This is a genomic window from Kitasatospora aureofaciens, from assembly GCF_019192735.1.
GTDB classification, from domain to species: domain Bacteria; phylum Actinomycetota; class Actinomycetes; order Streptomycetales; family Streptomycetaceae; genus Kitasatospora; species Kitasatospora aureofaciens_A.
This window is the reverse complement of record NZ_JAHTKP010000009.1, coordinates 171,549-225,372: the sequence shown is the minus strand read 5'-3', so window position 1 is coordinate 225,372 and position 53,824 is coordinate 171,549. Positions and strand designations below refer to the sequence as shown.

Genomic DNA, 53,824 nt, shown 5'->3' with positions numbered 1-53,824 from the left:
ACGTGTTACTCACCCGTTCGCCACTGATCCACCCCGAAGGGCTTCACCGTTCGACTTGCATGTGTTAAGCACGCCGCCAGCGTTCGTCCTGAGCCAGGATCAAACTCTCCGTGAATGTCTGCCCGCAGTGCTTAATTAAAAGCGTCGGGCGGCACACTCGCGTCGAGCGGCACGGCAACCACCGGAATAGGGCGGTCCCGCGCACTGCGTCCTCGCTAGTGTTATTTCAAAAGGAATCTCCAACCCCGATCAAGTGATCGAGGCCGGGGATGTCAACATATCTGGCGTTGACTTTTGGCACGCTGTTGAGTTCTCAAGGAACGGACACTTCCTTCGAGCCGCCTTCCAGCGGGCCCTCCGGGCGTTTCGTTCTTTCGTGTTTCCAGCTTATCAGATGTTTTCCGCTCCGTTTTCCCGGAGTTTCATTCCATCGGATTTGCTTTCCGCTTGTCCCCGCTCTCTCGCGGCGACTCCGGAACTGTACGGGGGCGGACCGGCCAGATGCAAATCGTCCCGCCCTGCTGTCGCAGGACGGGACGATCCGCTGCTCGAACGCCGTCAGGCGCGGCCCATCTCCTCGGCGATGGCCGCCGCGAAGGCGTCGATGTCCGCCTCCGTGGTGTCGAAGGAACACATCCAGCGCACCTCGCCGGTGTGCTCGTTCCAGAAATAGAAGCGGTACCGCTTCTGCAGCCGCTCGCTCACCTCGCGCGGGAGGATCGCGAAGACCGCGTTCGCCTGGACCGGGCGGACGATCTCGACGCCGTCGATGTCCCGCACCGCCGCCTCCAGGCGGCTGGCCATCGCGTTGGCGTGGCCGGCGTTGCGCAGATAGAGGTCGCCGGAGAGCAGCGCCTCGAACTGGACCGACACGAAGCGCATCTTCGACGCGAGCTGCATCGAGGTCTTGCGCAGGTACTTGATGTTGCGGACACGCTCGGGGTTGAGCACCACCACGACCTCGCCGAGCAGCAGGCCGTTCTTCGTGCCGCCGAACGACAGCACGTCGACGCCGACGTCCGTCGTGAAGGCGCGCAGCGGCAGGCCGAGCGAGGCAGCGGCGTTCGCCAGGCGGGAGCCGTCGACGTGGACGAGCATGCCGAGCTGGTGCGCGTGCTCGGTGATCGCGCGGATTTCGTCGACGGTGTAGAGGGTGCCGAGCTCGGTGCTCTGGGTGATGGAGACCGCGAGCGGCTGCGCGCGGTGCTCGTCGCCAAAGCCCCAGGCCTGCTGGTCGAGCAGCTCGGGGGTGAGCTTGCCGTCGGGGGTGGGGACGGTGAGCAGCTTGATGCCGCCCATCTTCTCCGGGGCACCTCCCTCGTCCACGTGGATGTGGGCGGATTCGGCGCAGACCACGGCGCCCCAGCGCGGGAGCAGCGCCTGGAGGGCGACGACGTTGGCGCCGGTGCCGTTGAAGACGGGGTAGGCCTCGGCCTTCTCCCCGAAGTGGCGCCGGAAGACGTCCTGCAGGTGGGTCGTGTAGTCGTCCTCGCCGTAGGCGACCTGGTGGCCGCCGTTGGCGAGGGCTATCGCGGCGAGGACCTCGGGGTGCACGCCGGCGTAGTTGTCGCTGGCGAAGCCGCGCACGGTGGGGTCGTGCCGCCGCTGCGCGTCCGTGCGGGTCAGGTCGGTCATCGGGCTGTCAGCCACAGGTGCTGTCCGTTCAGTTCTGCTGCGGGGCGGTCCCAGAGGCCCGCCAGGTGTCCGGCGAGGTCGGCGGTGTCCGTGAAACCGGCGAACTTCGCGTCCGGCTTCTCGGCCCGCATTTCGGGGCTGACCAGCGCCTTGATGACCAGGATGGCAGCTGCCGCGGTGGGCTCGCCGTCGGCGGAGGTGGTCTCCTTCTTGAAGGAGTCGGCCATGGCGAGGGTCCAGGCCTCGGTGGCGGCCTTTGCGGCGGCGTAGGCGGCGCCGCCGGCGGTCGGCTTGTGGGCCGCGGCGGCGGAGATCATCGCGTACCGGCCGGCGGGGCTGCGGACCAGGGCGGGCTGGAAGGCCAGCGAGGTGTGCTGGAGGGTGCGCACGACGGTGTCGTGCAGGAAGTCCCAGTCGTCGAGCCGGGTGTCGAAGAAGGTCTTGCTGCCGCGCCAGCCGCCGACCAGGTGGAACAGGCCGTCGACGTGGCCGTGCTCCGACTCCAGGTGGTCGGCCCAGTCGTGGACCTCCTGCGGGTCGAGCAGGTCGATCACCTGGCCGCTGATCTTCGCTCCGCGAACGGCGACGCGGGTGGCGTCGAGGGCGGACTCAAGCCGCTGCGCGTCGATGTCGGCGCCGATGACGGTGGCGCCGTCGGCGGCGAGGCGGCGCAGCACGGCCTGGCCGGCCGGGCCGCTGGCTCCGGCGACAGCGACGACCTTGCCGGCCAGCGGTCCGTTGGGTGCGGTGGTCACGCAGCAACTCCCTTGATGCCGTTACCGGTGATGCCGGTGGTGGAGGCGATGACGCCGCTCAGCTTCTTGCTGAGGGCCTCGTAGAACATGCTCAGCGGGAACTCGTCCGGGAGGACAGCGTCGCACAGGGCCTTGTTGAGGGCCTTGCCGTCGGTGATGTCGAGCGGCAGCGCGTCGGAGCCCTTCGCCCAGGTAGAGGCGGGGTGCGGAGTGAGGTACCGGGAGACCAGCTGGTAGGCGGCGATCCAGTGGGCCGGCTTGGGCCGGTCGATGCCGTCGCGGTACAGCGTCTCGATCTCGGCGCAGAGCGCGTTGGTGACCTGCGGCGCGCGCTCCCAGTCGATGCTGAGGCGGTTGTCGCGCCAGCGCAGCGCGTCGTGCTTGTGCAGGTAGGCGAAGAGCAGCTGGCCGCCCATGCCGTCGTAGTTGCGCACACGGTCGCCGCTGACCGGGAAGCGGAACAGGCGGTCGAAGAGGATCGCGTACTGGACGTCGCGGGCGTGCTCGTTGCCCTCGGCCTCCAGCCTCACCGCCTCCTTGAAGGTGGTGAGGTCGCAGCGCAGCTCCTCCAGGCCGTACATCCAGAACGGGCTGCGCTGCTTGATCATGAAGGGGTCGAACGGCAGGTCGCCGTGGCTGTGGGTGCGGTCGTGGACGAGGTCCCACAGGACGAAGGTCTCCTGCGCGCGCTGCTGGTCCTGGAGCAGGCCCTCGGCGTCGGCCGGGATCTCCAGGCCGAGCTGCTGGACGGCGCTGGTGGTGACGGCGCGGAAGCGGGCGGCCTCGCGGTCGCAGAAGATGCCGCCCCAGGTGAAACGTTCCGGCGCCTTGCGCACGGCGACCGTCTCGGGGAAGAGGACGGCGGAGTTGGTGTCGTAGCCGGCCGTGAAGTCGGTGAAGGTGATCGGTACGAACATCGGGTTGTCGAAGCGGGTGCGCTCCAGCTCGGCCAGCCAGTCGGGCCACACGACGCGCAGCAGGACGGCTTCCAGGTTGCGGTTCGGGTTGCCGTTCTGGGTGTACATCGGGAAGACGACGAGGTGCTCCAGACCGTCGACGCGCTGGTCGGCGGGCTGGAAGGCGAGCAGCGAGTCCAGGAAGTCGGGCTCCCGGTAACCGGTGTCCGCCCACTTGGCCAGGTCGACGTCGACGGCGGCCAGGTAGGCGGCGTCGTGCGGGAACAGCGGGGCGAGCTCGGCGACGGCGCCGCGGACGGTGTCGACCAGCGGGTCGACGGTGTGTCGCTGAACGGCGGACAGGTCGATCGAGCCGTCCTTGGACTGCAGCGGGCGCAGGGTCTCGACGGCCTCCTTCAGGCGCAGCCACGCCGGGTGGCCGGCGAGGGTCGAGACCGGGGCGTCGGCCGCCACAGCGAGCCTTGGCGAAAGATTCTGCATCGTGGACTCACTTCGACAGGAGGTTTTCGATGAGGACACCATAGATACGAAAGGTTCTCCTGTTCAAGGGGGCTCCAGCCGCCGAACCTGCGGTGGCGGGGCCCGCTGGGGCTCGCCAGGGCCCACCAAGACCCGCCGGGGGGCCGCCGCTGCCGGGTGTCCGGCATGTGGACCTCGATCTGGATGTCCTGGACAGATGCACCGTCGGGATGCGAACCTCCCGCCATGTTCCCGGCGGTGATCACGGTGGCCGAGCGCCACGACGGCCTGTTCCGGGTGCCCTCTCGGTGTCACGCCTGCTGTCGCGTGCGCGGCCTCTGCTGCCGCTGTCGCTGATCTGCTGATCCGGCTCGGAGGGCGCCGCGGACACGGGCCCGTACGCCGACCATGCCGTGTGTGTTCCGGCGCCGCCACCGGGGGGAAGTGACCCGCCGGGCTCGCGGCCGGCCCCGGCCCCGCGCCGTTCGCCTTCATTGTCCCGCTTGGTCCTTCCTTCCTGGAGCCCTGCCATGACTCTCCGCAAGCCGACCTTCCGTACGTCGACGTTCCGCACGTCGGCCTCTCGCACGTCGACCTTCCGTAAGTCGTCCGCCGCACTGCCCGCCATCGCCCTGCTGGCCGCCGCGCTGACGGCCTGCGCGCCGCAGGACACCAAGTCGGACGGGGCCTCGGCCTCCGGCGCGTCCGGGACGGCGGGCGACTGCGCGCCCGGGGCGCTGGCGACCCGGACGGCGGGGGCGCTGACCGTCGGCACCGACAAGCCTGCGTACGACCCGTGGTTCTCGGAGGACAAGCCGGAGAACGGCAAGGGCTTCGAGTCGGCGGTGGCGTACGCCGTGGCCGAGAAGCTGGGCTACCCCAAGGAGAAGGTGACCTGGGTGGTGGCGCCGTTCAACAAGGCGACCTCGCCCGGCCCGAAGGACTTCGACTTCGACATCAACCAGGTGTCTATCAGCACCGAGCGCAAGCAGGCGGTGGACTTCTCCTCCGGCTACTACGACGTGCGCCAGGCTGTCATCGCGCTCAAGAACTCCAAGGCGGCGGGCGCCAAGAGCATCGCCGACCTCAAGGGCGCCAAGCTGGGCGCGCAGGTCGGCACCACGAGCCTGGACACCATCACCAACACCATCAGGCCGAGCACCCAGCCGGCGGTGTTCGACTCCAACGACCTGGCGAAGGCCGCGCTGAAGAACGGCCAGGTCGAGGCGCTCGTGGTGGACCTGCCGACGGCCTTCTACATCACCGGCGCCGAGGTGCCGGAGGCCCAGGTGGTCGGACAGTTCGAGGGCGCGTCGCAGGGCGAGCAGTTCGGCCTGGTGCTGGACAAGGGCTCCCGGCTGACCGGCTGCGTCTCGCAGGCCGTGGACGCGCTGCGCGCCGACGGCACGCTCGCGAAGCTGGAGAAGCAGTGGCTCTCCGACGCCGTCTCGGCGCCGGTGCTGAAGTGAGCGGCGACCCGATGACGACCGGACCGGCGGCGGTCGCCAAGGACCAGGACGGTGGCGGTGACGACGACGGCTACCGCCCGTCCGAGCGCCGGCTCGCGCACGAGGCGTACCGGCGCGGCCGGGCCCGCCGGTCGGCGCTGATCGCCGGGGCTTCGACCCTGGCGACGGCCGTCGTGCTGTACCTGCTGGTCGTCAACTCCCCCGGCTGGGAGGTGACTCGGAAGACCTTCTTCAACCTCGACTACGCCCGGCAGGCGCTGCCCGAGGTGCTGAAGGGGTTGCGGCTCAACCTGGAGCTGATGCTCGGCTGCGGGGCGCTGATCCTGGTGTTCGGCCTGCTGCTGGCGGTGCTGCGGACGCTCCGCGGGCCGGTCTTCCTGCCGGTGCGTCTGCTGGCCACCGCGTACGTGGACTTCTTCCTCGGGCTGCCAATGATCATCTGCCTGCTGGTGATGATCACCGGGGTGCCGGCGCTGCGGCTGACCGGGGTCACCACCGATCCGCTGCTGCTCGGCGGGGCGGCGCTGGTGCTGACGTACTCGGCGTACGTGTCCGAGGTGTTCCGCTCGGGAATCGAGTCGGTGCACCCGAGCCAGCGGGCCGCGGCGCGGTCGCTGGGGCTCACCAACGCGCAGGCGATGCGCTACGTCGTGCTGCCGCAGGCGGTGCGGCGGGTGGTACCGCCGCTGATCAACAACCTCGTCAGCCTGCAGAAGGACACCGGGCTCGTTTCGATCGGCGGCGCGATCGACGCGGTGTACGCCGCGAAGATCATCGCCTCCCGCTCGTTCAACTACACGCCGTACATCGTCGCGGGGCTCGTGTTCATCGTGCTGACCGTCCCGCTCACACGGTTCGCCGACTGGCTGACCGCGCGGATGAACCGTCGGCAGGTCCAAGGAGGTGCGGTGTGAGCGAGCGCAGCATGGGGGTCCCCCCGGCCGGAGGCTGGGGGAAAACAATCAAGAGATGCGTGTTTCGCGAAGCGACCACCGAGCGCAGCGAGGTGGGCGCATGAGTGGTGCGGAGGTGCTCGGGCTGGAGGTGCTCCGGCTGGAGTCGGTGCGCAAGACCTTCGGCGGCCAGGTGGTGCTGCGCGACGTGGACCTCGCCGTGCCCGAGCACTCGGTGACGGCGCTGATCGGGGCGTCCGGCTCGGGCAAGTCGACGCTCATGCGCTGCGTCAACCTGCTGGAGGGGGTCGACGACGGCGCGATCTTCCTGGACGGCGAGGAGATCACCGACCCGCGGGCGGACGAGGACGCGGTCCGGCGCCGGATCGGCGTCGTCTTCCAGGCGTACAACCTGTTCCCGCACATGACGGTGCTGGAGAACATCACGCTCGCCCCGCGCCGGGTGCACGGGATCGGGCGGGCCGAGGCCGAGGCGAAGGCGTTGGAGCTGCTGGACCGGCTCGGGCTCGCGGCCAAGGCGAAGGAGTACCCCGACCGGCTCTCCGGTGGACAGCAGCAGCGCGTCGCGATCGTGCGGGCGTTGGCCACCGGGCCCCGGCTGCTGCTGCTCGACGAGATCACCGCGGCGCTCGACCCGGTGCTGGTCGGGGAGGTGCTGTCGGTGGTGCGCGACCTCAAGGAACAGGGCATGACGATGGTCCTGTCCACGCACGAGATGGGGTTCGCGCGCGAGGTGGCCGATCAGGTCTGCTTCCTGGACGGCGGGGTGGTGCTCGAACAGGGGCCGCCGGAACAGGTGTTCGGCGATCCACGGGAGGAGCGGACGCGGCAGTTCCTCAGCCGGGTCGTCGCCTCGGGGCGGCTTCAGGGCTGAGAGGCTTCCGGCGGGGCCCGCTGGGCTGCGGCGGGCGAACCGGGCGGGGCGAACCGGGGCGCTCGGCGTGAGGCCGGGGCACTCGCGGGGACGCACTCCGACGGTCACCACCGTGCGCCCCCACACGCGCCCTGGCCGGTCGCGGGCCGGAACGGTGATCGTGGGCGGGACGACCGTCACAGAGGACGGGTGACGGCGGACAGATGGCAGATGACAGCTAACAGATTTCGTTATCTGTCATCTGTTACCTGTCCGCTGTCCGCCGTCCTCCGTCGCCCCGGGAGGCCGCCGTTGCACGGACCCACCCTGGTCAACTGGCTCCTCGCCGTCCTCACCGCCGCCGCCGGGGCCTACTGTCTGACCCGGCTGCGGCACTCCCCCTGCTCCCCGGCCGGCACGCACCGCCTCCTCGCCCGTGAGGCCGACGCCGCCGAGGCGCTGATGGGGCTCGGCATGGCCGCGATGGCCGTCACCGGGGCCGCAGTCCCGGCCGGCGTCTGGGCCTGGCTGTTCGGCATCCCCGCCACCGGCTTCCTGCTCGCCGCCGTCCGCGGCTCCACCCGCCGGGTGCACCGGCTGCACCACGCCGTCGGCGGCCTCGCCATGACGTACATGGCGCTCGCGATGACCGCCTCCCCCGGCCATCACCACCACGCCGCGAGCACCGGCACCCCGCTGCTGACCGGCGCGCTGCTGCTCTACTTCGGCGCCTACTCGCTCTGGGCCGGCACCCGGCTGCTCCACACCCCCGGCGGGAGCGTGGCCGTCGGCACCGCCGGGCTGCCCCAGGCCTGCCGGCTCACCATGGGCATCGGGATGTTCGCCATGCTCCTCACCATGTAACCGCAGACCAGCCCCCGTCCCCCCTTTCCGACGGCCAAAGCCCCCCGGGACGCGTGGCGTTGGTCACTGGCCGGTCGAAAGCCGTTCCACCGGACGTCGCCAGCGCATAGGTTGGCAAGGGAGCGCGCTGTCGCGTTCCGTGCGTACTCGGGGAGCCCATGCGATGACTGCCCTGATCGGCCTGCTGCTGCTCGGACTGCTGCTCTCGACCACCGTGCCCCGGCTGCTGGCCCGGGCCCGCTGGGTGGAGCGCGAACCCGTGCTGGCGCTGCTGGTGTGGCAGTGCCTCGTGGTGGCCGTCCTGCTGTGCTGCGCGCTGAGCCTGGTGCTGGCCGCGTCGGCCGCGCTGCCGGAACTGCGTGCGCTGGTGTTCGCGGGCGCGCCACACGGCGTGGAGGCCGCGTACGGGCTGCAGGACGCCGAGGGCTGGGGCCGGCTGTGCGCGGCGGTGCTCGCGGCAGGCGGACTGCGGACGGTGCTGGCGCTCACCCGGGAGGTCCGTTCGGCGAAGGCGCTGCGCAATCACCGGCACGCCCAACTGTCCAGCCGCGCGCCAGAATTGCCCGAGGCCATCGCCGCCGGGCGGAGTCGCCGGGAGCGGCTGGTGGTGCTGGAGAACGTCCGCCCGGAGGCCTGGTCGCTGCCCGGACCGAACTCCCGCCTGGTGGTCACCACCGGGGCTCTCCAGCAGCTGACCGACCGGGAGTTGGCGGCGGTGCTGAGCCACGAGCGCGGCCACGTCCGGGCCCGCCACCACTGGCTCTCGCAGACTGCCCAGGCGCTGGCGTCCGGCTTCCCGGGCGTCCGCGTGTTCAGCGCCTTCCGGGACCAGGTGGGCGAGTTGGTGGAACTGGCGGCCGACGACCGGGCGGCCCGCCGGCACGGGCGGCACACCACCGCCCTCGCCCTGGCCGAACTCAACCTGAACCGCGGGGTGTTCGGCTCCTGCCCGCCCGGCCTGGCACAGTCCCCGAAACGGGTGGACCGGCTGCTCGCGGGCCGTCCGCGCCTTTCCGTGCCGCACCGGCTGCGGCTCACCGCCGCGGCACTCGCCGCGCCCGCCGCCGCCGTCCTGCTGGCCGCCGCGCCGGGGCTCGCCTCGCTGCTCTAACGGAAGAATCAACCCGGCGAAGATCCACCCGACAAAAGACCCGCGCCTGACGAAGACCTCCGACGATCCGTCAGTTCCGCACGGTACACGGGTCGACCGGCCCGCCCCCGAGGGTGCGGGCGAGCACCTCTCGGTGCAGCGGCCTGGCCTGCTGGTAGCGCTCGCGCCCCGCGTCGGTGAGGACGATCTGGATCCCGCGCCGGTCGTCCACGCACATCTCGCGCGCCACCAGCCCGCCCTTCTCCAGCCGGCCGATCAGCCGCGACAGGGCGCTCTGGCTCAGGTGGACGACGTCGGCCAGCTCCTGGACCCGCAGCCGGTGGCTGCGGTCGACGATGCAGCCCTCGACCAGGCGCTCCAGCACCTCGAACTCGCTCATGCCGAGCCCGTGCTTCTCCCCCAGCTCGCGGTCCAGCGCGCAGGAGGTCTCTGCGTGCCGGTTCAGCAGCTCGCGCCATTGCGCGACGAGACCGGCCTCCGCCGGGGAGTCGAGTTCAGCCACGGCGCCACCTTACCACCGGAACCGCAATTTATGCGTTTACATCTTATTCACTTGCAATGAATGCACGTGCATGTAGTGTCCTCCCCATGACCACCGCGACCGCCACGCCACCCGACGCATCGTCAACCAGCGGGCAGACCTGGACTCCCCGCCTCTGGGGCACGCTGATCGTGCTCTGCGCCGCCATCTTCCTGGACGCCCTGGACATCTCCATGGTGGGAGTCGCCCTCCCCTCCATCGGCTCCGAGCTGCACCTCTCCACCTCCGCCCTGCAATGGGTGGTCTCCGGCTACGTGCTCGGCTACGGCGGCCTGCTGCTGCTCGGCGGACGGGCAGCCGACCTGCTCGGCCGCCGCCGGGTGTTCCTGGTCGCCCTGGGGATCTTCGGCGCAGCGTCGCTGCTCGGCGGGCTGGTCGACGACGGTGGCCTGCTGATCGGCGCCCGCTTCCTCAAGGGCGTCAGCGCCGCGTTCACCGCCCCCGCCGGCCTGTCGATCATCACCACGACCTTCGCCGAGGGCCCCGCCCGCAACCGGGCGCTGTCGATCTACACCACCTGCGGCGCCAGCGGCTTCTCGCTCGGCCTGGTGCTCAGCGGCCTGCTCACCTCGGTCGGCTGGCGCTGGACCTTCCTGATGCCCGTCCCGGTCGCGCTGATCGCCCTGCTTTTCGCGATCCGGCTGCTCCCGCGCCCCGTCGAGGAGCGCGCCAAGGGCGGCTACGACGTGCTCGGCGCGATCACCGGCACCGCCACCGTCCTGCTGCTGGTGTTCACCGTCACCGAGGCACAGGGCGCCAGCTGGCTGAGCCTGCGCACGCTCGGCTCGCTGGTCGTGGTCGCCGCCCTGGCCGCCGCCTTCCTGGCGATCGAGAGCCGTACCGCCCACCCGCTGGTCCGGCTCGGCATCTTCCGCAACGGCGCGGTGGCCCGGGCCAACGTCATCGCCTTCACCATGACCGGCGCCTACGGCGGGTTCCAGTTCATCGTGACGCTCTACCTCCAGCACCTGCTCGGCTGGTCCGCGCTGGAGATGGCCCTCGGGCTGCTGCCGGCCGGCGCGTTCATCGCCCTGTCCGCTCCGTTCATGGGCCCGATCGTGGACCGCTTCGGCACCGGCAAGCTGCTGCCCATCGGCGTCCTGTCGCTGACCGCCGCGTTCGCGCTGTTCCTGCGGCTGGACGAGCACAGCTCGTACCCGGTCCTGGTGCTGCCGTCGATGCTGCTGCTCGGTGTCGGCTTCGCGCTCGCGTTCCCCTCGGTGAACATCGCCGCCACGGACGGTGTGGCCGACGAGGAGCAGGGCCTGGCCTCCGGCCTGGTCAACACCGCGATCCAGGTCGGCACCGCGGTGGTGCTGGCCGGGGCGACCGCGATGATCACCGCCGGGAGCGCCGGCGGCGACAGCCCGCAGGCTCAGCTGGACGGTTACCGGCCGGCGCTGGTGTTCGTCACGGCGGTCGCGCTGCTCGGCTTCCTGATCGCCCTCGTGGGCGCCCTGCTGGACCGACGGCGGAGGTCAACCGCCGTGTCCGTCCCCGATTATGATTACTCGTCAGCCGGGTCGAACACGGCCCGGACGGAAGTCCTGACCAAGCGCTGACCGCTGACACCGCCGCCCGGGGCCGACCCCTCGTCCCCGGGCCCTGGCATCCGTAACCGGGCAATGGCGCCGGCTCCACCAAACCCCCGTGTTGGTGGAGCCGGCCGTCTTCGTACCGGCCGCCCGTGCGGCGCCGCCGATGCGGGGTCAACGGATCGGCGGCCGGCTCCGCCAGTATATTGGCCAGGAGCCAACGAACGTTCGGAGCAGACACGATGGCACCTCGCGGGGATTCGGTCAACGAGGAAATGCGCCAACGCTCCCGCCGGCGCATCATGCGGGCCACCGTCGAGCTGGTCGACCAGCACGGATACGCCGGCACCACGCTGACCGACATCGCCGAGCGGGCCGGACTCGCACGCGGACTGCTGTCCTACTACTTCGACGGCAAACGGCTGCTCATGCAGTCCGCGACGCACCGGATGATGCACCAGGCGCTCACCTGCGCCCTGGCCGAACTCGCGCCGGACGCCTCGCCGGAGGCCCGGCTGGCCCGCGCCATCGATGCCGTCCTCGGCCTCGCCCTCGACCACCCGCGGGTGATGCGCTCACACCTGGCGCTGATCCTCGACCCGGACACCGGCGCCTTCGTCCAGGACCCGGAGCAGCAGCGGCTCGGCGCGATCCTCCAGGGCCTGCTGCTCGACTGGGGCGCGCCGGACCCGTTCGCCGAGCACGCGGTGCTGCGCAGCGCGCTGATGGGCGGCTGCATCGGGGTGCTGCTGCCGGGCGCCGAGCTGCCGCTGGCGCCGATCCGGGCGGACCTGTTCCGGCGCTACGACCTGCCGTGGGAGCTGGGCCGGCCGCCGCAGCCGCTGCCGCCGGAACGCGAACGGCCGCCGGAACGCGGCTGACAGCGGGTGGGCGCCTGACGGCGGGTGGGCGGCAACTGGCGCTGCCCGATGGAGCGTTCAGGCCCCATCGGGCAAGGGCTCAGCGTTCCTTCAGGATCGAGGCGAGCAGGTCTATGGTGCGCTCGGGCGTGAGGCTGTCCACGCAGAGCCGCTCCATGACCTGGATGTAGGCGTCGACGTCGTCCCGCTTGTCGAGGTAGAGCGCGCTGGTGAGCTGCTCCAGGTAGACCACGTCGGCGAGGTCCTGCTCGGGGAAGCGCAGGATGGTGAACGCGCCGGACTCGCCCGCGTGCGCGCCGAAGCGGAACGGCATGACCTGGATGACCACGTTCGCCTGCTCGGCGACGTCGATCAGGTACTGCACCTGGCCGCGCATCACCTTGGGCCCGCCGACCGGGCGGCGTAGCGCGGCCTCGTCGATGACGGCCCACAGGCGGGGGCTGGCCCCCTCGGTCAGCAGCTTCTGGCGGCGCAGGCGGAGGCTGACCCGCCGTTCGACCTCCTCCTCGCTGATGACCGGCCGACTCTGTCCGAAAACCGCCCGTGCGTACTCCTCGGACTGCAGCAGTCCCGGGATGAACTGAACTTCGTACGTACGGATCAGCTGCGCGGCCTCTTCCAGGCCGACGTAGGTCTGGAACCAGCCCGGCAGCACGTCGTTGAAGCTGTGCCACCAGCCGGACTTGTTGGCCTCGCGGACCAGGCCGAGGAGAGCCTCCCGCTCCAGGCCGTCGTCCACGCCGTAGAGGCTGAGCAGGTCGGCGACGTCGCGCTCCTTGAAGCTGACGCGGCCGAGTTCCATGCGGCTGATCTTGGACTCGGAGGCGCGGATCGCGTAGCCGGCGTCCTCGCGGGTGATGCCGCGTGCTTCGCGCAGGCGGCGCAGCTGTGAGCCGAGGAGGATCCGGCGGACCATCGAGCCGCCGCCCGGCTGAACTGTGGTCATGCGGTCGAAACCTCCACCTAGGGCAAACAGCGCACAGTCTGCCATCAGTTGAGCGCTCACGGTGCCGATACTGACGGATGTTCCTATCAGTTCTGCACTCCACACACCAGGATGCACGTGCATCCGGCGCTTGCATATGCCAATAGTGCGACTGCACGTGAATCGACTCTTGCATCTGCAGTGAGCGCAGAGGACCATGGTGCACGTGCACCTGCACATCCCTGGCAATCCCGCGGGCTCCGCGTCGACCCCACGCGCGACTCCGTGCACCAGCCCGGCAGCGTCCCCCGCGCCACCGGGCGTTTGTGTGCGCGCGCGCCTGGTCGAGGGGGCCGTGCGGCCGAGCGAGTCGGAGGTGACCGGCATGACCCCGGCGGGTCCAGCCGTGTCCGCCCCCTTATGGGAGGAGCTCTTCATGGGCACCGGTACGGCTTTGGCGGTTGACCCCCATGTGGTCACCTGTACGCTCGCTCCTCGCTTCGAAGCCGTCAGAACCGCACGCGACTTCGCCAGAACCGCGCTGCAGCGCTGGGGCCTGATGGAGCTGTTCGACGACGTCGCGCTGGTGGCGTCGGAACTGGTGACCAACGCGCTGCGGCATGCGATCGGCGCACGGCCCGACCCGATGGGCGGCGCCCTGGGCGAGTACGACTTTCCCACACAGGCGACCGCGGACGGGCGGCTGCCGATCCGAATAAGCCTCGTGCACCGCGCGCCCCAGATCGTCTGCGCGGTCAGCGATCCGAGCAGCATCGGCCCGGTCGCCCGGGAGGCCGACTTCGTGGCCGAATCGGGCCGCGGGCTGCACCTGGTGGACTCGTTCAGCCGCTCCTGGGGCTGGCACCCGCTGGGCGGCGGCAAGGTGGTCTGGGCACTGTTCGAGGCCGAACCGGAGGCGGCGAGCACCGAACTCGGTGGCCGGCACCGGCGTTCCGCCTAGGCCTCGCCGCAGGCGGGCGCCCTCGCATCGAGGGACGACCCCGGGCGGGCCGCACCCCGGGGAGGGGACGGCACTTCCGTACAAGCTCCCCCATGACCGGGCCTCCGCAGAAGACCCGCCGGGCCCCTGCACAACCGGGCCCGAAGAGGCACGCGGAGAGACACCCGAGAAGACAAAGGCCGTCGTGGTGTCAGCACCCACGACGGCCCCCCGATGGTGGAGCGGCGGCCGCTCAGACGGCCAGGTGGTCGAACTCCCCGTCCTTGACCCCCAGCAGCAGGGCCGCGATCTCGGCCCGGGTGTAGATGAGCGCCGGACCGTCCGGGAAGCGCGAGTTGCGCATCGCCACGTCGCCCCCCGGCAGAGCGGCGAATTCGACGCAGTTGCCCTGGGAGTTGCTGTGCAGGCTCTTCTGCCAGACCACTCCCTCCAGATCGGCGGCGGCCATCCCGCTGTAGGCCCCGATCGAACCGTGCGCGACCTGCGAGCCGTACATGTCCTGAGAGTCGTGCGAGTCGTGCATAGAAGTCTCCCGAAGAGCCCCGGAGTTGTGGTCCAGCGCGGCGCCCCCGGCACCCGCCGATTGATCGGGCCGGCCCCGTACCAGCCCGGCACAACGCCTCACTTGACGCGATGATAGCCGCTGTGCACGTGCATCAGCACGAGACATTGCAGGTGCACGAGGCCTTTTACGACCCGACCTGAACTCTTCACGGCCCCTTCTCCTGACGGTACGTAAACGGACATAGCCGACTGAATCGGCGGGCCTCCGATAACCGGCCGTGAGCGGCCCCCCGCTGAATGTTGATCTTCGAGAGCCGGGAGTCGCGCCACCGTGACGCTCCGTCAGATCGACGTCCGACTGTGAGACATCTCACGCGCTACAGGTGCAACGCGACGCTCCACCGGGCACGTCTTCAGCAGATACCGGCGGGCGCGCGAGGGTTGGGCCAAGTATGTCCGAAATATGACCAATCGCCCGGCGCACGCCAGCCCCTCACCCGCCATGCACACCCCGTTCGCGCGAAACCGGCACGGCAGCCGACTGCAGCCCTGACGGGCCGATGTCCTACGATCTCCGCCATGAGCACCGCAGCCATCCCGGGCGCGCCACTGCCCGTTCGCACTCCAGGCTCCCGTGCGCGGGGGCGCCACCGCCGCCCCGAGCGCCCCGAGATCCCGGCCGGCTCCCCGGCCCTGGTGCTCGCCGTGCCCGCGACCGCCGGGCCCGAGTCCCGCTCGGTCGTCGAGGAGCTGCTGTCGATCGTCCGCAGCGAGCAGAACGGCGTGCAGACCGCCGTGGGTTACCTCCCCGGCGACGCGCCCGAGGGCGCGGGCGGCCACGAGCGCACCGTCGCCGAGCTACTGGCCCAGGCCGCCGAGGCCGGTGCGCCCGCACCGATCCTGGTGCCGCTGGTGCCCGGCCCGCACGGCTTCCTGACCGAACTCCACGCGCTCGCCGCCGAGTACGGCGCCCACGTGACCGACGTGCTGGGCCCGCACCCGCTGCTGGCCGAGGCCGTCCACGTACGGCTCTCCGAGGCCGGACTGGCCCGCGCCGACCGCGCCCGGCTGTTCGCCATCGCGACCGCCGCGGACGGCGTCGTGCTGACCACCGTCGGCGGCGAGGACGCCGCCGCCGCGGCCGGGATCACCGGCGTGCTGCTGGCCGCCAGGCTGGCCGTCCCGGTGGTCCCCGCCGCGCTCGACGTGCCCGGCTCGGTGGCCGCGGCCGTCGCGCACCTCAAGGAGACCGGCTCGCAGCGGCCCGCGCTGGCCCCGCTGGTGATCGGCCCGGAGGCGGACTCCGAGCTGCTCGCCACGGCCGCCGAGGAGACCGGCTGCCCGTCCGCCGCGCCGCTGGGCGCGTACCCGACGGTCGGCCAGCTGATCGCCGCCACGTACCTGGCCGCGCTGCCGGCGCCGTCGCCCGAGGCGCTGGCCGCCCAGGCTCAGGCCGAGGCCGAGGCGGCGGAGGCTGCAGAGGCCGCTCAGGCGGCCGAGGAGACCGCCGGCGAGTAGCAACGCACACGGACGAGAAGAGGGCCCGGAACGGATGCGTTCCGGGCCCTTTCGGCTTGCGGCGTACGGGAGTTAAGAACCAAATGCGCGAGATGTCCGTTCTGTACCCATTTGCGCTTTGGTGATGTTTCGTCATTCGGCTCCTGAGGTGCAGCCAGTTGTGCACACCCGCAGGTTTATTGCCGGATAACGATCATTTCCGATCATGGCGGGCGACATTTTTAGCGCCTTTCCATAAGTCGTGATGCGCGTCACAGATATTTGCAGTTTGAACTTAAGTCTGCTTAACGTGCTCCCCGTTCGTGACCACACGGACCCAGCTCATCCGCAACGCCGAGTCCTGCCGTCGGGTGCGCTGGCAGCGCGAAAACGCACCACGGCAGGAGCGGGGGACCCACAGGTAAGTCGCCCCGGACCGCTCCTCGGAACGGTTCAGGGCTAGGGGTGAAGCCGCGCCCACAGCGCGGCCGGGCAACTCCGGCCCGAATCCGACAGCTCACCTCGCAGGCGTGGGAGAGGACCGCGTCTTCATGCTGCCCAACAACGGCTCTCGCCTGTCCAGCCGCACCCGTCGCGTGATCGCCGCCATCGGCGTCGCGGGCGTCGGCCTCACCATCCCCTGCCTCACCACCGGCACCGCCTCCGCCGCTTCCGTCGCCACCTGGGACAAGGTCGCCCAGTGCGAGAGCAGCGGCGACTGGAGCATCAACACCGGCAACGGCTTCTACGGCGGCCTCCAGTTCACCTCCAGCACCTGGGCCGCCTTCGGTGGCACCACGTACGCCCCGCAGGCCAACCAGGCCACCAAGGACCAGCAGATCGCAATCGCCGAGAAGGTCCTCGCCTCGCAGGGTCCCGGCGCCTGGCCCGTCTGCTCGATCCAGGCCGGCCTGACCAAGGGCGGCGCCGTGGCCGCCGTCGACACCTCGGCCGCTTCCGGCTCGACCGCCGCCAAGGCCCCGGCTGCCAAGCCGGCCCCGAAGCCCGCCGCGAAGCCGGCCGCCCAGGCGCCCGCCCAGGCCCAGGACCAGGCTCCGGCGTCCGCCGACTCCGCCAAGGGCAGCGACTACACGGTCGTGACCGGCGACTGGCTGTCCTCGATCGCCGCCAAGCACGATGTCCAGGGCGGCTGGCAGCGGCTGTACGAGCTGAACCGCAGCACCCTGACCGAGGGTCCGGACACCATCTACCCGGGCCAGCACCTGTCCTTCGGCGACAGCACCCAGGCCCAGGCGCCCTCGTCGGCGCAGTCCGGCCAGTCCGGTGACTTCAACTGGTTCAACCGCTCGCAGAAGTCGGGCCAGTCCGCCAACGGCGGTGCCGTGAACGCCCAGCCCGCCGCCCAGACCCAGGCCGCCAAGCCGTCCTCGAAGCCCGCTGCGAAGCCGGCCGCCCAGGCGCAGACCCAGGCCGCCACCGGCAGCATGGCCGCCGCGGTCAGCTTCGCCAAGTCGAAGGTCGGCCAGGCCTACGTCTACGGCGGCACCGGCAACGGCGGCTGGGACTGCTCCGGCCTGACCCAGGCCGCGCTGCGCGCCGCGGGCATCTCCGTCCCGCGCATCGCCGCCGACCAGGCCGCCGCCAGCACCCACGTCTCGCTGGACAGCCTGAAGCCGGGCGACCTGCTGTTCTGGTCCAACAACGGCCAGAACTCCGGCGTTTACCACGTCGCGCTCTACATCGGCGGCGGCCAGTACATCGAGGCCGCGAACCCGAGCTCGGGCGTCCGCCTGCAGACCATCGCCAACTGGGCGCCGGACTTCGCCGGCCGCGTCTGACGACGAACAGCTGACAGATTTCAGATGACAGATTCATCATCTGTCATCTGAAATCTGTCACCCGCCGCCCCGGGGAGAGTCTGGTCGCTCCTCCCCGGGGCTCTGGCGTATCCGCATGGTCAAACTCCGCCCCCAACGGGCATGCTGCTGCTCTGCACCCGAGGAGGAGTCACCATGGCCCAGGTCACCGTCACGCTCGACGCGAACCTCGCGATCGACGCGATGATGCTCTCCGGTACCAAGAACCCGCAGGACGCCGTCGAACTGGTCCTGCGCGACTACCTGGCCCGCGGTCGCCGGACCGAGACCCGCACCGGCGACGCCGCCGACGGCCAACGGCTCACCACCGACCGCCCGACCGCCCAGGAGGGCTGACGCGGAGCACGCCGAAGGGCCCCAAAGAGCAACTGCTCTCCGGGGCCCTGCTCGTAGCTCGTAGCCCGGCAACCCGCGCTCAGCGCGCGCACGCCCCCGTGGAACCGCGCATGACCAGCTCCGGCTGGAACATGAACTCCCCACGCTGGGCGGCGTTTCCGCCGACCTCCTCCAGCAGCGCGTCCACCGCCGCCGTCGCCATCGCCTCGACCGGCTGGCGGATCGTGGTCAGCGGCGGCTCGGTGAAGGCGATCAGCGGCGAGTCGTCGAAGCCGACCACCGACACGTCGTGCGGCACCGACAGCCCGCGCTGGCGCACTGCCCGGATCGCGCCGAGCGCCATCATGTCGCTGCCGCACACGATCGCCGTGCACCCCTTGTCAAGCAGCGCGCCGGCCGCCGCGTGCCCGCCCTCCACGCTGAACAGCGTGTGGTGGACGAGTTCCTCGGCCTCCTCCTGCGTCCGCCCGAGGACGGTCTGCATGGCGGCCGTGAACCCCTCGATCTTGCGCAGCACCGGCACGTACCGCTTCTGCCCGACCGCCAGCCCGATCCGCTCGTGCCCGAGTTCGGCCAGGTGCTGGACGGCCATCCACATCGCGGCCCGGTCGTCCGGCGAGATGAACGGCGCGGCGATCCGCTCGCTGTAGCCGTTGATCAGGACGAACGGCACCCCGCGCCCGGCCAGCCGGGCGTACCGGTCGTGGTCGGCGGTGGAGTCGGCGTGCAGCCCGGAGACGAAGACGATGCCCGCCACACCCCGGTCGACCAGCATGTCCACCAGTTCGTCCTCGGTGGACCCGCCGGGCGTCTGGGTGCACAGCACCGGGGTGTACCCGTGCCGGCTGAGCACCTGCTCGATGACCTGGGCGAGCGCGGGGAAGATCGGGTTGCTCAGCTCCGGCGTGATCAGCCCGATCAGTCCGGCGCTGCGCTGGCGCAGCCGGGTCGGCCGCTCGTACCCGAGCACGTCGAGCGCCGCCAGCACGGTCTGCCGGGTGGCGGCGGAGACGTTCGCCTTGCCGTTGAGTACGCGGGAGACGGTGGCTTCGCTGACCCCCGCCTGCGCCGCGATGTCTGAGAGTCGCGCCGTAGTCACGGTTCCAGAGCCTATTGCAACCACGTCAGACCGCCCACCAGCCGGTGCTGTCCGGTGCGAGCACCGTCTCGCCGCCGTCGACGACGAGTTCCACGGAGGAGAGCAGCAGCTTTCCGGGTGCGGGGATCCGCACCGGCTCGCCGGTGGTGTTCACCGTGCAGACGAAGGCGCCGCGGCGGAACGCCAGGGTGCCCTCGGGTGCGTCCAGCCACTCGACCTCGGTGCCGGCGCCGAGGTCGGACTGGGTGCGGCGGACGGCCAGCGCGCTTCGGTAGAGCTCCAGGGTGGACGTCGGGTCGCCGGTCTGCGCCTCGACGCTGAGCGCGGCCCACTCGGCCGGCTGCGGGAGCCAGGACGGCCCGCCGGCGACCGGACCGAAGCCGTACGGGGCCTCGGTGCCGGACCACGGGATCGGGACGCGGCAGCCGTCGCGGTAGCCGTCCTGGCCGGCCTGGCGGAAGAAGGACGGGTCCTGGCGGACCTCGTCCGGCAGGTCGGTGACGTCCGGCAGACCGAGCTCCTCACCCTGGTACACGTACGCGGAACCGGGCAGCGCCAGCATCAGCAGGGTGGCGGCGCGGGCCCGGCGCAGGCCGAGTTCGCGGTCGCCGGGGGTGCGGATCTGGGTGCCGAGGCCGGGCGGGTTGGCGAACCGGGTGGCGTGCCGGGTGACGTCGTGGTTGGACAGCACCCAGGTGGTGGGGGCGTCGACCGGGCGCATCGAGTCGAGCGAGACGTCGATCACCTCGCGCAGCGCGGCGGCCTCCCAACCGGTGCCCAGGTACTGGAAGTTGAAGGCCTGGTGCAGCTCGTCGGGGCGGACGTAGTTGGCGGTGCGCTGGACGGTCGGGGTCCAGGCCTCGGCGACGCCGATCCGCCGGCCCGGGTACTCGTCGAGGATCTTGCGCCAGCTGCGGTAGATCTCGTGCACGCCGTCCTGGTCGAAGAAGGGCATGACGTCGTTGCCGAGCAGCTTGAGCTGGTCGGCGCCGCCGATGTCGGGCAGTCCGGGGGCCTTGACCAGGCCGTGGGCGACGTCGATGCGGAAGCCGTCCACGCCCATGTCGAGCCAGAACCGCAGGATCGAGCGGAACTCGTCGGCGACGGCCGGGTTCTCCCAGTTGAAGTCGGGCTGCTCCGGGGCGAACAGGTGCAGGTACCAGTCGCCGGGCGTGCCGTCCGGGTTCTCGGTGCGGGTCCAGGCCGGGCCGCCGAAGATGGACTCCCAGTCGTTGGGCGGCAGTTCGCCGTTCTCGCCCTTGCCGGGACGGAAGTGGTAGCGCTCGCGCAGCGGGGACGCAGGACCCTCGCGCAGGGCGCGCTGGAACCACTCGTGCTGGTCCGAGGAGTGGTTGGGAACGAGGTCGACGATGATCCGCAGGCCCAGCTCGTGCGCGTCGCGGATCAGCGCGTCGGCGTCCAGCAGGGTGCCGAACATCGGGTCCACCGCGCGGTAGTCGGCGACGTCGTAGCCGGCGTCGGCCTGCGGCGAGGCGTAGAACGGCGAGAGCCAGACGGCGTCCACGCCGAGGTCGCGCAGGTAGGGCAGGCGGCTGCGGATGCCGGGCAGGTCGCCCATGCCGTCGCCGTTGGAGTCGGCGAAGCTGCGCGGGTACACCTGGTAGATGACCGCGTCCCGCCACCAGTCTCTGCTCGTGCCGCCAGTCGCAGGAGCCGGGGCGGCCGCCTCGTGAGCGGTGGCGTCGGCGGCAGGCCGGGTGGTGTCGGCCAGGTTCTGGGTCATCGACGGTATCCCTTGGGGACTAGAGGAGCGAGGAGCGTTACGACTTGGAGGCACCGGCGGTCAGGCCGGTGACCAGGTGGCGCTGCACCAGGTAGAAGAAGGCCGCCGACGGGATCGCGATCAGCACGGCGGTCGCGGCCATCAGGTTCCACTGGGCGTCGTGCTCGCTGACGAAGGTCTGCAGGCCGACGGCCAGCGTGTACTTGTCGGAGCTGAGCATGAAGGTGGACGCGAAGGGCACCTCGGCCCAGTAGGTGAGGAAGGAGTAGAAGGCGGCCACCGCCAGGCCCGGGCGGGCGAGCGGCAGCACCAGCCGCCAGAAGGTGCCGAACGGGGTGAGCCCGTCGACCCGGCCGGCCTCGTCGATCTCCACCGGGATGGTGTCGAAGTAGCCCTTCAGCAGCCAGGCGCAGTACGGCACGGTGGTGGTCGAGTAGACCAGGATCAGGCCCAGGTAGCTGTCCAGCAGGCCGAGGTCGGAGAGCATCGTGTACATCGGCACGATCAGCACCGCGATCGGGAACATCTGGGTGACCAGCAGCGACCACATCAGCGGTCGGTGGCCCGGGAAGCGCATCCGGGAGACGGCGTAGCCGGTGGTGGCGGCGAGCAGCACGCCGAACACGGTGGTAACGCCGGAGACCAGGAGGGCGTTGCCGAACCAGGTGAAGAAGTCGGTGTCGAACAGCACGTGCTGGTAGTTCGACAGCGTGAGCTTGCCGAGGATCCCGCCGGCGTGGAGGTAGTCGCTCTTGTCCGGGCCGAGCGAGACGTAGAAGATCCACGCCACCGGGAACAGCGCGATCAGGCCGGCCAGGATCAGGATGCCGTGGGACAGCGCCCTGGCCGGCGGACTGCTCTCACCGCGCGGGCGGACCCTGGCGGGCCGGGCGGCCGGGGCCGCGGTCGCCACGGGGGTGGGGCGTTCGGTGGTGGTGCTCATCGGGGGTTACCTGCCTTCGTGGGTCAACTGGGTCCGGGGCCTCAGCCGTTGGCCTGCTCGGTGCGGGCGAGCCAGCGCCGGTAGAAGGCGGTGAAGACGATCAGGATGGACAGCAGGATCACGCCGTAGGCGGCGGACTGCGCGTAGTCCCGGGGGATCTGGCCGAAGCCGAGGCGGTAGGCCCAGGTGACCAGCAGCTGGGTGTCGGGCGCGCCGGTGCCGAACAGCAGGAAGATGACGTTGAACTGGTTGAACGTCCAGATCACGCCGAGCAGGACGACGGTGGAGGAGACGGTGCGCAGCCCGGGCATGGTGACGTACCGGAAGCGCTGCCACGGCGTGGCGCCGTCCATCTCGGCGGCCTCGTACAGCTCGGCCGGGATCGACTGCAGGCCGCCGAGCAGCGAGATCATCATGAACGGCACACCGGCCCACGTGTTGACCATGATCGCGGCCGCCTTCTGCGCCAACGGGTCGGTCAGCCAGCCGGGTTGGGGCAGGTGGAGGGACGAGAGCATGCCGTTGACGATGCCGCCGTCGGAGAGCATCAGGCGCCAGGAGAAGACGGTGACGAAGGTCGGCACGGCCCACGGCAGGATGAGCAGCATCCGGTAGACGGCGCGCCCGCGCAGCTTCTTGTTGAGCAGCAGGGCGAGGCCCAGGCCGAGGGTGTAGTGCAGGAAGACGCAGATGGCCGTCCAGGCGATGGTCCAGATGAAGTGGGACCAGAAACGGTCGTACGAGCCGGGGCCCCACAGGATGTCGGCGTAGTTGTGGAAGCCGACGAAGTTGTAGCTGGCCGGGATCTCGTTGACGCCGATCTTGCGGGCGACGTTGAGGCTGTTGGCGTCGGTGAGGGTGAGCCAGATGCCCTCGACGAGCGGGTAGATCACCAGCGCGCCGAGCACCAGCACGACCGGGGCGATCATCGCGTAGGCGTACCAGTGCTTGGCGTAGGAGCGCTTGACGCGCTCCAGCAGGCCCGGACGCGGTTCGCGCTCCCGGCTGCCCTTGCCGGTGGCGCCCTGCACGGCGACTGACATCGTTTGACACCTTCTCGGGGGATTCGGGGGGAGCCGATCGCCCGGCCCGTCACCCGAAGGCGGCGGGCCGGGCGGCTGGGGACTACTTGGCGAAGCCGGGGAGGAGCTTGGTGTAGTCGGTGGCGACGGTGTTCAGCGCGTCCTGGGTGCTGGTCCCCTGGACGGCCTTGCCGAGGTTGGTGCCGAGCGAGGCGAACAGCGAGCTGTACTCGGGCAGTTCCGGGCGCGGCTTGGCGCTGGCGAGCACGGCCTGGAAGCCCGCGATGCCCGGGTCGGCCTTGACGTCGGCGGTGAAGGCGTCGGAGCGGGTCGGCAGGGTGGAGTTCTTCTGCGCGATGAACGCCTGGCTCTCGGCCGAGGTCATGAAGGCGGCGAACTTCTCGGCCGCGGCCTTGTGGGCCTGGTCGGCACCGGCGTAGACGGAGATGTTGTGGCCGCCGGTGGGGGCGCCGGCCTTGCCGCTGGAGCCGGCCGGAACGGCGGCGATGCCGAGGTTCTTCTTGTCGGCGAAGGCGGAGCCCTTGTAGATGTTGGTGATCTCCCAGGGGCCCTGGATGATGGCCGCGACCTTGCCGCTGTTGAAGGCGTCCATCATGTGCGCGTAGGCGTCGGTGGTGACGTCGGCCTTGACCGTGCCGGGCGAGGTGAACATCGACTTGTAGGTCTCGACGCCCTTGACGGCCTCGGGCGAGGTGATGGTGATCTTCTTGCCGGCGGCGTCGACGGTGTCGGTGCCCTCGCCGAACAGGAACGGCATCGCGTAGTAGCCGTCGGCGGCCTTCAGCCAGAAGCCGTCCACGCCCGCCTTGTCCTTGATGGCGGCGGCGTCGGTCTTCAGCTCGTCCCAGGTCTTGGGGGCGTCGGCGATCCCGGCCTTGGCGAACAGCTCCTTGTTGTAGAGCAGGCCGAGGGTGTCGGTGACCAGCGGGACGCCGTAGAGCTTGCCGTCGAACTTGGCCTGCTGGATCAGGCTGGGCTGGAAGGCCGAGGTGTCGGCGGCGGCCGGGGTGCCGTCGAGCGGCTCCAGGTAGCCGGCCTTGGCGAAGGCGGCGGTCCAGCCGACCTCGGAGCGGAACACGTCCGGAGCGCCCTTGGCCCCCATGGCGGTCTGGAGCTTGTTCTGCGCCTGGTCGAACGGGACGTTGACGAAGTCGACCTTGATGTTCGGGTTGGCCGCCTCGAACTTCTTCACGAGTTCCTGGTAGTTCGGCGCCTCGTTGGTGGCGTTCGACGTGTCCCAGTAGGTGAGGGTGACCGGCCCGTCGGCCTTGCCGTTCGAGCTGGAGCCGCTGCTGCCACAGGCAGCCATCGAGACCGCGAGGGCCACAACGAGGGCAGAGGCCGCGATGCCACGCCGCATGAGAACTCCTTGGGAGGGTGGGGGTGCCCGAGATGTTCGGAGACAGGCGCATAATGGCTGCCTCGTGCCGACTGCACCGTTGCTGCCGTCGGGCTCGGGAAGGAAGTTAACAGCGGCGGAATCATTGCGGAAAGGTCTTGCAGCAAGTTTCTGCAAGAATCGGCGATCGTTACAGCCGCGTGTCCTGGACGTTGCCGCACGGTAGTTGACAGTGCCCGACAATGTCCGAGTTTGCCCGTTTCACCCCGGCGGCCTGTGGCCTGGAACACCACCGTCCGTGGCCGAAAGACGCTTGCAGCAGGCTGGCCGTATGCGCATCAGAGACGCCAAGAAGGACGAACTGCCGCTGCTGTGCGAGCTGGAACGGGCCGCCGGGGCACCGTTCGCCGCCACCGGCATGCAGGAGATCGCCGAGGACGAACCCCCGGCCCCGCACGAGCTGGCCCGCTACACGAGGTCACTCCGGGCCTGCGGGAGATTCGCCGCCAGGAGGCGGACCACGGCCTCGACCGCCGGCCCCGGCTCTGCATGCGCCGGGACCGCGACGGGCTCTACGACAAGTTCTAGGACAAGTTCTAGGACAAGCCCTAGTTGGTCCCCAGCCGCAGCACGGTCGTCGAGCGGAACTCCTCCCCCCGCCGCAGAACCGTGCTCGGGAAGTCCGGGTGGTGCGGGGAGTCCGGGAAGTGCTGGGTCTCCAGCGCGATCCCGGCGAACGGCCCGTACGGGACGCCGCTCGCGCCGGTGACCGCGCCCTGGAACTTGTTGGCGGTGTAGACCTGGATGCCCGGCTCGGTGGTCAGCACCTCCAGGGTGCGGCCGCTGACCGGGTCCTCCAGCAGCGCCGCCCGGGCCGGCGTTCCGTCGGCCGGCCGCGGGCGCAGCACCCAGTTGTGGTCGTAGCCGCCGGGCCCGGCCAGCTGCGGGTGCTCGTCGTGCACCGACTTGCCGATCGGCGTGGCCGCGGTGAAGTCGAACGGCGTGCCGGCCACCGGCTCGGTCCGCCCGTACGGGATCTGCCGCTCGTCGGCGGGGGTGTACCCGTCGGCGTCCAGGGTGAGCAGGTGGCCGAGGACGTCGCCGCTGCCTTCACCCGCGAGGTTGAAGTACGCGTGGTTGGTGAGGTTGACGACGGTCGGCTTGGTGGTGACGGCGCGGTAGGCGATCACCAGCTCGCCGGCCGGATCCAGGGTGTAGGTGACGGTGACGTCCAGCGCGCCGGGGAAGCCCTGGTCGCCGTCCGGGCTGTGCAGCCGCAGCCGCACCCCACCGTCGGCCTCCTCGGCCTCCCACATCCGCTGGGCAAAGCCGTCCGGGCCGCCGTGGATGGTCATGCCACCGCCGGTGGGGGCGAGCGGGTGCTCCTCGCCGTCGATGGTGACCTTGGAGCCGTCGATCCGGTTGGCGTACCGGCCGACCACGGTGCCGTAGTGCCGGGCCGGGCCGAGGATCTGGGCCAACTTGTCGGTGGCGAGCAGCAGTTGGGCCGGGCGGCCGGAGCGGTCGGGCGCGGTCAGGGTGTGCAGGGTGGCGCCGAGGGTGAGCACGCTCGCCTCGTACGGGCCGGCGGTGAGCGTCCAGCGCTCGATCGCGGCGCCCGCGCCGGAGGCGTCAAGGGGTTCGTGGCGCACGCTGGTGGCCTGGGTCGCCATGGCCTGCTCCTCACTGGCGGTCACGGGCCTGCCGCGGTCGCCCCGTTCCGGGTCCGTCCGGGTCCGCCGCGGCGGGTCCGGTGTCCGTCAGCCTAACGACCGTCAGCCCGCTCAACGACCGTCAGCCGCCAGTAATGACTGCCTGCCTGGCGACCGTCACCTGACGACCGTCAACCTGACGACGTCAGCCTGCCCGACGACACCAGCCCGACGGCGACGGCCGCGGGGGCGCTCGCGAGCCCCCGCGCGCCGCCCGAGCGCATCCGTCCGCCGGGCGCGCAATCCCGGCCGGACGCCGCGCGGAACGAGCACCCTCCGCCTACTCCTCCGCGCCATCCACGTCGTCCGCCTCATCGCTCGGCCGCGTGGCCTCCCGCGGCTGCCCGGGCAGCCCGGGCAGCCCGAGCGCCGTCGCCAGGCCGTCCGGCCCGCTGCCCGCCTTGCGGTACACCGCCGCCAGCCGCCGGTTCACCAGGCCGAGCTGGACGCCCAGCTCGTCGGCGATCCGCTGCGGCGGCACGCCCCGCGCGGCCAGCCTGGCAACGTCCCACTCCGGCTGACTGAGCGTCTCGCGGAAGTCCCCCAGCCGGTTGGGCCGCAGCCCGTAGTTGGCCAGCTCCCGCCGCGCCTGGTCGACCAGGCCCTCGGCCGAGCAGTGCTGGGCCAGCTCGATGCCCTGGTACAGGTACTCCTGGGCGTCGTCCAGCCGCCCGACCCGGCGCAGCGCCGCCCCGAGCTCGACCAGCGCGACGGCGTGCTCGTACCCGGCCGGGGACTGCCCGAGGTACCTCACTGCCTCCTGCAGCAGCTCGACCGCCTGCTGGCCGTCCTCGATCTCGGCGTGCAGCCGCAGCGCGGTGCCGATCGCCGAGGCGGTGCCGAAGGTGCGCGCGTCCCGGATCGCCTTCTGTGCGTACTCGCGGGCGCGGTCCGGCTCGTCCTGGGCGATGGCGATGGCGAGGTGGCCCGCCCACGGCGCCCAGACGGTGTTGCGCCAGCCACGAGCCTCCAGCTGGGCGCCGGCCTCGGTGAGCGCGGCGGCGGCACCGGCGTAGCGCTTCTTCGCGACCAGCAGCTTGCCGTACAGCGAGGGCGCGTCCGGCAGCACCATCGCGGTGTCGTGGTACGGCGGGTGGAAGCCGAAGCGGTTGGCGAGCTCCCAGGCCTCGTCGACCCGGCCGCGGGCGAGCAGGGTGTCCACCAGCACTCCGACCGCGTCCCAGGCGAGCGGCAGCTTGGGGCCGATCCGCTCGGAAAGCCGCAGGGCGCGGCGCAGGAAGTCCTCGGCCTCGGCGAGCAGTCCGCGGCGGAAGCGGGCCAGGCCCATCAGGAAGTAGGCGAAGCCCCGGTGGGCGCCGCTCCACCCGGCGACCTCGAACTGGATGATGGCGTCCGCGAACAGCCGCTCGGCCTGGGCGATGCGGTCGTTGTAGGTATAGGTGAGACCGAGCATCGAGGGCAGTTCGAAGCCCCAGGTGCTGTCGGTCCAGCCGAGGCCCTTGGGCAGCCGGCCGGACTCCAGGACGTCGTCGGCGTAGGCCAGCGCGTCGGTGGTGGGCTCGCCGCGCAGGGTGAGGTCCCAGGCGCGCATCGCGAGGACGGCGCGGTCGGCGGCCTCGCGGCCGGTGAGGCTGTCGCACAGCTCGCCGAGGCGCTGGGAGCGCCCGGGGCCGTCCTCCTCGGACTTGCGGAACGCGTGCCACATGAACGAGGCGGCCTGGAGCCGGAGCTTGCCGGCCGGGTCGTCCTCGATCTCGGCCGCCTCCCGCTGGCAGACCAGCGCGGCCTCGCGCAGTTCGCCGCTGTGTGCGAGCACTTCGGAGAGCCGGAAGGTGGCGTCAACCCGCAGCGCGGGGCGCAGTGGTCCCTCGTCCGGGTCAAGGGCGAGCTTCAGTTGGTTGACGGTGGCGCCCGGGTCGGTGAGCAGGGCGGAGCAGCCCAGCTCGTACAGCACCTCGGCGCGGATGTCGTCGGCGGGCGGCTCGTTGAGCGCGCGGTGCAGGCAGCGCTGGGCGGCCTCGGGGGCACCGATCAGCAGGTGTTCGGCGGCGGCCTTGCGGAGCTTGCGGACAGTACGGTCGTCGCCCTCGCCGGAGAAGGTCTCGACCAGGTGGCGGGAGGCGGCGAGCAGGCCGAGTCCGGCGTTCTCGATCTCGGCGGCGGCGACGCCGTGCATGCCGGTGCGGGTGGCCTCCGGCATGGTGTTGTAGATCGAGCTGCCGATCAGTGGGTGGACGAATTCGAGGTTTCCGTTGGGGGTCTGGGTGAGGACGCGTTGCTTGCGCAGCTGCTTGATGGAGTCGCGGGCGCCCTCGGCGCTCTGGGTGGAGATCCGGGTGGCGAGGTCGATCCGGATGTCGGTGCCCAGCATGGCGCAGGCCCAGGCGAAGCGCAGGGTGCTGGCGCCGAGCCGGTCGAGCCAGGTCTTGAGGGTCATCCCGTTGGCGTCGACGGCGAGTTCGCGCAGTTGGACGGAGTTCTCCTCGACCGGGTCGAGGTCCTGGTCGCGGACCTGGTCGAGCAGGGCGACGGCCTCGTAGGGGTTGCCGTTGACGACGGTCCAGAACTCGTAGCAGAAAGCGTCCTCGGCCTTGTCGCCGAGTTCGGCGCGGATGATGTCGGTGACGGAGCCCAGGGAGAGGCGGTTCAGTTCGTGCTTTCGGGTGGCGAGTTTGAGCACGGTGCCGTGGTGCTGCCGGGCTTCCGACTGCCAGTCGTTCTCGTCCTCGCGGAACGCGAAGACGAGCAGGACGGGCAGTTCGCGGGCGCGGACGGCGAACTGGGTGAGCCAGGACAGGGATTCGAGGTCGGACCAGTGCAGGTCGTCGACGATCATCACCAGTGGCGCGCGACGCGGCGCGAGCTGGGTGAGCACGTAGTCGAGGCCGTCGCGCACGCCCTGCGGGTCGAGGCGGCGGGCGCCGGCCTTGGGCTGCTTGAGGCCCATGGCCGGTCCGACGACCTCCTCCCAGGTGCCCATGACCTGGCGGAACTCGCCCGGTTCGAGGCCGGTGAGCGCGGGTTGGAGGAGCTGGCGCAGCACGTGGTACGGCTCCTTGACCTGCTGCTCGCCGCCGCGCGCGAACAGCACGGTGGCGCCGTCGCGGAGTTTGGCGGTCCGCCGGACCTCGTGCAGCAGGCTGGTCTTGCCGATGCCGGGGCGGCCGGAGATCGTCAGCAGTTCACCGATCTCGGTGCCGCCGGCGGCGAATTCGCGGCACAGCTTGTCGACGGCGGTCTCGGCGGAGCGCAGTTCCGCGTCCCGGTCGCGCAGCCTGACCCGGGGAGCGGCGCCCTCCCCGTCCCGGCCGGGGCCGGTTCCCGCCCGAAGTCCGTTGCCCTGCTCGGTCACGTCGCGCCTCCGACTCGCTACTGCTCGCTCACTGCTCGTGGAGCCGAGGTTAGCGCTGCGGGGGACGTGCCGTGCGGCATTCGCCCAGGCTGGGGCGGACGGTGAGGGTTCGAAAGGCTTGCCACGGGCAATTGCCCTATATCCCCAACGTCCGATCATTACATCAGATACCCTACGGCCCGCGAGGCCAAGATGATCTTGCGATACCACCCTCTTCCCAAAGCCTCGCCGCGTCAACTCCCCCACACCTCATATCCGAACCGCTAGCGCCCCCACCCTCCGCTGCACCGGGAGTCCGATGTCTGACGACACCTCACTTCAGATCCCGTTCCCGCACCGCCGCAGTCACCACGGCCCGTACGCGACCGCGCTGCACCGCGACTGGCTCGGCCGGCACCCGTTGCTGCCCGACCCCCGCCATCCCGGCTACGCCCACTGGGAGATCGTCGAACTCGCCGCACTCGGCTACCCCGACGCGGGACCGGACGAGCTCGCCCTCGCCGCCGACCTGATGGGCTTCTACTTCCTTTTCGACGACCAGTTCGACGGCCCGCTCGGCCGCCGCCCCGCCGAGGTCGCCCCGATCTGCGAACGCCTGATCGCCGTCCTGCACGGCGCCCGGCCCGACCAGAAGTCCCCGGTCGAGACCGCCTTCGCCGACCTCTGGGACCGCAGCGCCCGCGGCATGCCCGCCCGCTGGCAGGCCCGCGCCGCCTACAACTGGGAGTGGTACCTGGCCAGTCACCCGGCCGAGGCGGCCGGCCGGATCTCCTCCCGGCCGCCGGACCGGGACGGCTACCTCGTGCTCAGACGGGGCACCGCGGCCATGGAGACCATCTTCGACATGGTCGAACGGCTCGGCCAGTTCGAGGTGCCGGCCGCCATCCTGCACCACCCGATGCTCCGTCAACTCCGTCAGCTGGCCGCCGACATACCTTCACTGAGCAACGACGTCCGGTCGTTCCCGCTGGAGGCCCCGCGCGGCGACGTCAACAACCTGGTGATGATCGTCCAGCGCGAGCGCCGCTGCTCGGCCGAGGAGGCGTGCGCCGTCGTCCTCGACGAGGCGCAGCTGATGATCGAGCGCTGCGGCGAGCTGCACGCGCAACTCCCCGAGGTCTACCGGGAACTGGGCCTGTCCCGGGTCGAGGCGAGCATCGCCCAGCGGTACGCGGACGGGCTGCTCACCTGGTTGGCCGGCTACCTGCGCTGGGAGTCGCACACCGGCCGGTACCACGCTGTCTGAGCCCCGGCACAGCCCCCGGCCCACAACGGCCGGAACGCGCACCCTCCGAACCCGGGTCCGTACGGACCGTAGCCGTGCCGAGCCGTCCGCGGCTATCGTGCTCGACGGCGGGCGCCCCGGCGGGCGCCCGCCCGAGCGCGTGTCCGTACCCCTCCCGCCGGGCCGTCCCCGACCGGACGGCCCGGCGCGCCGCCCCCGCCGCACGGGCCCGGGCGGCGCCCGACGTCGCGAGGAGACACCAGAGCATGACGGTCTACCAGCCCCCCGGCACCCCCGGCAGCATCGTCGCCTACCGCCACCGCTACGAGCACTGGATCGGCGGCGGCTGGGTGCCGCCGGTGCGCGGCGAGTACTTCGGGAACCCGACCCCGGTCACCGGCGAGATCTTCACCGAGGTCGCCCGCGGCACCGCCGAGGACATCGAGGCCGCGCTGGACGCCGCGCACGCCGCCGCGCCGGTCTGGGGCAGCACCCCGGCCGCCGAGCGGGCCCAGGTGCTGCTCCGGCTCGCCGACCGGATGGAGGCGAACCTGGAGCAGCTGGCCGTCGCGGAGAGCTGGGAGAACGGCAAGCCGGTGCGCGAGACGCTGGCCGCCGACCTCCCGCTCGCCATCGACCACCTGCGCTACTTCGCCGGCGCGCTGCGCGCCCAGGAGGGCGGCCTCTCCCAGCTGGACGAGGACACCGTGGCGTACCACTTCCACGAGCCGCTGGGCGTGGTCGGCCAGATCATCCCGTGGAACTTCCCGATCCTGATGGCGATCTGGAAGCTCGCCCCGGCGCTCGCGGGCGGCAACGCGGTGGTGCTCAAGCCCGCCGAGCAGACCCCGGCCTCGGTGCTGCTGCTCGCCGAGCTGACCGCCGACCTGCTGCCGCCCGGCGTGGTCAACATCGTGACCGGCTTCGGCGAGGAGGCCGGCGCCCCGCTGGCGGCCAGCCCCCGCGTCCGCAAGATCGCCTTCACCGGCGAGACCACCACCGGCCGGCTGATCGCGCGCGCCGCCAGCGACAACCTGATCCCGGTCTCGCTGGAACTCGGCGGCAAGAGCCCCAACCTGTTCTTCGGCGACATCGCCGACGCCCCTGACGCCTTCTACGGCAAGGCGGTCGAGGGCTTCGCGATGTTCGCCCTCAACCAGGGCGAGGTGTGCACCTGCCCGAGCCGGGCGCTGATCCAGTCCTCGGTCTACGAGCGCCTGCTCGCCGACGGCCTGGACCGGGTGCGCGCGATGCGCCAGGGCGACCCGCTGAACACCGAGACCCAGGTCGGCGCCCAGGCCAGCGCCGAGCAACTGAAGAAGATCCTCTCCTACTTCGAGATCGGCCGGGCCGAGGGCGCCAAGGTGCTGGCCGGCGGCGAGCAGGCCGACCTCGGCGGCGCCCTGGCCGGCGGGTACTACGTGACGCCGACGGTCTTCGAGGGCGACAACCGGATGCGGGTCTTCCAGGAGGAGATCTTCGGCCCGGTCGTCTCGGTCACCCGCTTCGCCGACTTCGACGAGGGCGTCGCACTCGCCAACGACACCCAGTACGGGCTCGGCGCGGGCGTCTGGACCCGCGACCTCAACACCGCCCACCGCGCCGGGCGGGCCATCCAGGCCGGCCGGGTCTGGACCAACTGCTACCACGCCTACCCCGCTCACGCGGCCTTCGGCGGCTACAAGAACTCCGGCATCGGCCGGGAGAACCACAAGGCGCTGCTGGAGCACTACCAGCAGACCAAGAACCTGCTGGTGAGCTACTCCCCCGACGCGGTCGGCTTCTTCTAGGCACCCGCTCTGGGCCCCGTTCTGGGCCCCCGCGCCAGGGCCCGGATACGTGGAGCGGGAGGCCGGTCCAGGCCTCCCGCTCCACCGCCACTCCCCGTGGCCCACAGGGCGAATATGCTCAAATCGCCCATTTCGTGATCCAAGCACATGAATCATCGAATTTCCCGACGCGCCGCCGACATGCCCGGACACGCCCGGCGGACGGCCTAGACAGGAGTCCCGCCCCTTCCAGTCCGGGAGTCCCCGATGACCATCGCCCCCGCCAAGCTGACCGACCCCACCGTGCGCGCCTTCGTCACCGCGATCAACGCGGGCGACCGCGACGCCTTCCTCGCCACCCTCACCCAGGACGCGACCATGTCCGACGACGGCTCCGACCGCGACCTGCTGCAGTGGATCGACAAGGAGATCTTCGGCCCGAACGGCCGGATGGACGTCCAGACCGAGTCGCACGGCGGCCACACACTGGTCGCCAACTTCACCAACGAGACCTGGGGAGAGATGCGCACGGCCTGGCGCTTCACCGTCGACGGCGGGAAGATCAGCCGCTTCGAGACCGGCCAGGCCTGAGGTCACGCACCCGGTCACGCATCAGGTCACGCGTCCAGCCCCAGGCACCCCCGCACCGCGCGGATCAGGTTGCGCGAGCGGATGTCCCCGGTGACACCCGGCTGCATCCCGTTGGTGACGTAGCCGAAGCCCAGCCCGAGGTCCGGGTCGGCGAAGCCCAGCGAGCCGCCCCGGCCCGGGTGGCCGAAGCTCGCCGGGGAGGCCATCGGCGCGGTCGGGCCGTGCCGCCAGAAGCCGAGGCCGAACGTGGAGTTGACGATCAGCACCCGGTCCGGCCCGTGCACCGCCGGCCTGACCGCCCGGGCCAGCACCTCCGCCCCGAGCAGCGGCGGCAGCGAGCCGCCCGACCCGTCGTACCGGTCGGCGGCGCCGACCAGCGCCGCGTAGAACCGGGCCAGCGAGCGGGCCGTCCCGATGCCGCCCGCGCCGGGGATCTCGGCGGCCTGCACCGCCGGGTCGTTGAGGTCCACCCCGGGGCGCACCGAGGCGAAGGAGCGGGCGGTCAGCGACGTCGGATCCTGGTAGGCGTCCCGGACGGACTGCTTGGGCCGCAGCCGCAGCCCGCTCGGCCCGGTCCGGGCCGCCTCCGGGGCGGGCAGGTCGACCAGCCGGCCGACCCGGGGCGCGGCGCCGGCCGGCAGCCCGATCCACAGGTCCAGGCCGAGCGGCCGGGCGATCTCCTCGGCGAAGTACTGGCCGACGGTGCGCCCGCTCACCCGGCGCACCACCTCGCCGACCAGCCAGCCGAAGGTGTACGGGTGGTAGCCGTGCGCGGTGCCGGGCTCCCAGGCGGGCGTCTGCGCGGCGACGGCGGCGGCCGCGCGCTCCCAGGTCAGCACGTCCTCCAACCGCAGCGGCACGTCCAGCGCGGGCACCCCCGCCTCGTGCGAGAGCAGCCAGCGCACCGGCACCCCGCCCTTGCCGGCCGCCGCGAACTCGGGCCAGTAGGAGGCCACCGGCGCGTCCAGGTCGAGGTGGCCCTGCTCGGCCAGCAGCAGGGCGGTGGTGGCGGTCAGGCCCTTGGTGACCGAGCGCAGCACCTGCGCGGTGTCCGCCGTCCAGGGGACGGCAGGCGCGGGCCGCCCGCCGACCTCGGGGCGGGCGTCGCCGCCCCACAGGTCGACCACCTTGCGGCCGCGCACGTACAGCGCGAAGGCGGCGCCGAGCTCGCCGTAGTCGCGGAAGTTCCGTGCGAAGGCCTCCCGTACGGGCTCGAACCCCTCGGCCGTCTCGCCCCAGATCTCCACCACCGTGCGCCGCCCTCAGCCTGTCCGTTGTCGGTCATCGGTCACACCCGCGCGATCATCCGTTCGAAGCGGGCCCGAAAACCCTAACCTGTCCGTCATGACCAACCCTGCCGAAGAGCTGCTGGACGTCGTCGACGAGCACGACCGGGTGATCGGGACCGCCGTGCGCGGGGAGGTGTACCGGCGGGGGCTGACCCACCGGTGCGTCTTCGTGCTGGTCCGCGACCCGGCCGGGCGGATCTTCGTCCACCGCCGCACCGACACCAAGCTGTTCGCCCCGGGCGCGTACGACATGTTCGTCGGCGGCGTGGTCGGCTCCGGCGAGACGTACGCAGACGCCGCCGTCCGCGAGGCCGAGGAGGAGCTGGGCGTGAGCGGTGTCGCGCCGCGCCCGCTGTTCAAGTTCCTCTTCCACCAGGACAAGCTCTCCTGGTGGTGCGACCTGTACGAGGCCGAGTGGGACGGCCCGGTCGACCCACAGGAGTCCGAGGTCGCCTGGCACACCTGGCTCGCCCCCGCCGAACTGGCCGACCGCCTCACCCGCGACGACTTCGTCCCCGACGGCCGCGAGGCCTACCGCCGCTACCTGGAGTTCCGCGCCGCATAGGGCCGGGCACAGGGGGCGGATAGGGTGGCGCGCATGGCTTCCCGTACGCCGTCGCCGACGGCCGCCCGCGCTGCACGGAACCCCGCCCCGGACCGGGCCGGCGCCGCCGCGGGCGAGCGTCCGCGCCGGCGGCTGAGTGTGGACGAGCGGCGCGAGCAGCTGATAGCCGTCGCGCTGGAACTGTTCAGCGTGCGCCCGCCGGAGGAGGTGTCGATCGACGACATCGCCGCGGCCGCGGGCGCCTCCCGGCCGCTGGTGTACCACTACTTCCCGGGCAAGCAGGCGATCTACGAGGAGTCGCTGCGACGGGCCGGGCGGGAACTGGCCGGACGGTTCGAGGAACCCCCCGAAGGACCCCTCTCCGAGCGGCTCTACCGGGTCATGGGCCGCTACCTGGACTTCGTCCAGAGCCACGGCCCCGGCTTCGCGGCACTGCTACGCGGCGGCTCGGTGGCCGCCAGCGCCGGCACCTCGGCAGTGATCGACGAGGTGCGGCGAGCCGCCCACGACCAGATCCTCAGCCACCTCGCCATCCCGTCCCCGAGCCCCGGCCTGCGGCTGACCGTCCGGGCCTGGATCGCCAACGCCGAGATCACCTCGCTCGAATGGCTGGCCGAGCGCTCGGTGCCGCTGGAGGAGCTGCAGCTGCACCTGGTGCAGGAGTTCGTCGCCGCGCTCACCCTCACCGCCGCCCGGGAGCCCGCGCTCGCCGCCGAACTCGCCGCGTTCTTCGCCGACGAGCGGCCGGACGGGCCGACCGGGCGTCTCGTGCGGGACCTCGCCGGACTGTTCGCCGTCCCCGGGATCGCCGAGGCCGTCACGGCGCTCGCCACTGCCCCGTCTCCTTCGTCCGACGGGCCGTCGCCGCAGGCCACGGATTGATCCACCAGCGGTCCGCTGGGTGATCCGCCGGTTCTGCGGTGACGGCGGCCTCTGATAGGAATGACCACGGATCTGACGGCGCGCCGCCGAGTGCGCGCCCGGTCCCACCCGGACACCGACCTCAGACGGAGCAGAGCGGGGGGCTCATCAGTTGACCCAGGACGGCCAGTTCAGCGACGGCCAGTTCACGGACGGCCAGTTCAGCGCGGAGGCCAACCCCTTCGCAGCCGCGGAGCAGGTCAGTGCGACCCTCGGCACCCTCACCGACGCCCTCCTCGACGAGCGCACCTCGCGCCACCCGGTGGCCTCACTGAGCGCCCTGCCGACCTCGGGGACCTCGGGGACCTCGGCGGCCTCAGGGGCGGACCAACACCCCGCCGCCGAGGCGCTGTTCGGCCTGCCGCTCGCGCCCAACGGACCGGTACACGCGGCCCTCCCCCGGCTCGGCACCGTCATCACCGCCGGCACGGCCCGCCCCGGCACCGGCGCCCCGCTCGCCGACCGGGCCGCCACCGCGCTGCTGGCCCGCTACGGCCGCGGAGCCGTACGCGGCGCGATCGCCGACCGGGGCACCACCTCGGCCGCGCTCTTCCAGCTGCCCGTCACCGGCGAGATCGCCGACCCCAAGCTGCGCCCACCGTTCGCGCCCGCACTGGCCGCGCTGGCGGGCGGTCAGCAGACCCGTCAGCCGGTCGAACTGGCCACCGGCGCCGGTACCGAGGTCCGGCTGGTCGTCCCGCCGGGCTTCCACCCACTCACCTCCCCCGGCGGCCCGGCGGGCGTCTCCGCCCGTACGGTGCCCCCGCTGCCGGCCGGGGCGGACGGCGCCGACCCGGCGGCCGCCGCCGCGGCCGACGAGCTGACCGCTCATCTGGCCGAGGTCGCCGAGGAGTTGTTCAGCGCGACCGATCAGGCCCCGCGCCGCGACTTCGCCGTCATCGCCGCCACCCTCGCCGACCTGGTCCACGCCTCGGGCACGGTCTACGCGGGCGTCTGCGCACTGGAGGCGGACGGCCGGGCCACCGAGGCCACCCTCGTCGTCTCGCTCGCCCGGCACCCGCTGCCGATCACCGCGCTCGCCACCGAACTCGCCACCGTCCGGCGGCACGCCGAGGTGTGGACGGTCCTGCTGCCGGCCGGGCCGGCCGCCGTCCTGGTCGAGGGCCGGACCGTCCCGGTGCCCGGGGCGCTGGCCACCGACGGGCAGCGGCGCTGGGTGGTCACCTCGGTGGTCCAGGCGTTCGTCCCGCTGCCGGACGGCGTCTCGGTGCTCTGCGTCCAGCTCTCGACGGCGCAGCCGGAGGACTGGGAGCTGTACACGGAGGCGTTCGCGGAGCTGCTGAAGAGCGTCCAGTTCGGCTGGGACGGGGGGACGGGCGTGCCCGTGCGCACCTCCGCCCCCTTGGCAGAGGAGCCGGCGGACGTACCGGCCCCCGAGCCGCCCGCGGACTTCAACCCGTTCGCGCAGCTCGCCGACGCGGCGACGGCCGAGGAGCAGGACCTGGCGCTCCGAGGCACGCCCGTCATGGTGCCGCCGCCGGACTTCAACCCCTTCGCCCCCGAGACCCTCCCGCCGGCGCCAACGGAGTCGGCCGACGAGGAGGACCCCGCGCTCCGAGGCACGCCCGTCATGGTGCCGCCGCCGGACTTCAACCCCTTCGCCCCGGAGACCCTCCCGCCCCTCCCGGACACCACCCCGGCCACCGACACCTTCGCGACCGCCGCAGCCGCCGACCCGTTCGGGACGGTGACGGCGGCCGACCAGCCGAGCGACCCGTTCGGCACCACGCTCGCGCCCCAGGGGCCGGCCGTCCCGCCACCGCCCTCGGCACCACCGCGCATCCCCGCCCCGGCCGAGGCCGCCCCGGTGGAGGAGGCGCCCCTACTCAAGGGCACGCCCGTGATGATCCCCCCGCCGGACTTCAACCCCTTCGCCCCGGAGACCCTCCCGCCCCTCCCGGACGCCACCCCGGCCACCGACACCACAGCGACCCCGGGGCCGGAGACCAGCCCGTTCGGCTGAGCCGCCCCGCCGGGCAGACGACGGCAGACAGGTAACAGATGACAGCGAACAGATAACAGATAACAGATAACAGATAACAAACTCTGTTCGCTGTCATCTGTTATCTGTTACTTGTTACTTGTCAGCTGTCAGCCCCGCGCGGAGGCCCGCTCACGCCCCCGAAACCGCCCGCCGCTCGATCACCGCGCCGATCCCGTCCAGCATCCGCGCCACCCCGAACTCGAACAGCGCGTCCAGACTCATGTCGATCTCCGGACCCCGGTTCAGCGCGTCGAACATCGGGAACCGCTCCGGGTCCGCCATCAGCCGGTCGTGATCCTCGCCGTCCTGGAGGTCCATCCACTCGTCCGCGGACATCCCGCTGTCCTGCTCGGCCTGCGCCTCCCGCTCGAAGTGAACGGCCAGCCCGCAGACGAAGGCCGCCAGGGTGACCGAGGCCTGGGCCATCTCCTCCTGCTCCAGCCCCAGTCCGGCCAGCGCAGCCATCGACCGCTCGGTGTGCACGGCCACGTCCGGCGCCATCACCGGCCGGGTGAACGACATCGTGGCCGCCAGCCAGGGGTGGCGCCGGTAGATCCGCCACTGCAGCCGCGCGACCGCCTCCAGGCCTTCCCGCCAGCCACCGGGCAACCGATCCGGCAGCGGCTCCTCGCGGAACGCCTCGTCCATCATGAGCCTCAACAGGTCGTCCTTGCCGGGCACATGGCGGTAGAGCGACATGGTCGCGGCGCCGAGCTCGGTCGCGACCCGGCGCATCGACAGCGCCGTCAGCCCCTCCGCGTCGGCCACCTGCACCGCCGTCGCGACGATCCGCTCCCGGGTGAGGTCCCGTTCCCCGGCCCGCGCCCGCCGCACCCCGGACTCACCCGACGCCCGCTCCGAAGCCGCGCCCGAGGCACCCGAGGCGCCCGACACAGCAGGAGCCGAAGCAGCAGCCCCAGCCGCCGCGACCACCGTCCCGACCCCCGGCACCGCCCGGACCAGCCCCTCCTCCCGCAACCGGGTCAGCACCTTGGTCGCGGTGGCCATCGCCACACCCCACTCCCGGGTGATCCGCCGGGTGGACGGCACCCGCTCCCCCGGCGCCAGCTCCCCGCTGGTGATCCGCCGCCGCAGCTCGGCCAGGATCCGCCCCGACGGCGTCCCGCCCTCAGCCATGCCACTCCTCCACACCGCACTAGTGCACTACCCACGGCCGAGGCTAACAGCCGCCCACCCACCCCACACCCGCACGACCACCCGCGGACCGAACAGGCAAGAGATCTTTACCATTTGGCGCCTGTGGGCCGACGCGATGATCTGCTCCTTCGACGGGACACCACCAACAGCGAGTTGATGGCCGCCGTCGACAACGGCCTGAAGCAGCCGGGAAGTTGAACGCAGCTCGCGGTCAGCCCGCGCGCCGGGCCAGGTGCACCACGTCCGGCACGCCCCGGGAGACCGGGATCTCGTGCGTGGCGACGCCCGAGAAGCCCGCCGCTCGCAGCGCCTCCTCGAAGGCCGGGGACGGCTGCGCGCTCCACACCGCCAGCACCCCGCCGGGCTGGAGCCGGTGCCAGAGGACCGCGAGCCCATCCGGGCCGTACAGCCCGGCGTTGGCGTCGGTGACGGTCCAGTCCGGGCCGTTGTCGATGTCCAGGCACAGCGCGTGGTAACGCTCGCCGTCCGCCGCGGCCAGGTACTCCAGCAGGTCGGTGTGGAGGACCGCGACCCGCTCGTCCTCCAGCGCGCCGCCGGAGAAGGCGCCCAGCGGCCCGGTCCGGTGCCAGTCGATGATCGCGGTCTCGCGCTCGACGATGGCGATCCGCCCCCAGCGCGGCTCGGCCACCGCGTAGGCGAGCGAGAACCCGACACCGAGGCCGCCGATCAGCACCGAGGGCCGCTCAACGATGCCGCCAATACTCCCGCTGCTGCCGGCGCGATCGAGCTCGTCGAGCGCGGCCTGGATCAGCAGCCGCTCGGAGCGGCCGTCGGCGGTGTCCATCAGGAAGCAGCCGTTGGCGATGATCTCGAAGTGCCGCCCACGCTGCCGCAGTACCACCTCGCCGAACGGCCCTTCGCGCCGGTCGAGCGTGACGACGGCCTCGCGGCCGTCCCGTTCGGGCAGTGCGGTGGACATATACGCCTTCCTCGGCGAACTCGAATGCGGGACCGTCCCGGAGGACCAGTACCCGCCCGACAATAGCGGAGCCCGCACCCGCGCCCGCCGGGTTTCCCGTCACGTCGTGAGCAGTACTCCGGCGTACGAGACGCCCGCGACCATCACCCAGGAGCCGAGCCCGAGCAGGGCGATCCGCCCGCCGGTGCGAACCATGGTCGGCAGGTGCACGGCACTGCCGAGGCCGAACAAGGCGGCGGCCAGCAGCAGTTCCTGGGCGTCCCCGGCCAGGGTCAGCGCCCGCTCCGGCAGTACCCCGGTGGTCCGCAGGACGATCATCGCGAGGAACCCCGCCACGAACAGCGGGACGATCGGCGGCCGACTGCCGCTTTTGATCGAGTCTTTAGAACTATCTTCACTAATGTTCTCTTCCGCCCACTGCTGCTTCACCCACTGCTGCCTCCGCCGCACTGCGACCGCCACCGCGGCAACCAGCGGTGCCAGCAGCACCACCCGCATCAGCTTGACCAGGACGGCCTCGCGCAGCGCCCCGGCCCCACCGGTCTGCGCGGTGGCGACCACCTGCCCGACGTCGTGCACGCTCGCGCCGACCCAGCGCCCGAACTCCGCCTCGCCGAGCCCGAGCGGGTGCCGGAGCAGCGGCAGCACGGCGATCGCGAGCGTGCCGCAGAGCGTCACCAGCGCGACGGAGGCGGCGACGTCCTCCTCCTCGCTGCCCGCCGCCTGGCTGACCGCGCCGATCGCCGAGGCGCCGCAGATCGAGTACCCGGTGGCCACCAGCAGCGGCTGGTCCCCGGGCAGCCCGAGCTTGCGCCCGAGCCAGAGCGTGCCTGCGAAGGTCGCCGCCACCACGGCGAGCACCATGGCGACGGTGGCCCAGCCGAGGCCGAGGACGTCGCCCAGGCTGAGCTTGAGGCCGAGCAGCACGATCCCGAGCCGCATCAGCCGCTTCCCGGCCAGCGAGAGCCCGGACCGGGCCACCCCGCGGACCACCGGGCGCAGCCCGGGCAGGTGGGCCGCCGCCATGCCGAGCACGACGGCCGCGGTGAGCTTGGGCACGGCCGGTACGGCCGCGTGGACGGCCAGCGCCGCGGCCACCCCGGCCGCGGTGAGCAGCAGCCCGGGGGCGTCCCCGCCGAGCGGGGGAAGTGAGCGGGTGCGGGTGGCCCGCTCGCGGAGTGTCAGTGCCACGCCGCGCTCACCGCTGCTGGTCGGCGGGCAGCCGGTAGACCCGCCGGATGCTGGTGCCGAGCCGTGAGACGTCGGCGCCGTACACGTGAATGGAGATGGCCGTGGTACTGCACGCATTGCGCACCAGGTGGATGTCGCCGGGCGGCGCGAAGGCTGCGACGGTGCCGGCCGGGCCGGCGACGTGCTCGGTCTCGACGAGGTGGGCGGTGCGCCCGTCGGAGACGAGCCGGTAGCGGGTCTCGCTCTCCTGGCCCTGGTGGACGCCGGCCACGCACCAGGAGACGTGGTCGTGGATCGGGGTCTGCTGGCCGGGCAGCCAGACGAGGGCGACGACGGAGAAGCCGCCGTCCTCCTCGGCGTGCACGACGTGCTGCCGGTAACGCGCGGGGTCACCCTCGCACTGGGCGGGGGTGAGCAGCGCGTCGGGCCCGTTGGGGTCGACCAGCAGGTGCGGGGCGAGGCGTTCGCCGACCAGGTACGCGGTGAGTTCCGGTGGCAGGCCGCGGTCCACGACGGCGCGGATCTCGCCGATCAGGGCGGCCATCCGCCCGGTGAGCCGGTCGCTGCCGACCGTGGCTGAGGGTGTCATGGCAGCAGATTCGGCCAGACAGACCTATCACGTCCAACGAGGGTTCTTAAGCCGTCCCCCAACGTCCACTTATGAATCCGCCCACGATCAGCCCAAGCAGGAACGGGCCCAACCCCGTCAGGACCACGATCAGCCCACCCAGGAACGACTCAGCCCCGGCAGGACCACAATCAGCCCACCCACGACCGGCCTCAGCACCCCACCCGGCTCGCCGCCGCCTGCCGCAGGTGGTCCAGGACGAGCGCGGTGGCCGGGATCCGCCGGTGCTCGCGCAGCACGTACGCGCTCACCTGCCGCCGCAGGTGCGGCTCGACGGCCCGCCCGGTGACCTTGCGGTGGCACATGAAGGAGAGCACGAGCGCGGGCATCAGCGCGATCCCGACCCCGGCGGCGACGAGGCTCTGCACCGCGAGGTTGTCGTCCGTCGAGAACACGATGTCCGGCGCGAAGCCCTCCTCCGCACACACGTGCAGCAGGTTCGCACGGCAGCGCGGGCACCCGGCGATCCAGCGCTCGCCGTCGAGGTCGGCGAGCCGGACGGCATGCCGGCGGCCGAGCGGGTGCCCGACCGGCAGCAGCACGGTGAGCAGGTCCTCCATCAGCGGGATCTCGTCCAGCCCGTCCGGCACCTCGGTCGCGCCACCGGGATAGCGGAAGGCCAGCGCGATGTCGCACTCCCCGCGCAGCAGCCGCTGGACGGAGTCCGGCGGCTCGGCCTCCAGCAGCTCGACCCGCACGCCGGGGTGCTCGGCGAGCAGCCGGGCCATCGCCTCGGGAATCAGGGTGGCGTTGGCGCTGGGGAAGGCGCAGACCCGGACCCGCCCGGTGCGCAGCCGGGCGAGCGCGGCGAGCTGCTGCTGGGCGGCGGAGAGGCTGCCGAGGATCAGCTCGGCGTGCCGGGAGAGCGCCTCGCCGGCCTCGGTGAGCCGCAGTCCGCGCCCGGCCCGGGTGAACAGCGGGACCCCGACGGTGCGTTCGAGCGCCTTCATCTGCTGGGTGATGGCGGGCTGGGTGTAGCCGAGTTCGCGGGCCGCCGCCGAGTAGGATCCGGCCCGGACGACCTCGTGGAACGTCCTGATGTGCCGCGAGTCGAACACCGGCTCCATGGCCCCTCCGCCCGGTCGTCTGCCTCCAGCCCCCTCGCAATCATAAGAGGAAATTGGAGGTGTCGGACCGGACCCCACCCGCACCTATGGTTCAGCCTCGAACCAGCCTTCCCACCCGGCCGACTGGCGGCGCACCGGCCGGCTCACTGCTGCGCCGACGGCGGCAGCCCCATCGCCACCCCGGCCTTCGCCACCGGCGCCCCACCCCGCACGCTCGGACTGCGCCGGCTGCGCCGCTCGACCCAGCGGGCGAGCCACGAGAGCAGCAGACACATCCCGATGTAGATCGGCGCGATCACGATCACCACCGGGATGAACGGCAGGTCGTAGTCGAGGTTGGTGGCGATCAGCTTGCCCGCGTGCAGGAACTCCTCGTAGGTGATCAGGAAGCCGAGCGAGGTGTCCTTGAGCGCGACCACCAGCTGGCTGATGATGGCCGGCAGCATCGCCCGGCTGGCCTGTGGCACCAGCACGTAGGTCATCACCTGGGTCTTGCGCATGCCGAGCGCGAACGCCGCCTCCCGCTGCCCCTTGGGCACCGCGAGCACGCCGGCCCGGAACACCTCGGCCAGCACCGAGCCGTTGTACAGCACCAGCCCGGCCACCAGCGCCCAGAGGGGCTGCACCTTGAGGGCGACGAACACGAAGAAGATCATCACCAGCACCGGCATGGCCTGGAAGAACTCCACCACCAGCGTGGCGAACCAGCGCACCACCCGGTGGTCGGACAGCCGCCCGGCCGCGAACAGCGCGCCGAACGGCAGCGCGAACAGCACCGTCCAGCCGAAGGCCCGCAGGGTGTTCCCGAGCCCGCGCAGCAGCAGGTCCTGGACGCCCCGGTACTCGAAGGGCATCCACTTCTGGTACGTGAACTGGTGGGTGTGGAACAGCATGTAGACGATCCACCCGATCAGCGCCGCGATCAGTGCCAGCGCGATCATGCCGTACAGCCGGTGCCGGGCGAGCGCCTTCGGGCCGGGGATGTCGTACAGTGCCGAGGATTCAACGGTCATCGCGACACCGCCAGTCGTCGTTCCAGCAGGTTGAACACGGCGCTGATGGCCAGGGTGATGATCAGATAGCCGACGGCGATCCAGACGAAGGTCCAGATGATGCTGTACCCCAACTCGTTGATGGTCCGGTAGGTGCCCAGCAGCTCGGTGACGCTGAACGAACCGGCGATCGCCGAGTTCTTCGCCAGCGCGATCATCACACTGCCGATCGGCGCCACCACCGACCGGTACGCCTGCGGCAGCACCACCAGGCCCATCGTCTGCCCGAACGTCATGCCCAGGCTGCGCGCGGCCTCCCCCTGCCCGACGGGCACGGTGTTGACCCCCGAGCGCATCGCCTCGCAGACGAACGCCGAGGTGTAGCAGCCGAGCGCGAGCACCGCGAACGTGTAGAAGGGCAGCGTGATGTTGAACCGCGGCAGGCCCAGCACCACGATGAAGAACAGCAGAGTCAGCGGGGTGTTGCGCAGCAGCGTCACCCACGCCGTGCCGAAGACCCGCAGCGGCTTCACCGGCGAGACCCGGAAGCTCGCGATCAGCACGCCGAGCACCAGCGACATCACGGCGCTCACCGCGAACAGCAAGAGCGTGCCGAGGAAGCCGTCCCAGTAGGTCGACCAGTTGTCGGTCAGCGTTTTCACAGCGCGGCCTCTCTCAGTACCGGTCGATCGGCGGCGGGGTCGGCGCCGGGTTCCCGGAGAGGCCGAGGGTGGCGTCGTAGGCCTTCTTCCAGTCGCCGTTCTGCTCGTGGTGAGCCAGCGCGTCGTCGAGCGCGTACCGCAGCACGGTGTCGTTCTTCGGGGTGCCGATCCCGTACGGCTCCTTCGAGAACAGCGGGCCGACCACCTTGAGCTCGTCCGGCACCTTCGCGGCGTAGCCCAGCAGGATCGCGCTGTCCGTGGTGACGGTGTCGACCTGGCCGGTGATCAGGTTGTCCACGCAGGCCGAGTAGGTGTCGTAGCCGATCAGCTTCGCCTTCGGGTACTGCGACTGGATCCGCTGGTACGGGGTCGAGCCGGCCGCCGAGCAGACCTTCTTGCCGTTCAGGTCCTGGGGGCCGTGGATGCTGTTGTCGTTCTTGCGCACCAGCAGCGACTGCCCGGCCACGTAGTACGGCCCGGCGAAGCCGACCAGCTTCTTCCGGTTGTCGTTGATGGTGTAGGTGCCGACGTAGTAGTCCACCTGGCCGTTCTGCAGCGCGGTCTCGCGGTTGGCCGAGGCGATGGTCTTGAACTGGATCTTGTCCGGGGCGAATCCGAGGTACGCCCCGACCATCTTGGCGATCTCGATGTCGAAGCCGGAGTACTGGCCGGTGGCCGGGTTCTTCTCGCCCAGGTACGGCTGGTCCTCCTTGGCGCCGACCACCAGGTGGCCCCGGCCGCGGGCCGCGTCCAGGGTGGGCGAACCGGTGATCCCGGCGGCGTTCTGCAGTTGGTAGGTGGGCAGCAGGCTGGCCTGCGGGCCCTTGGGCGGCGGGGTGCCGGCCTTGCCGCAGCCCGCCGCCAGCACCGCGAGCAGCATGACGGCGGCGAGCGTGGTCTTCCTCGTCACGGCGCCGCCTCAGTGCTTCAGGATCTTGGACAGGAAGTCCCGGGCGCGCTCGCTCTCGGGAGCGCTGAAGAAGTCCTCCGGGGCGCGGTCCTCGACGATCCGGCCATCGGCCATGAAGACCACCCGGTTGGCGGAGGCCCGGGCGAAACCCATCTCGTGGGTGACCACGACCATCGTCATGCCCTCGTGCGCGAGCCGGCGCATGACGTCCAGCACCTCGTTGATCATCTCGGGGTCGAGGGCCGAGGTCGGCTCGTCGAACAGCAGCGCCTTCGGGTCCATCGCCAGAGCGCGGGCGATCGCCACCCGCTGCTGCTGCCCGCCCGAGAGCTGCGCCGGGTACTTGTCGGCCTGCGACGCCAGCCCGACCCGATCCAGCAGCGTCCGGGACTTGGCGTCCGCCTCCGCCTTGGGCCGGCCGCGCACCTTGATCTGCGCGAGCGAGACGTTCTGCAGCACGGTCTTGTGCGCGAACAGGTTGAAGGACTGGAACACCATCCCGACCTCGGCGCGCAGCCGGGCGAGCCCCTTGCCCTCCGCGGGCAGCGGCTCGCCGTCGATCAGGATGGTGCCGGCCTCGATCGGCTCCAGCCGGTTGATCGCCCGGCAGAGCGTGGACTTGCCGGAGCCGGACGGCCCGATCACCACGACGACCTCGCCGCGGCCGACCGTCAGCTCGATGTCCTGCAGCACGTGCAGGTCCCCGAAGTGCTTGTTGACGCCGCGCATTTCGATCAGCGGCGTGAACCCCGAGGTCCCGCCCGGCGTCGGCCCGGCCTGCCCGGGCCCGGGGTCGGGGTCGGTGGTCACCGGGCGCGCCGTCCCTTCAGCAGCCAGCCCACCGCGCCGCCCGCCACCAGGGTGGCCAGCAGGGCGATCCAGAGCGGCGCGGTGACGGTGAAGACCCAGAACTGGATCTTCACCTTGTCGAGGTTGGCGAACAGGAACCACACCGCGAGGATGACGATGACGCCGATCCCGATGTACCGGGTGGGGATCCCACCGATCTCGCTGCGCTTGGAGCCGGACGAGCCGTCTGAAATTCTGGTCACCGGAGCAGTCTGGGGGCCCGGGCCCCGGTTTGCCCGGTTACGCGCCCTTCCGCGCGGGCGGAGTAACCCGCACGGGGTAATCCGGCCCCGCGCAGGTTTAGCCGACCGCGCCCCCTTACCGGCCTTACCGGCTACGCCCCCTTAACCGGGCCGCACCCCCTTGACCAGCCAGCCCCCTTACCGCTCGTCCCGCCAGGAGCGCCAGAGCGCCGCGTACGGGCCGCCGGCCGCGACCAGCTCCGGGTGGCTGCCGTACTCGCTGATCCGCCCGCCCTCGACCACCGCGATCACGTCGGCGTCGTGCGCGGTGTGCAGCCGGTGGGCGATGGCGATCACCGTCCGCCCCTCCAGCACCCGGGAGAGCGAGCGCTCCAGGTGCCGGGCGGCGCGCGGATCGAGCAGCGAGGTGGCCTCGTCCAGCACCAGGGTGTGCGGATCGGCCAGCACCAGCCGGGCCAGGGCGAGTTGCTGGGCCTGCGGCGGGGTCAGCGCGGTGCCGCCGGAGCCGACCTCGGTGTCCAGACCCTGCGGCAGCGCGGCCACCCAATGACCGGCGTCCACCGCGTCCAGCGCGGCCCGCAGTTCGGTGTCCTCCGCCCCGGGCGCGGCCAGTCGCAGGTTGTCCCGCAGGGTGCCGACGAAGACGTGGTGCTCCTGGTTGACGAGCGCGACCTCGGCCCGAACCCGCTCGGCCGGCATCCGCGCCAGCGCCGCCCCGCCGAGCGTCACGCTGCCCCGGCCGGGGGCGTAGATCCCGGCCAGCAGCCGTCCCAGGGTGGACTTGCCCGCTCCGGACGGCCCGACCAGCGCCACCCGGCTCCCGGGGGCGACGTCCAGGCTGATCCCGTGCAGGACGTCCACGCCCTCGCGGTATCCGAACCGCACGTCCCTGGCCTCGACCCGGCGGCCGTCCGGAGAGGTGGACTCGTCGCCCTCGTGCGCGGGCACCTCGCGGACGCCGACCAGCCGGGCCAGCGAGGCCTGCCCGATCTGCAGCTCGTCGTACCAGCGCAGGATCAGGTCGACCGGGCCGGTGAGCATCTGTGCGTACAGCACCCCGGTGGTCAACTGGCCGACGGTGATCCACCCCTGGAGTGTGAACAGGCCGCCGAGCACCAGGGTGGCCAGCACCGCCGCGGTGTAGACCGCGTCGATGGTCGGGAACCAGACCGACCGCAGCCACAGCGTGTACCGCTCCCAGGAGAGCCACTCGGCGAGCCGGCGGTCGGTCAGCCGGACCCGCTGCTCGCCCAGCCGCAGCGCCTCGACCGTCCGCCCGGCGTCCACCGTCTCGGCCAGCACGCCGTTCACCGCCGCGTCCGCCGCCGACTCGTTGCGGTACGACTGCGGCGCGCGCCGGAAGTACCAGCGGGAGCTGACCAGCAGCAGCGGCAGGCCGATCAGCGCGGTGAGCGCGAGCAGCGGCGAGGTGACCAGCAGCGCGCCCAGCACCAGCAGCAACGACACGACGGCGACGGCGAGTTCGGGCACGGCCTCGCGCACCGACTTGTCCAGCCGGTCGATGTCGGTGGTGCCCCGGGAGACCAGGTCCCCGGTGCCGGCCCGCTCCAGCACGCCGGTCGGCAGCGCGACCGAGCGGACCAGGAAGTCCTCGCGCAGGTCGGCCAGCACCCGCTCGCCGAGCATGGCGCCGCGCATCCGCGACCACCAGGTGAACGCCGACTGCACCACCAGCGCCGCCAGGTACCAGCCGACCGCCGCCGCGAGGGCGGACTCGACGGTGCCGGTGGCCAGCGACTCAACCAGGGTGCCGAGCACCCACGGCCCGACCAGCCCGGCCAGCGTGGCCACCGAGTGCAGCGTCACCACGGCGGCGAACCCGCCCCGGTGCCGCCGGGCGAGCAACCGCAGGTACGCGCGCACGGCTACCGGGGAGCCGACCGGCAGGGTGGTGGCCGGCCCCTGTTCGTGATGGACGGGGGGCTTCATGACCCGCTCCTCAACTCTCGTGCGCGGTTCAACTCTCTTGAACAGTCCGATGGTTGGGTCGCGTTCATGCACCCTCCCCGACGGTGGCCGGCTCCACGGCGCGGGTGACCACCGCGCGGTAGGCCGGTTCGGTGTCCATCAGTTCGCGGTGCCGCCCGGCCGCGACGGCCCGGCCGTCGCGGACCAGCACCACCCGGTCGGCCCGGTCGAGCAGCAGCGGGCTGGTCGCGAAGACCACGGTCGTCCGGCCCGCCCGGCTGTCCCGCAGCCCGGCCGCGATCCGCGACTCGGTGTGGGCGTCCACCGCACTGGTCGGCTCGTCCAGGACGAGCACCGGCGGGTCCGCCAGCAGGGCGCGGGCCAGCGCCAGCCGCTGCCGCTGGCCGCCGGACAGCGAGCGGCCGCGCTCGGTGATGCGGGCCCGCATCACGTCCCCCGCGCAGTCCGGCGAGCCGTCCACCAGGGCCTCCAGCACGTCGTCGGCCTGGGCGGCTGCCAGCGCCTCAGCGGCCGGCACCCGCCCCGAGGCCGGGACGTCGAGCAGCCCGGCGAGGGTGCCGGAGAGCAGCACCGGCTCCTTGTCGTGGACCAGCACCGCCGCCCTGGCCTCGGCCAGCGGCACCGCGTCCAGCTCGGTGCCGCCGAGCCGGACGGAGGGCTGCGCCGGCTCGTCCTCGGCCCGCGGGACGTGCCCGCCGAGCCGCTCGGCCAGCGCCCCGGCGAAGTCCGGATCCCCACAGACCACGGCGGTCAGCTCCCCGGCCCGCGCGGTCAGCCCGGTCGCCGGGTCGTACAGGTCACCGTGCTCGGGCCGGCCGAGGACCGGCCCGGGCGAGGCGTCGCGCGACCCGTCGGCCCGGTCGAGCGAGAGCAGCCGGACGGCCCGCCCGGCGGAGACCCGCGCGACCGTCCACGCGTGCGCGGACTCGCCCAGGATCCGCAGCGGCGAGGCGAGATAGGCGGTCGCCCCGTACACCGCGATCAGGGTGCCGACGGCGATCCGCCCGTCGGCCGCCAACCGGGCGCCGTACCACGTCACCCCGACGACGAACAGGCCTGGCAGCAGCACCTGTTGGGCCTGCATCAGGGACCAGAGCCGGGCCGAGCGGACGGCCGCGGCACGCACCTTCTGGGACGCCGCCCGGTACCGGGTCAGGAACAGCTCCTCGCCGCCGATCCCGCGCAGCACCCGCAACCCGGCGACGGTGTCGGCCGCCAGCGCGGTGGCCTTGCCGCCCAGCGCGCGCTGCTCGTCGTAGCGCCGCTCGAACGGCCCGAGCAACGGCCAGACGGAGACCGCCAGCACCGGCACACCGAGCAGGACGGCCACGCCGAGCAGCGGCTCGGCCACCAGGATCACCGAGCCGACGGCCAGCCAGACGAGCACCGCGGCCCGCAGCCGGGCGGTCAGCTCGACGTACCAGCCGATCTTCGCGACGTCCCCGCTGCCGACCGCGACCACCTCCCCGGTGGCGATCCGCCGGGATAGCGCGCCGCCCAGCAGCGATGCCTGACGGGCCACCAACTGCCGTACCTGGGTGGCGGCATGGATCCAGTTCCAGACCGCCTGACGGTGCAACAGCACGGTGCCGAGCGAGGCCGCCACGGAGAGCCCCACCACAGCGGCGCCGGCCCGCCAGATCCCGGTGGCGTCGCCGTCCACGGCGGCCTGCACGCCGTGCCCGAGCGGTATCGGCAGGGCGGCCTGACAGCCCATCTCCAGCAGCGCCCAGCAGGTGGCGAGCACCTGCCCGCGCCGCTGGCTGCGCTGCAGCCAGCGCAGGAAGGCCAGGGGTGAGGAGAGATCGGGACGGCCGGGATCGGCCAACGGCAGGGACGCGAGCGGCATGACACTCCGATGGGGGGTGGTTCGGGGTGGTTCAGGGTGGTTCAGGGCAGTTCGGGGTAGTTCGGGGGGGGAGGGGACGCGCGGCACAGCGACGCGGCGCAACAGGACGAGACGTCAGCACGACACCTCGACGCGGCAACGGGAACACGCCCGGCAGCGGAGCCGGACGGACAAGGGAGGGGCACGAAGGGCCCGGATCTCAGGAGGTCATGACCGCGAGCCTGCCAACCGCAATGTGATCCACGCAACAGGTTTTCCGCCCGCCCGCCCGCGGCTCCCCGTCAGGGCGGCCCGCACGCCCGCAAGATTCCCCCAAACGGCGGCAAAGATGCGGGAACAAATCCCGTCCGAGCGCCAGTTGCCCCACTGGAACCCATGGCCGACCAGAAGGGCACCCCTTCCCGTGAGCAACATCCCCAGCCTGACCCTGAACGACGGCGCGCAGATCCCGCAGCTCGGCTTCGGCGTGTGGCAGGTCCCGGACAGCGAGGCGACCCCCGCCGTCCGCACCGCGATCGAGGCGGGCTACCGCTCCATCGACACCGCGGCGATCTACGAGAACGAGGCGGGCACCGGCCAGGCGATCGCCGACGCGCTGGCGGGCGGCGTGGCCCGCGAGGACCTCTACATCACCACCAAGCTGTGGAACTCCGGCACCCGCGACTGGTCCGGCGAGCAGGGCCGGGACGCGGTGCTGCGCGAGTTCGACGCCTCGCTGGCCAAGCTCGGCCTCGACTACCTCGACCTCTACCTGATCCACTGGCCGCGCCCGATGCACGGCAGCTACCTCAACGTCTGGAAGGCCTTCGAGCAGCTGAAGGCGGACGGCCGGGTCAAGTCGATCGGCGTCTCCAACTTCGGCCCCGAGCAGCTGACCCGCCTGCTCGACGAGGCCTCGGTCGTCCCGGTGCTGAACCAGGTCGAGCTGCACCCGTACTTCCCGCAGGACGAGCTGCGCGCCTTCCACGCCGAGCACGACATCGCCACCGAGGCGTGGAGCCCGCTCGGCCAGGGCAAGGAGCTGCTCTCGGAGCCGGCGCTGGCGAAGATCGCCGAGAAGCACGGCCGCACGGCCGCCCAGGTGGTGCTCCGCTGGCACCTGCAGCGCGGCGTGATCGCGATCCCGAAGTCCGTCACCCCGTCCCGGATCCGGGAGAACCTGGACGTGGCCGGCTTCGAGCTGGACGCGGACGACCTCGCCGCGATCGCCGGGATCGCCACCGGCAAGCGCATCGGCCCGGACCCGCAGCATTTCGACTGGAACTGACGGCACCGGCGGGAACCAACCCCACCCGCCGCCCGACTGACTGACAACCGGTCACATCGGAAGACCGCCCACCCCGTGCAGGGGTGGGCGGTCTTCCGCATGCCTCGATGAAGCGCTCAGCAGCGCGTCACCTGCGAACCCGTCCAACCGACCCGAATCACCGGCGCCCCGGCCCGGGGGCTGTCCGTACGTTGGCGAATCGTTTTGGCTGGCGTTCAGAGGGCGGCCTAAAGCCTGGCCGCCTTGCCGATGATCGCCAGCGCCGGCGCGTGCTCGTGCTCCTCCAGCGGCGCCAGCAGCAGCCGCTGGACCTCGGCGACACCCGCGGCCGAGCGGTGCAGCAGGTCCTGGCCCGCCGGTGAGAGCGAGAGCAGGTTGCGCCGCCCGTCCGAGGGGTCCCGGCGCCGCTGCACCAGGCCACGACGGACGAGACGGCTCACCATCTCGGCCATCGTCGCCTTGTCCAGCGAGGCCAGTTCACCGACCGTTCGCTGGTCGGCCCCGGGCTCCAGCTCCAGCGCGTCCAGTACCGCGTACTGGGGGGCCGTCAGCTCCGCGCCGACGTGCTCCGACCAGAGCTTGGTGTGCACCTGCTGGCTCACCCTGATCAGGTAGCCGATCGCCCGCTGCGCGTCCAGGATCGGCCGCGAGTCGGTGAACACCACCGCGGCGGGCTCCAGCCTGGCTATCTTGGCCATCACCCGGACGATCTCGACCTGCTCGTCCGCGCTGAGCGGCTCGAACAGGGTGCGCTGCACCCGGACCACTCCGCCGGTGGCCTCGCGCACCGCCTGCGCCCCGCTCTGCGAGAGAGCGAGGAGCTTGCGCCGGCCGTCGGCCGGGTCGCGCCTTCGCAGCACCAGGCCGCGGCGGACCAGCCGCGCGACCATCTCCGCCATCGTGGCCTTGTCCAGCGACGCGCGCTCGCCGACCGTCCGCTGGTCGGCGCCCGGTTCCAGGGCGAGGACCAGCAGTACGGCGAACTGCGGAGCCGTGAGATCGGCTCCCACGTGCTCCGACCACAGCCGGGTGTGAACCTGCTGTGCAACACGAATGAGGTGCCCGGGCGACTGCTGCAGTCGCTCGGACACGCGGGTCGTCGGGATCTCCCCCAGCACCATGTATCCGTCCCGATGTCACACCCGGTGTGTGTGGGACACCCGGGTGGGGCAGTAACGGCGAGTGGGCGTCCCGCTATGAGGGAGGGCGCGCCAGCCGTGCAGCCGGTGGCTGCTGGCGGACACTATACAAACGGTGAGCCCTCGCTGGCAGGCAGGGGCGGATAGTAGACGCAGGTTCGGCAACATTGGCATATTTACGCGCCGCCACGCCTTCTCGTTAACCCGTTCTCAGCAGAAAGCCGACCGGTCGGTCCTTACCCACCGTCACCTGCGGCTCTCCACCCTGGCCGCCCTCCCTACTCGCGGGTAGGGTGTGGCCACCGTCACCCCGGGGACGCCTTCCCTGGGAAAACCCTGAGAGAGACGAGAGCGAGCATGACCGAGCAGAGCACCCCCCGGGTCGCCGTCGTCACCGGCGCCGCACGCGGCCTGGGCGCCGCCACCGCCGTCCGGCTGGCCGCCGACGGCTATGCCGTCGCCGTCCTCGACCTGGACGAAGCGGCCGGCAAGGACACCGTCGACCGGATCACCGCGGCCGGCGGCAAGGCGCTCGCGATCGGCGCCGACGTCTCCGACGCCGCGCAGGTCCAGGCCGCGGTGGACCGCGTGGCGGCCGAGCTCGGCGCCCCGGTCGTGCTGGTCAACAACGCGGGCGTGCTCCGCGACAACCTGCTCTTCAAGATGTCCGAGTCCGACTGGGACACGGTCATGAACGTCCACCTGCGCGGCGCCTTCCTGATGACCCGCGCGGTGCAGAAGCACATGGTGGACGCCGGTTTCGGCCGCATCGTCAACCTGTCCTCCTCGTCCGCCCAGGGCAACCGCGGCCAGGCCAACTACTCGGCCGCCAAGGCCGGCCTCCAGGGCTTCACCAAGACTTTGGCCATCGAGCTCGGCAAGTTCGGCATCACCGCCAACGCGGTGGCCCCCGGCTTCATCGCCACGGACATGACAGCAGCCACCGCGGCCCGCGTCGGCATGGACTTCGAAGACTTCAAGCGGGCCGCAGCCTCACAGATCCCGGTCCAGCGGGTCGGTATGCCTGAGGATGTGGCCCACACCATCTCGTTCCTGGCAAGCGAGGGCGCCGGGTTCGTCTCCGGCCAGGTGATCTACGTCGCCGGCGGCCCCCTCGACTGAGCACGCGACCTACACAGGGTGACCACGGAGTGGGAGACCGGCCCGACCGGCCACCCACTCCGTTCGCTTTACCGGCCCTTTTGAAGAATGATTCGAACACCACACGGACTTTCGATCGGGCAATAGCGGAAATCACTCCCCGGACCATCCTCTGCCGGGCGGATTGTCGATTTCCCGGGAAAATGACAATTCCCTCCGAAATGGCACCGGACGGATGGGTAAGGTCACCCCCGTGCAAGCCCCGAGTACCTCCCGGCAATTTCCGAACCAGGGCCCGGAGAACCCCGCCACCCGTCGCGAGCGCCCGAGCCCCACCGGCCGCGAGCACCCGGTCCCGGCCCGCC

At 71.7% G+C, this 53,824-nt stretch carries 47 protein-coding genes, 1 rRNA gene and 1 riboswitch (1 of these 49 running past the window's edge); of the genes, 20 read left to right on the top strand and 28 right to left on the bottom strand.

Annotated elements, in window-relative coordinates; genetic code table 11:
• The 4 genes from KV557_RS12890 to KV557_RS12875 all read right to left on the bottom strand — a co-directional run.
• A 16S ribosomal RNA gene (locus KV557_RS12890) occupies window positions 1-115 on the bottom strand; the annotation flags it as partial.
• A 443-nt stretch (window positions 116-558) separates the two neighbouring features.
• Complete coding sequence (locus KV557_RS12885) at window positions 559-1,635, bottom strand: threonine aldolase family protein (protein ID WP_218200013.1); 1,077 nt, start codon at window positions 1,633-1,635, stop codon at window positions 559-561.
• A complete protein-coding gene (locus KV557_RS12880; protein WP_218199987.1) occupies window positions 1,632-2,390 on the bottom strand; it encodes an SDR family NAD(P)-dependent oxidoreductase in 759 nt (252 codons plus the stop codon). Before KV557_RS12880 ends, KV557_RS12885 begins: the two co-directional genes overlap by 4 nt.
• Window positions 2,387-3,787, bottom strand: coding sequence for a DUF6421 family protein (locus tag KV557_RS12875; protein WP_218199986.1), 1,401 nt, complete (start codon window positions 3,785-3,787; stop codon window positions 2,387-2,389). Before KV557_RS12875 ends, KV557_RS12880 begins: the two co-directional genes overlap by 4 nt.
• 509 nt (window positions 3,788-4,296) lie before the next feature.
• Between KV557_RS12875 and KV557_RS12870 the strand changes: the two genes are divergently transcribed.
• The 5 genes from KV557_RS12870 to KV557_RS12850 all read left to right on the top strand — a co-directional run bounded on the left by KV557_RS12870 (window position 4,297) and on the right by KV557_RS12850 (window position 8,977).
• The gene (locus tag KV557_RS12870) at window positions 4,297-5,235 is read left to right on the top strand and encodes an ABC transporter substrate-binding protein (protein ID WP_218199985.1); all 939 of its coding nucleotides are present in this window, start codon (window positions 4,297-4,299) and stop codon (window positions 5,233-5,235) included.
• 11 nt (window positions 5,236-5,246) lie between these two features.
• Entirely contained in the window at window positions 5,247-6,149 is a 903-nt protein-coding gene (locus KV557_RS12865) for an amino acid ABC transporter permease (protein ID WP_218199984.1), read from the top strand.
• 100 nt (window positions 6,150-6,249) lie between these two features.
• Window positions 6,250-7,023 (top strand): amino acid ABC transporter ATP-binding protein, encoded by a 774-nt coding sequence (locus tag KV557_RS12860; RefSeq protein ID WP_256177304.1) that lies wholly within the window; start codon window positions 6,250-6,252, stop codon window positions 7,021-7,023.
• Window positions 7,024-7,314: 291 nt separating this feature from the next.
• A complete protein-coding gene (locus KV557_RS12855) occupies window positions 7,315-7,866 on the top strand; it encodes a DUF5134 domain-containing protein (protein ID WP_218199983.1) in 552 nt (183 codons plus the stop codon).
• A 163-nt stretch (window positions 7,867-8,029) separates the two neighbouring features.
• Window positions 8,030-8,977, top strand: coding sequence for a M56 family metallopeptidase (locus KV557_RS12850; protein ID WP_218199982.1), 948 nt, complete (start codon window positions 8,030-8,032; stop codon window positions 8,975-8,977).
• Window positions 8,978-9,047: 70 nt separating this feature from the next.
• Here KV557_RS12850 and KV557_RS12845 read toward each other — a convergent pair whose 3' ends face one another.
• Window positions 9,048-9,479, bottom strand: coding sequence for a MarR family winged helix-turn-helix transcriptional regulator (locus tag KV557_RS12845; protein WP_218199981.1), 432 nt, complete (start codon window positions 9,477-9,479; stop codon window positions 9,048-9,050).
• Between the two features lie 86 nt (window positions 9,480-9,565).
• Here KV557_RS12845 and KV557_RS12840 point away from each other — a divergent pair, with 86 nt between their 5' ends.
• Window positions 9,566-11,080: an MFS transporter gene (locus KV557_RS12840; protein WP_218199980.1), complete on the top strand. Its 1,515-nt coding sequence runs from the start codon at window positions 9,566-9,568 to the stop codon at window positions 11,078-11,080.
• 248 nt (window positions 11,081-11,328) lie between these two features.
• Window positions 11,329-11,934 (top strand): TetR/AcrR family transcriptional regulator, encoded by a 606-nt coding sequence (locus tag KV557_RS12835; RefSeq protein WP_256177303.1) that lies wholly within the window; start codon window positions 11,329-11,331, stop codon window positions 11,932-11,934.
• 79 nt (window positions 11,935-12,013) lie between these two features.
• Here the strand turns inward: KV557_RS12835 and KV557_RS12830 are convergent, their stop codons facing one another.
• Window positions 12,014-12,880, bottom strand: a complete 867-nt coding sequence (locus KV557_RS12830) for a helix-turn-helix domain-containing protein (RefSeq protein WP_218199978.1) — start codon at window positions 12,878-12,880, stop codon at window positions 12,014-12,016.
• A 415-nt stretch (window positions 12,881-13,295) separates the two neighbouring features.
• On the opposite strand from KV557_RS12830, the gene KV557_RS12825 reads away from it, so the two are divergent.
• A complete protein-coding gene (locus tag KV557_RS12825) occupies window positions 13,296-13,820 on the top strand; it encodes an ATP-binding protein (RefSeq protein ID WP_256177302.1) in 525 nt (174 codons plus the stop codon).
• A gap of 232 nt (window positions 13,821-14,052) precedes the next feature.
• Here the strand turns inward: KV557_RS12825 and KV557_RS12820 are convergent, their stop codons facing one another.
• Window positions 14,053-14,316, bottom strand: a complete 264-nt coding sequence (locus tag KV557_RS12820; RefSeq protein ID WP_218200011.1) for a DUF397 domain-containing protein — start codon at window positions 14,314-14,316, stop codon at window positions 14,053-14,055.
• Window positions 14,317-14,903: 587 nt separating this feature from the next.
• Between KV557_RS12820 and KV557_RS12815 the strand changes: the two genes are divergently transcribed.
• From KV557_RS12815 to KV557_RS12805, 3 genes are all read left to right on the top strand, one after another.
• A complete protein-coding gene (locus tag KV557_RS12815) occupies window positions 14,904-15,842 on the top strand; it encodes a hypothetical protein (RefSeq protein WP_256177301.1) in 939 nt (312 codons plus the stop codon).
• A gap of 360 nt (window positions 15,843-16,202) precedes the next feature.
• A riboswitch (cyclic di-AMP (ydaO/yuaA leader) is annotated at window positions 16,203-16,365 on the top strand.
• On the top strand, window positions 16,352-17,620 hold the full coding sequence (locus tag KV557_RS12810) for a transglycosylase family protein (protein WP_218199976.1): 1,269 nt from the start codon (window positions 16,352-16,354) through the stop codon (window positions 17,618-17,620). It overlaps the preceding riboswitch by 14 nt.
• A gap of 174 nt (window positions 17,621-17,794) precedes the next feature.
• Window positions 17,795-17,995 (top strand): hypothetical protein, encoded by a 201-nt coding sequence (locus KV557_RS12805; RefSeq protein ID WP_218199975.1) that lies wholly within the window; start codon window positions 17,795-17,797, stop codon window positions 17,993-17,995.
• A gap of 79 nt (window positions 17,996-18,074) precedes the next feature.
• On the opposite strand, the gene KV557_RS12800 is transcribed toward KV557_RS12805, so the two are convergent.
• From KV557_RS12800 to KV557_RS12770, 7 genes are all read right to left on the bottom strand, one after another.
• Window positions 18,075-19,094: a LacI family DNA-binding transcriptional regulator gene (locus tag KV557_RS12800; protein WP_218199974.1), complete on the bottom strand. Its 1,020-nt coding sequence runs from the start codon at window positions 19,092-19,094 to the stop codon at window positions 18,075-18,077.
• Between the two features lie 25 nt (window positions 19,095-19,119).
• Entirely contained in the window at window positions 19,120-20,838 is a 1,719-nt protein-coding gene (locus tag KV557_RS12795) for a glycoside hydrolase family 13 protein (RefSeq protein WP_218199973.1), read from the bottom strand.
• 37 nt (window positions 20,839-20,875) lie between these two features.
• Window positions 20,876-21,781, bottom strand: a complete 906-nt coding sequence (locus KV557_RS12790) for a sugar ABC transporter permease (RefSeq protein ID WP_218199972.1) — start codon at window positions 21,779-21,781, stop codon at window positions 20,876-20,878.
• Window positions 21,782-21,822: 41 nt separating this feature from the next.
• Entirely contained in the window at window positions 21,823-22,824 is a 1,002-nt protein-coding gene (locus KV557_RS12785; protein WP_218199971.1) for a carbohydrate ABC transporter permease, read from the bottom strand.
• Window positions 22,825-22,906: 82 nt separating this feature from the next.
• The gene (locus KV557_RS12780; RefSeq protein ID WP_218199970.1) at window positions 22,907-24,184 is read right to left on the bottom strand and encodes an extracellular solute-binding protein; all 1,278 of its coding nucleotides are present in this window, start codon (window positions 24,182-24,184) and stop codon (window positions 22,907-22,909) included.
• Between the two features lie 587 nt (window positions 24,185-24,771).
• Window positions 24,772-25,836: an aldose epimerase family protein gene (locus tag KV557_RS12775; protein WP_218199969.1), complete on the bottom strand. Its 1,065-nt coding sequence runs from the start codon at window positions 25,834-25,836 to the stop codon at window positions 24,772-24,774.
• 319 nt (window positions 25,837-26,155) lie between these two features.
• Window positions 26,156-29,188, bottom strand: coding sequence for an ATP-binding protein (locus tag KV557_RS12770; protein ID WP_308129875.1), 3,033 nt, complete (start codon window positions 29,186-29,188; stop codon window positions 26,156-26,158).
• Between the two features lie 298 nt (window positions 29,189-29,486).
• Here KV557_RS12770 and KV557_RS12765 point away from each other — a divergent pair, with 298 nt between their 5' ends.
• The 3 genes from KV557_RS12765 (at window position 29,487) to KV557_RS12755 (ending at window position 32,773) form a co-directional block, all read left to right on the top strand.
• Window positions 29,487-30,434, top strand: coding sequence for a terpene synthase family protein (locus KV557_RS12765; RefSeq protein WP_218199967.1), 948 nt, complete (start codon window positions 29,487-29,489; stop codon window positions 30,432-30,434).
• A gap of 245 nt (window positions 30,435-30,679) precedes the next feature.
• Entirely contained in the window at window positions 30,680-32,203 is a 1,524-nt protein-coding gene (locus KV557_RS12760; RefSeq protein ID WP_218199966.1) for an aldehyde dehydrogenase family protein, read from the top strand.
• A 246-nt stretch (window positions 32,204-32,449) separates the two neighbouring features.
• Complete coding sequence (locus tag KV557_RS12755) at window positions 32,450-32,773, top strand: nuclear transport factor 2 family protein (RefSeq protein ID WP_218199965.1); 324 nt, start codon at window positions 32,450-32,452, stop codon at window positions 32,771-32,773.
• Window positions 32,774-32,799: 26 nt separating this feature from the next.
• On the opposite strand, the gene KV557_RS12750 is transcribed toward KV557_RS12755, so the two are convergent.
• Window positions 32,800-34,023, bottom strand: a complete 1,224-nt coding sequence (locus tag KV557_RS12750; protein WP_218199964.1) for a serine hydrolase domain-containing protein — start codon at window positions 34,021-34,023, stop codon at window positions 32,800-32,802.
• 94 nt (window positions 34,024-34,117) lie between these two features.
• Between KV557_RS12750 and KV557_RS12745 the strand changes: the two genes are divergently transcribed.
• From KV557_RS12745 to KV557_RS12735, 3 genes are all read left to right on the top strand, one after another.
• Window positions 34,118-34,627, top strand: coding sequence for an NUDIX hydrolase (locus KV557_RS12745; RefSeq protein ID WP_218199963.1), 510 nt, complete (start codon window positions 34,118-34,120; stop codon window positions 34,625-34,627).
• A 33-nt stretch (window positions 34,628-34,660) separates the two neighbouring features.
• A complete protein-coding gene (locus tag KV557_RS12740) occupies window positions 34,661-35,509 on the top strand; it encodes a TetR/AcrR family transcriptional regulator (protein ID WP_218199962.1) in 849 nt (282 codons plus the stop codon).
• 151 nt (window positions 35,510-35,660) lie between these two features.
• Window positions 35,661-37,532, top strand: a complete 1,872-nt coding sequence (locus KV557_RS12735) for a hypothetical protein (protein WP_218199961.1) — start codon at window positions 35,661-35,663, stop codon at window positions 37,530-37,532.
• A gap of 150 nt (window positions 37,533-37,682) precedes the next feature.
• Here the strand turns inward: KV557_RS12735 and KV557_RS12730 are convergent, their stop codons facing one another.
• The 12 genes from KV557_RS12730 to KV557_RS12675 form a co-directional block, all read right to left on the bottom strand.
• A complete protein-coding gene (locus KV557_RS12730) occupies window positions 37,683-38,690 on the bottom strand; it encodes a TetR/AcrR family transcriptional regulator C-terminal domain-containing protein (RefSeq protein WP_218199960.1) in 1,008 nt (335 codons plus the stop codon).
• A 232-nt stretch (window positions 38,691-38,922) separates the two neighbouring features.
• Window positions 38,923-39,651 (bottom strand): spermidine synthase, encoded by a 729-nt coding sequence (locus KV557_RS12725; protein WP_218199959.1) that lies wholly within the window; start codon window positions 39,649-39,651, stop codon window positions 38,923-38,925.
• A gap of 99 nt (window positions 39,652-39,750) precedes the next feature.
• Window positions 39,751-40,836, bottom strand: a complete 1,086-nt coding sequence (locus KV557_RS12720) for a YeiH family protein (protein ID WP_256177341.1) — start codon at window positions 40,834-40,836, stop codon at window positions 39,751-39,753.
• 13 nt (window positions 40,837-40,849) lie between these two features.
• The gene (locus tag KV557_RS12715; RefSeq protein ID WP_218199957.1) at window positions 40,850-41,431 is read right to left on the bottom strand and encodes a cysteine dioxygenase family protein; all 582 of its coding nucleotides are present in this window, start codon (window positions 41,429-41,431) and stop codon (window positions 40,850-40,852) included.
• Between the two features lie 191 nt (window positions 41,432-41,622).
• On the bottom strand, window positions 41,623-42,528 hold the full coding sequence (locus tag KV557_RS12710; RefSeq protein WP_218200010.1) for a LysR family transcriptional regulator: 906 nt from the start codon (window positions 42,526-42,528) through the stop codon (window positions 41,623-41,625).
• Window positions 42,529-42,680: 152 nt separating this feature from the next.
• Window positions 42,681-43,550: an amino acid ABC transporter permease gene (locus tag KV557_RS12705; protein ID WP_218199956.1), complete on the bottom strand. Its 870-nt coding sequence runs from the start codon at window positions 43,548-43,550 to the stop codon at window positions 42,681-42,683.
• Window positions 43,547-44,191: an amino acid ABC transporter permease gene (locus KV557_RS12700; RefSeq protein WP_218199955.1), complete on the bottom strand. Its 645-nt coding sequence runs from the start codon at window positions 44,189-44,191 to the stop codon at window positions 43,547-43,549. Before KV557_RS12700 ends, KV557_RS12705 begins: the two co-directional genes overlap by 4 nt.
• 13 nt (window positions 44,192-44,204) lie before the next feature.
• Window positions 44,205-45,071, bottom strand: coding sequence for a glutamate ABC transporter substrate-binding protein (locus KV557_RS12695; protein ID WP_218200009.1), 867 nt, complete (start codon window positions 45,069-45,071; stop codon window positions 44,205-44,207).
• Window positions 45,072-45,110: 39 nt separating this feature from the next.
• On the bottom strand, window positions 45,111-45,830 hold the full coding sequence (locus KV557_RS12690; protein WP_305148986.1) for an amino acid ABC transporter ATP-binding protein: 720 nt from the start codon (window positions 45,828-45,830) through the stop codon (window positions 45,111-45,113).
• A 77-nt stretch (window positions 45,831-45,907) separates the two neighbouring features.
• Window positions 45,908-46,153 carry a LapA family protein gene (locus KV557_RS12685; RefSeq protein WP_218199954.1) on the bottom strand — a complete coding sequence of 82 codons (246 nt, stop codon included), beginning with the start codon at window positions 46,151-46,153 and terminating at the stop codon, window positions 45,908-45,910.
• A 177-nt stretch (window positions 46,154-46,330) separates the two neighbouring features.
• Window positions 46,331-48,103 carry an ABC transporter ATP-binding protein gene (locus KV557_RS12680; RefSeq protein ID WP_218199953.1) on the bottom strand — a complete coding sequence of 591 codons (1,773 nt, stop codon included), beginning with the start codon at window positions 48,101-48,103 and terminating at the stop codon, window positions 46,331-46,333.
• Between the two features lie 64 nt (window positions 48,104-48,167).
• Window positions 48,168-49,952, bottom strand: a complete 1,785-nt coding sequence (locus tag KV557_RS12675) for an ABC transporter transmembrane domain-containing protein (protein ID WP_218199952.1) — start codon at window positions 49,950-49,952, stop codon at window positions 48,168-48,170.
• A gap of 403 nt (window positions 49,953-50,355) precedes the next feature.
• Between KV557_RS12675 and KV557_RS12670 the strand changes: the two genes are divergently transcribed.
• Window positions 50,356-51,219 (top strand): aldo/keto reductase, encoded by an 864-nt coding sequence (locus tag KV557_RS12670; RefSeq protein WP_308129874.1) that lies wholly within the window; start codon window positions 50,356-50,358, stop codon window positions 51,217-51,219.
• Window positions 51,220-51,446: 227 nt separating this feature from the next.
• Here the strand turns inward: KV557_RS12670 and KV557_RS42535 are convergent, their stop codons facing one another.
• A complete protein-coding gene (locus KV557_RS42535) occupies window positions 51,447-52,229 on the bottom strand; it encodes a MarR family winged helix-turn-helix transcriptional regulator (RefSeq protein WP_308129873.1) in 783 nt (260 codons plus the stop codon).
• A gap of 486 nt (window positions 52,230-52,715) precedes the next feature.
• On the opposite strand from KV557_RS42535, the gene fabG reads away from it, so the two are divergent.
• Both fabG and KV557_RS44435 read left to right on the top strand, forming a co-directional pair.
• On the top strand, window positions 52,716-53,480 hold the full coding sequence (gene fabG / locus KV557_RS12655) for a 3-oxoacyl-ACP reductase FabG (RefSeq protein WP_218199950.1): 765 nt from the start codon (window positions 52,716-52,718) through the stop codon (window positions 53,478-53,480).
• A gap of 232 nt (window positions 53,481-53,712) precedes the next feature.
• A protein-coding gene (locus tag KV557_RS44435) for a phosphatase PAP2 family protein (protein WP_308129872.1) crosses the window boundary here: on the top strand, window positions 53,713-53,824 show its beginning. The gene runs 692 nt beyond the window's last position; the window shows 112 of its 804 coding nt (coding positions 1-112); the start codon lies at window positions 53,713-53,715; its stop codon lies beyond the right edge, outside the window.

Coding starts and splice junctions, on each gene's coding strand:
- KV557_RS12885 (WP_218200013.1), bottom strand. CDS start 1,635: ATGACCGACCTGACCCGCACGGACGCGCAGCGGCGGCACGACCCCACC.
- KV557_RS12875 (WP_218199986.1), bottom strand. CDS start 3,787: ATGCAGAATCTTTCGCCAAGGCTCGCTGTGGCGGCCGACGCCCCGGTC.
- KV557_RS12870 (WP_218199985.1), top strand. CDS start 4,297: ATGACTCTCCGCAAGCCGACCTTCCGTACGTCGACGTTCCGCACGTCG.
- KV557_RS12865 (WP_218199984.1), top strand. CDS start 5,247: ATGACGACCGGACCGGCGGCGGTCGCCAAGGACCAGGACGGTGGCGGT.
- KV557_RS12860 (WP_256177304.1), top strand. CDS start 6,250: ATGAGTGGTGCGGAGGTGCTCGGGCTGGAGGTGCTCCGGCTGGAGTCG.
- KV557_RS12850 (WP_218199982.1), top strand. CDS start 8,030: ATGACTGCCCTGATCGGCCTGCTGCTGCTCGGACTGCTGCTCTCGACC.
- KV557_RS12840 (WP_218199980.1), top strand. CDS start 9,566: ATGACCACCGCGACCGCCACGCCACCCGACGCATCGTCAACCAGCGGG.
- KV557_RS12835 (WP_256177303.1), top strand. CDS start 11,329: ATGCGCCAACGCTCCCGCCGGCGCATCATGCGGGCCACCGTCGAGCTG.
- KV557_RS12830 (WP_218199978.1), bottom strand. CDS start 12,880: ATGACCACAGTTCAGCCGGGCGGCGGCTCGATGGTCCGCCGGATCCTC.
- KV557_RS12825 (WP_256177302.1), top strand. CDS start 13,296: ATGGGCACCGGTACGGCTTTGGCGGTTGACCCCCATGTGGTCACCTGT.
- KV557_RS12820 (WP_218200011.1), bottom strand. CDS start 14,316: ATGTACGGCTCGCAGGTCGCGCACGGTTCGATCGGGGCCTACAGCGGG.
- KV557_RS12815 (WP_256177301.1), top strand. CDS start 14,904: ATGAGCACCGCAGCCATCCCGGGCGCGCCACTGCCCGTTCGCACTCCA.
- KV557_RS12805 (WP_218199975.1), top strand. CDS start 17,795: ATGGCCCAGGTCACCGTCACGCTCGACGCGAACCTCGCGATCGACGCG.
- KV557_RS12795 (WP_218199973.1), bottom strand. CDS start 20,838: ATGACCCAGAACCTGGCCGACACCACCCGGCCTGCCGCCGACGCCACC.
- KV557_RS12790 (WP_218199972.1), bottom strand. CDS start 21,781: ATGAGCACCACCACCGAACGCCCCACCCCCGTGGCGACCGCGGCCCCG.
- KV557_RS12785 (WP_218199971.1), bottom strand. CDS start 22,824: ATGTCAGTCGCCGTGCAGGGCGCCACCGGCAAGGGCAGCCGGGAGCGC.
- KV557_RS12780 (WP_218199970.1), bottom strand. CDS start 24,184: ATGCGGCGTGGCATCGCGGCCTCTGCCCTCGTTGTGGCCCTCGCGGTC.
- KV557_RS12775 (WP_218199969.1), bottom strand. CDS start 25,836: ATGGCGACCCAGGCCACCAGCGTGCGCCACGAACCCCTTGACGCCTCC.
- KV557_RS12765 (WP_218199967.1), top strand. CDS start 29,487: ATGTCTGACGACACCTCACTTCAGATCCCGTTCCCGCACCGCCGCAGT.
- KV557_RS12760 (WP_218199966.1), top strand. CDS start 30,680: ATGACGGTCTACCAGCCCCCCGGCACCCCCGGCAGCATCGTCGCCTAC.
- KV557_RS12755 (WP_218199965.1), top strand. CDS start 32,450: ATGACCATCGCCCCCGCCAAGCTGACCGACCCCACCGTGCGCGCCTTC.
- KV557_RS12745 (WP_218199963.1), top strand. CDS start 34,118: ATGACCAACCCTGCCGAAGAGCTGCTGGACGTCGTCGACGAGCACGAC.
- KV557_RS12740 (WP_218199962.1), top strand. CDS start 34,661: ATGGCTTCCCGTACGCCGTCGCCGACGGCCGCCCGCGCTGCACGGAAC.
- KV557_RS12730 (WP_218199960.1), bottom strand. CDS start 38,690: ATGGCTGAGGGCGGGACGCCGTCGGGGCGGATCCTGGCCGAGCTGCGG.
- KV557_RS12725 (WP_218199959.1), bottom strand. CDS start 39,651: ATGTCCACCGCACTGCCCGAACGGGACGGCCGCGAGGCCGTCGTCACG.
- KV557_RS12715 (WP_218199957.1), bottom strand. CDS start 41,431: ATGACACCCTCAGCCACGGTCGGCAGCGACCGGCTCACCGGGCGGATG.
- KV557_RS12705 (WP_218199956.1), bottom strand. CDS start 43,550: ATGACCGTTGAATCCTCGGCACTGTACGACATCCCCGGCCCGAAGGCG.
- KV557_RS12695 (WP_218200009.1), bottom strand. CDS start 45,071: ATGCTGCTCGCGGTGCTGGCGGCGGGCTGCGGCAAGGCCGGCACCCCG.
- KV557_RS12690 (WP_305148986.1), bottom strand. CDS start 45,830: ATGCGCGGCGTCAACAAGCACTTCGGGGACCTGCACGTGCTGCAGGAC.
- KV557_RS12680 (WP_218199953.1), bottom strand. CDS start 48,103: ATGAAGCCCCCCGTCCATCACGAACAGGGGCCGGCCACCACCCTGCCG.
- KV557_RS12675 (WP_218199952.1), bottom strand. CDS start 49,952: ATGCCGCTCGCGTCCCTGCCGTTGGCCGATCCCGGCCGTCCCGATCTC.
- fabG (WP_218199950.1), top strand. CDS start 52,716: ATGACCGAGCAGAGCACCCCCCGGGTCGCCGTCGTCACCGGCGCCGCA.